The 56179-nt window shown below is 59.4% G+C and carries 56 protein-coding genes and 1 riboswitch; of the genes, 31 read left to right on the top strand and 25 right to left on the bottom strand.

Features of this window, described 5'->3' with window-relative positions:
• Positions 1-130: 130 nt before the first annotated feature.
• Positions 131-1165: a LacI family DNA-binding transcriptional regulator gene (locus tag Q7U49_RS10655; RefSeq protein ID WP_304764251.1), complete on the bottom strand. Its 1035-nt coding sequence runs from the start codon at positions 1163-1165 to the stop codon at positions 131-133.
• Positions 1166-1360: 195 nt separating this feature from the next.
• On the opposite strand from Q7U49_RS10655, the gene Q7U49_RS10650 reads away from it, so the two are divergent.
• From Q7U49_RS10650 to Q7U49_RS10620, 7 genes are all read left to right on the top strand, one after another.
• Positions 1361-2317, top strand: a complete 957-nt coding sequence (locus Q7U49_RS10650) for a 2-hydroxyacid dehydrogenase (protein ID WP_304764250.1) — start codon at positions 1361-1363, stop codon at positions 2315-2317.
• A gap of 4 nt (positions 2318-2321) precedes the next feature.
• Positions 2322-2882 carry a gluconokinase gene (locus Q7U49_RS10645; RefSeq protein WP_304764249.1) on the top strand — a complete coding sequence of 187 codons (561 nt, stop codon included), beginning with the start codon at positions 2322-2324 and terminating at the stop codon, positions 2880-2882.
• Positions 2883-2908: 26 nt separating this feature from the next.
• Positions 2909-3247 (top strand): hypothetical protein, encoded by a 339-nt coding sequence (locus tag Q7U49_RS10640; RefSeq protein WP_304764248.1) that lies wholly within the window; start codon positions 2909-2911, stop codon positions 3245-3247.
• Positions 3248-3330: 83 nt separating this feature from the next.
• Positions 3331-4101: an SDR family oxidoreductase gene (locus Q7U49_RS10635; RefSeq protein ID WP_304764247.1), complete on the top strand. Its 771-nt coding sequence runs from the start codon at positions 3331-3333 to the stop codon at positions 4099-4101.
• Between the two features lie 29 nt (positions 4102-4130).
• Positions 4131-5183: an L-idonate 5-dehydrogenase gene (locus Q7U49_RS10630; protein ID WP_304764246.1), complete on the top strand. Its 1053-nt coding sequence runs from the start codon at positions 4131-4133 to the stop codon at positions 5181-5183.
• Positions 5180-5929 carry an SDR family oxidoreductase gene (locus tag Q7U49_RS10625; protein WP_304764245.1) on the top strand — a complete coding sequence of 250 codons (750 nt, stop codon included), beginning with the start codon at positions 5180-5182 and terminating at the stop codon, positions 5927-5929. The genes Q7U49_RS10630 and Q7U49_RS10625 overlap by 4 nt, the downstream gene beginning before the upstream one ends.
• A 32-nt stretch (positions 5930-5961) precedes the next feature.
• Positions 5962-6366, top strand: coding sequence for a glutaredoxin domain-containing protein (locus Q7U49_RS10620; protein WP_304764244.1), 405 nt, complete (start codon positions 5962-5964; stop codon positions 6364-6366).
• On the opposite strand, the gene Q7U49_RS10615 is transcribed toward Q7U49_RS10620, so the two are convergent.
• Entirely contained in the window at positions 6344-8383 is a 2040-nt protein-coding gene (locus Q7U49_RS10615; RefSeq protein WP_304764243.1) for a penicillin-binding protein 1A, read from the bottom strand. The genes Q7U49_RS10620 and Q7U49_RS10615 overlap by 23 nt on opposite strands.
• Positions 8384-8449: 66 nt before the next feature.
• Here Q7U49_RS10615 and Q7U49_RS10610 point away from each other — a divergent pair, with 66 nt between their 5' ends.
• Together Q7U49_RS10610 and Q7U49_RS10605 are read left to right on the top strand one after the other, a co-directional pair.
• A complete protein-coding gene (locus tag Q7U49_RS10610; RefSeq protein ID WP_304764242.1) occupies positions 8450-10552 on the top strand; it encodes a bifunctional diguanylate cyclase/phosphodiesterase in 2103 nt (700 codons plus the stop codon).
• Positions 10553-10588: 36 nt separating this feature from the next.
• Positions 10589-11710 (top strand): alkene reductase, encoded by a 1122-nt coding sequence (locus Q7U49_RS10605; protein WP_304764241.1) that lies wholly within the window; start codon positions 10589-10591, stop codon positions 11708-11710.
• A 36-nt stretch (positions 11711-11746) separates the two neighbouring features.
• Here Q7U49_RS10605 and Q7U49_RS10600 read toward each other — a convergent pair whose 3' ends face one another.
• Positions 11747-12631 (bottom strand): D-hexose-6-phosphate mutarotase, encoded by an 885-nt coding sequence (locus tag Q7U49_RS10600; RefSeq protein ID WP_304764240.1) that lies wholly within the window; start codon positions 12629-12631, stop codon positions 11747-11749.
• Between the two features lie 120 nt (positions 12632-12751).
• On the opposite strand from Q7U49_RS10600, the gene Q7U49_RS10595 reads away from it, so the two are divergent.
• Positions 12752-14233 (top strand): M20 family metallopeptidase, encoded by a 1482-nt coding sequence (locus tag Q7U49_RS10595; RefSeq protein ID WP_304764239.1) that lies wholly within the window; start codon positions 12752-12754, stop codon positions 14231-14233.
• Between the two features lie 4 nt (positions 14234-14237).
• Here the strand turns inward: Q7U49_RS10595 and Q7U49_RS10590 are convergent, their stop codons facing one another.
• Positions 14238-14660 carry a hotdog fold thioesterase gene (locus Q7U49_RS10590; RefSeq protein WP_304764238.1) on the bottom strand — a complete coding sequence of 141 codons (423 nt, stop codon included), beginning with the start codon at positions 14658-14660 and terminating at the stop codon, positions 14238-14240.
• Positions 14661-14768: 108 nt separating this feature from the next.
• Here Q7U49_RS10590 and Q7U49_RS10585 point away from each other — a divergent pair, with 108 nt between their 5' ends.
• Positions 14769-15071 (top strand): single-stranded DNA-binding protein, encoded by a 303-nt coding sequence (locus Q7U49_RS10585; RefSeq protein ID WP_304764237.1) that lies wholly within the window; start codon positions 14769-14771, stop codon positions 15069-15071.
• 46 nt (positions 15072-15117) lie between these two features.
• On the opposite strand, the gene Q7U49_RS10580 is transcribed toward Q7U49_RS10585, so the two are convergent.
• Positions 15118-16002 (bottom strand): LysR substrate-binding domain-containing protein, encoded by an 885-nt coding sequence (locus Q7U49_RS10580; RefSeq protein WP_304764236.1) that lies wholly within the window; start codon positions 16000-16002, stop codon positions 15118-15120.
• Positions 16003-16230: 228 nt separating this feature from the next.
• On the opposite strand from Q7U49_RS10580, the gene Q7U49_RS10575 reads away from it, so the two are divergent.
• The 10 genes from Q7U49_RS10575 (at position 16231) to Q7U49_RS10530 (ending at position 26813) form a co-directional block, all read left to right on the top strand.
• Entirely contained in the window at positions 16231-17508 is a 1278-nt protein-coding gene (locus Q7U49_RS10575; RefSeq protein WP_304764235.1) for a ribulose-bisphosphate carboxylase large subunit family protein, read from the top strand.
• Between the two features lie 17 nt (positions 17509-17525).
• Complete coding sequence (locus Q7U49_RS10570; RefSeq protein ID WP_304764234.1) at positions 17526-18911, top strand: four-carbon acid sugar kinase family protein; 1386 nt, start codon at positions 17526-17528, stop codon at positions 18909-18911.
• Between the two features lie 140 nt (positions 18912-19051).
• Entirely contained in the window at positions 19052-20071 is a 1020-nt protein-coding gene (locus tag Q7U49_RS10565; protein WP_304764233.1) for a zinc-binding dehydrogenase, read from the top strand.
• Between the two features lie 125 nt (positions 20072-20196).
• Positions 20197-21177, top strand: coding sequence for a TRAP transporter substrate-binding protein (locus tag Q7U49_RS10560; RefSeq protein WP_304764232.1), 981 nt, complete (start codon positions 20197-20199; stop codon positions 21175-21177).
• 83 nt (positions 21178-21260) lie between these two features.
• Positions 21261-21719, top strand: a complete 459-nt coding sequence (locus Q7U49_RS10555) for a TRAP transporter small permease (RefSeq protein WP_304764231.1) — start codon at positions 21261-21263, stop codon at positions 21717-21719.
• 4 nt (positions 21720-21723) lie between these two features.
• Complete coding sequence (locus Q7U49_RS10550; protein ID WP_304764230.1) at positions 21724-22989, top strand: TRAP transporter large permease; 1266 nt, start codon at positions 21724-21726, stop codon at positions 22987-22989.
• Positions 22990-23150: 161 nt separating this feature from the next.
• Positions 23151-23759 (top strand): histidine phosphatase family protein, encoded by a 609-nt coding sequence (locus Q7U49_RS10545; RefSeq protein ID WP_304764229.1) that lies wholly within the window; start codon positions 23151-23153, stop codon positions 23757-23759.
• A 54-nt stretch (positions 23760-23813) separates the two neighbouring features.
• Entirely contained in the window at positions 23814-24488 is a 675-nt protein-coding gene (locus tag Q7U49_RS10540; protein WP_304764228.1) for an aspartate/glutamate racemase family protein, read from the top strand.
• Entirely contained in the window at positions 24485-25771 is a 1287-nt protein-coding gene (otnK, locus tag Q7U49_RS10535; RefSeq protein ID WP_304764227.1) for a 3-oxo-tetronate kinase, read from the top strand. Before Q7U49_RS10540 ends, otnK begins: the two co-directional genes overlap by 4 nt.
• A gap of 157 nt (positions 25772-25928) precedes the next feature.
• Complete coding sequence (locus tag Q7U49_RS10530) at positions 25929-26813, top strand: DMT family transporter (protein ID WP_304764226.1); 885 nt, start codon at positions 25929-25931, stop codon at positions 26811-26813.
• 112 nt (positions 26814-26925) lie between these two features.
• Here Q7U49_RS10530 and Q7U49_RS10525 read toward each other — a convergent pair whose 3' ends face one another.
• Positions 26926-27933: a hypothetical protein gene (locus Q7U49_RS10525; protein WP_304764225.1), complete on the bottom strand. Its 1008-nt coding sequence runs from the start codon at positions 27931-27933 to the stop codon at positions 26926-26928.
• A gap of 205 nt (positions 27934-28138) precedes the next feature.
• Between Q7U49_RS10525 and Q7U49_RS10520 the strand changes: the two genes are divergently transcribed.
• Positions 28139-28777, top strand: coding sequence for an MBL fold metallo-hydrolase (locus Q7U49_RS10520; protein WP_304764224.1), 639 nt, complete (start codon positions 28139-28141; stop codon positions 28775-28777).
• A gap of 33 nt (positions 28778-28810) precedes the next feature.
• Here Q7U49_RS10520 and Q7U49_RS10515 read toward each other — a convergent pair whose 3' ends face one another.
• From Q7U49_RS10515 to Q7U49_RS10470, 10 genes are all read right to left on the bottom strand, one after another.
• On the bottom strand, positions 28811-30094 hold the full coding sequence (locus Q7U49_RS10515; RefSeq protein WP_304764223.1) for a TRAP transporter large permease: 1284 nt from the start codon (positions 30092-30094) through the stop codon (positions 28811-28813).
• A complete protein-coding gene (locus tag Q7U49_RS10510; protein ID WP_304764222.1) occupies positions 30091-30618 on the bottom strand; it encodes a TRAP transporter small permease in 528 nt (175 codons plus the stop codon). The genes Q7U49_RS10515 and Q7U49_RS10510 overlap by 4 nt, the downstream gene beginning before the upstream one ends.
• Positions 30619-30678: 60 nt before the next feature.
• The gene (locus Q7U49_RS10505; protein ID WP_304764221.1) at positions 30679-31656 is read right to left on the bottom strand and encodes a TRAP transporter substrate-binding protein; all 978 of its coding nucleotides are present in this window, start codon (positions 31654-31656) and stop codon (positions 30679-30681) included.
• Between the two features lie 111 nt (positions 31657-31767).
• Entirely contained in the window at positions 31768-32796 is a 1029-nt protein-coding gene (locus Q7U49_RS10500) for a TRAP transporter substrate-binding protein (RefSeq protein WP_304764220.1), read from the bottom strand.
• Positions 32797-32805: 9 nt separating this feature from the next.
• Positions 32806-33924: a mechanosensitive ion channel family protein gene (locus Q7U49_RS10495; protein WP_304764219.1), complete on the bottom strand. Its 1119-nt coding sequence runs from the start codon at positions 33922-33924 to the stop codon at positions 32806-32808.
• A 4-nt stretch (positions 33925-33928) separates the two neighbouring features.
• Positions 33929-34381, bottom strand: coding sequence for an SH3 domain-containing protein (locus Q7U49_RS10490; RefSeq protein ID WP_304764218.1), 453 nt, complete (start codon positions 34379-34381; stop codon positions 33929-33931).
• 99 nt (positions 34382-34480) lie between these two features.
• Complete coding sequence (locus Q7U49_RS10485) at positions 34481-35572, bottom strand: glycine betaine/L-proline ABC transporter ATP-binding protein (protein WP_304764217.1); 1092 nt, start codon at positions 35570-35572, stop codon at positions 34481-34483.
• Positions 35565-36452, bottom strand: a complete 888-nt coding sequence (locus tag Q7U49_RS10480) for a proline/glycine betaine ABC transporter permease (RefSeq protein WP_304764216.1) — start codon at positions 36450-36452, stop codon at positions 35565-35567. The genes Q7U49_RS10485 and Q7U49_RS10480 overlap by 8 nt, the downstream gene beginning before the upstream one ends.
• A 5-nt stretch (positions 36453-36457) precedes the next feature.
• Positions 36458-37504: an ABC transporter substrate-binding protein gene (locus Q7U49_RS10475; RefSeq protein ID WP_304764215.1), complete on the bottom strand. Its 1047-nt coding sequence runs from the start codon at positions 37502-37504 to the stop codon at positions 36458-36460.
• Positions 37505-37733: 229 nt separating this feature from the next.
• Positions 37734-38228: a LapA family protein gene (locus tag Q7U49_RS10470; protein ID WP_304764214.1), complete on the bottom strand. Its 495-nt coding sequence runs from the start codon at positions 38226-38228 to the stop codon at positions 37734-37736.
• Between the two features lie 101 nt (positions 38229-38329).
• On the opposite strand from Q7U49_RS10470, the gene Q7U49_RS10465 reads away from it, so the two are divergent.
• From Q7U49_RS10465 to Q7U49_RS10445, 5 genes are all read left to right on the top strand, one after another.
• On the top strand, positions 38330-40366 hold the full coding sequence (locus tag Q7U49_RS10465; protein ID WP_304764213.1) for a nitrogen regulation protein NR(II): 2037 nt from the start codon (positions 38330-38332) through the stop codon (positions 40364-40366).
• Positions 40363-40986, top strand: a complete 624-nt coding sequence (locus Q7U49_RS10460) for a response regulator transcription factor (protein WP_304764212.1) — start codon at positions 40363-40365, stop codon at positions 40984-40986. The genes Q7U49_RS10465 and Q7U49_RS10460 overlap by 4 nt, the downstream gene beginning before the upstream one ends.
• A gap of 75 nt (positions 40987-41061) precedes the next feature.
• Positions 41062-42171, top strand: a complete 1110-nt coding sequence (locus Q7U49_RS10455) for a 6-phosphofructokinase (RefSeq protein WP_304764211.1) — start codon at positions 41062-41064, stop codon at positions 42169-42171.
• Positions 42164-42562, top strand: a complete 399-nt coding sequence (locus tag Q7U49_RS10450; protein WP_304764210.1) for a thioredoxin family protein — start codon at positions 42164-42166, stop codon at positions 42560-42562. Before Q7U49_RS10455 ends, Q7U49_RS10450 begins: the two co-directional genes overlap by 8 nt.
• Entirely contained in the window at positions 42559-43479 is a 921-nt protein-coding gene (locus Q7U49_RS10445; RefSeq protein ID WP_304764209.1) for a DMT family transporter, read from the top strand. Before Q7U49_RS10450 ends, Q7U49_RS10445 begins: the two co-directional genes overlap by 4 nt.
• 23 nt (positions 43480-43502) lie before the next feature.
• On the opposite strand, the gene Q7U49_RS10440 is transcribed toward Q7U49_RS10445, so the two are convergent.
• Both Q7U49_RS10440 and Q7U49_RS10435 read right to left on the bottom strand, forming a co-directional pair.
• Positions 43503-44072, bottom strand: coding sequence for a restriction endonuclease (locus tag Q7U49_RS10440; RefSeq protein ID WP_304764208.1), 570 nt, complete (start codon positions 44070-44072; stop codon positions 43503-43505).
• A gap of 30 nt (positions 44073-44102) precedes the next feature.
• On the bottom strand, positions 44103-44477 hold the full coding sequence (locus Q7U49_RS10435) for a PilZ domain-containing protein (RefSeq protein ID WP_304764207.1): 375 nt from the start codon (positions 44475-44477) through the stop codon (positions 44103-44105).
• A 264-nt stretch (positions 44478-44741) separates the two neighbouring features.
• Positions 44742-44830, top strand: a riboswitch (cyclic di-GMP riboswitch).
• A 189-nt stretch (positions 44831-45019) separates the two neighbouring features.
• Between Q7U49_RS10435 and Q7U49_RS10430 the strand changes: the two genes are divergently transcribed.
• On the top strand, positions 45020-47419 hold the full coding sequence (locus tag Q7U49_RS10430) for a PAS domain S-box protein (RefSeq protein ID WP_304764206.1): 2400 nt from the start codon (positions 45020-45022) through the stop codon (positions 47417-47419).
• Between the two features lie 100 nt (positions 47420-47519).
• On the opposite strand, the gene ppk2 is transcribed toward Q7U49_RS10430, so the two are convergent.
• Genes ppk2 through Q7U49_RS10415 form a run of 3 tightly spaced genes read right to left on the bottom strand, consistent with a single transcriptional unit; the run spans position 47520 to position 49867 of the window.
• Positions 47520-48320, bottom strand: a complete 801-nt coding sequence (gene ppk2, locus Q7U49_RS10425) for a polyphosphate kinase 2 (RefSeq protein WP_304764205.1) — start codon at positions 48318-48320, stop codon at positions 47520-47522.
• A gap of 9 nt (positions 48321-48329) precedes the next feature.
• Entirely contained in the window at positions 48330-49103 is a 774-nt protein-coding gene (locus Q7U49_RS10420; RefSeq protein ID WP_304764204.1) for a DUF3750 domain-containing protein, read from the bottom strand.
• A 56-nt stretch (positions 49104-49159) separates the two neighbouring features.
• A complete protein-coding gene (locus Q7U49_RS10415) occupies positions 49160-49867 on the bottom strand; it encodes a VOC family protein (RefSeq protein WP_304764203.1) in 708 nt (235 codons plus the stop codon).
• 117 nt (positions 49868-49984) lie between these two features.
• Between Q7U49_RS10415 and fur the strand changes: the two genes are divergently transcribed.
• Together fur and Q7U49_RS10405 are read left to right on the top strand one after the other, a co-directional pair.
• On the top strand, positions 49985-50419 hold the full coding sequence (fur, locus tag Q7U49_RS10410; RefSeq protein ID WP_304764202.1) for a ferric iron uptake transcriptional regulator: 435 nt from the start codon (positions 49985-49987) through the stop codon (positions 50417-50419).
• A gap of 119 nt (positions 50420-50538) precedes the next feature.
• Positions 50539-51537 carry an extracellular solute-binding protein gene (locus Q7U49_RS10405; RefSeq protein WP_304764336.1) on the top strand — a complete coding sequence of 333 codons (999 nt, stop codon included), beginning with the start codon at positions 50539-50541 and terminating at the stop codon, positions 51535-51537.
• Here Q7U49_RS10405 and Q7U49_RS10400 read toward each other — a convergent pair.
• Positions 51530-52240 carry a YebC/PmpR family DNA-binding transcriptional regulator gene (locus Q7U49_RS10400; RefSeq protein ID WP_304764201.1) on the bottom strand — a complete coding sequence of 237 codons (711 nt, stop codon included), beginning with the start codon at positions 52238-52240 and terminating at the stop codon, positions 51530-51532. The genes Q7U49_RS10405 and Q7U49_RS10400 overlap by 8 nt on opposite strands.
• Before the next feature lie 138 nt (positions 52241-52378).
• Between Q7U49_RS10400 and Q7U49_RS10395 the strand changes: the two genes are divergently transcribed.
• Positions 52379-53668 (top strand): solute carrier family 23 protein, encoded by a 1290-nt coding sequence (locus Q7U49_RS10395; RefSeq protein ID WP_304764200.1) that lies wholly within the window; start codon positions 52379-52381, stop codon positions 53666-53668.
• A gap of 53 nt (positions 53669-53721) precedes the next feature.
• Here the strand turns inward: Q7U49_RS10395 and Q7U49_RS10390 are convergent, their stop codons facing one another.
• The 3 genes from Q7U49_RS10390 to Q7U49_RS10380 are packed head-to-tail and all read right to left on the bottom strand — an operon-like array spanning position 53722 to position 56039.
• A complete protein-coding gene (locus tag Q7U49_RS10390) occupies positions 53722-55134 on the bottom strand; it encodes an ATP-binding protein (protein ID WP_304764199.1) in 1413 nt (470 codons plus the stop codon).
• Entirely contained in the window at positions 55131-55793 is a 663-nt protein-coding gene (locus tag Q7U49_RS10385) for a response regulator transcription factor (protein WP_304764198.1), read from the bottom strand. The genes Q7U49_RS10390 and Q7U49_RS10385 overlap by 4 nt, the downstream gene beginning before the upstream one ends.
• A gap of 54 nt (positions 55794-55847) precedes the next feature.
• Positions 55848-56039, bottom strand: coding sequence for a PepSY domain-containing protein (locus Q7U49_RS10380; protein ID WP_304764197.1), 192 nt, complete (start codon positions 56037-56039; stop codon positions 55848-55850).
• Positions 56040-56179: the final 140 nt, after the last annotated feature.

The following is a 56179-nucleotide window of genomic DNA, read 5'->3' as shown; positions in this document are numbered from 1 at the left end:
AAACACCGTTTTGTTTAGATTTGAGACCCTCTCAAATTCCAGGGTGTCGCTCCGCTGAATCCGCGTTGTGCAACGGGCACCCTGCTGATCAACGTCAACCACCTTTGGCCGATTCTGATGTGTTTTCAGTTCAGCTGCTCTGGCGCTGGATGATCTCAAAGCCCAGGTCGACCAGCGGTTTTTTCGGAGTTTCGCCCCGCATCAGGGTCAACAGCATGTGGGCCGCAGATTCGCCGATCCGGGCCCGCGGGGTGCGCACGGTGGTCAGGGGCGGCAGCATCTGGTCACTGCCGGTCAGGTCGTTGAAGCCGGCAATGGCCACCTGCCGGGGCACGGCAATGCCCAGGCGCAAGGCGGCCAGCAAGGCCCCTTGGGCCAGGTCGTCGTTGCAAAAAAAGATCGCGTCGACCGCCGGGCGCTGCTGCATGATTTGTTCAAACATGATGCCGCCCAAAGCCAGTGAGGAGGCGGCCGGGTTCAGCCATTCGGTGGTCGGATCGTACAGGTTCGCCTCCTGCAGGGCGCTACGCCAGCCGTACAGGCGCTGCATCACGCGCGGGTCGAGTTGGGCAGCGGCAAAGGCGATGCGGCGACGGCCTTGTTGCAACAGCATCTTGGTCAGGCTGGCGCCGGCTTCAATTTGCCTGAATCCGACACAGTAGGGCGTCTCGGAGTCTGCCGTGGCAGGCAAATCCATGAGGTGGACACAGGGCACCTGACTGCGTGCCATGAGTTTTTGGGTGGCCAGATTCTGGTCCAGCCCGGTGATCAGCAAACCGGCGGGGCGGTGCAGCAATTGTTCGCGCAACAACTGCTCTTCTTCGCTGCTGTCGTAGTGCGTGACACCCATCAGCGTTTGGTAGCCGGCCGCGCGCAGGGTTTTTTGGGCTGCGTCGAGCAGGTCCACAAACAAGGTGTTGGACAGCAAGGGGATCAGGATCGCCACATGGTTGCTGCGCTGCGAGGCCAGTGCGCGGGCTGCCGGGTCGGGCACGTAACCGAGCTTGTCCGACACCGCCACGACGCGTTCGATGAGTGCCGGATCAACCGCCCGTTCACCCCGCAAGGCGCGCGACACCGTGCTTGGGCTCACGCCTGCGGCGCGGGCCACGTCGCTCAGGGTGACGCGGCCGGAGGCGCGGTGGTTCTTGATCGGAAGTGACATGAAAGCCAAGGGTTAATACGTAGGAAAAAACAAATCAGATTGAACTAGGATAGCGCTGTCCGAAAATTCGAAAAAATCTAAAGCGACCTCGACATCATCTATCAAAACAAGATAGTGCGTCAACCGCCAGGTCAGCTTTTTTTTCTACATTTTGGACAGCGCTGTCCAGGATAAATCATGTGCAGGAGATTCGAATTGATCAAGCCAGATATTTTGGCCGTTGCCAAATTGCACCCCCTCTACCAAGAGGCGCTGCAAAAGGTTTTCACCGTGCACGAGCGCACGCATGAAACCGATCCGGCGGTCTTTGCCAAGCTTGCGCCACGCATTGTGGGCGTGGCTGCCTCGGGTGAGTCGGTGGTGAGCGGGGCGCTTTTGGCGCAACTGCCCAACGCCAAAGTGGTGTCGGTTTTTGGTGTCGGCTACGACGGGGTGGATGTGCAGGCGGCCAACGCCTGCCGCATTGCAGTGACCCACACCCCCGATGTGCTGACCGACGATGTGGCCGACCTCGCCATGGGCCTGGTCTTGTCGATTGGCCGTCGCATCCCGCAGGCGGACCGTTTTGTCCGTGCCGGTGAATGGCTGAATGGTCCCATTGCGCTGGCGCAAAAGGTCTCGGGTGCGCGGCTCGGTATTGTCGGTTTGGGCCGCATCGGCCAGGCCATCGCGCGCCGGGCCAGTGGTTTTGGCATGTCGATTGCCTACACCGCACGCAGCAGCAAGCCCGAATCTGGCTACACGTTTTATCCGACCGCACAGGCACTGGCGGCCCAGGTGGACTATCTGGTGGTGATCACCCCGGGCGGGGCGGGTACCCGGCACCTGATCAATGCCGAGGTGTTGTCGGCCCTGGGCCCCAAGTCGTACCTGATCAATGTGGCGCGCGGCAGCGTGGTTGACGAAGAGGCGCTGATCCGGGCGCTCGAGGCGGGCACCATTGCCGGTGCGGCGCTCGATGTGTTCGCCAACGAGCCACGGGTGCCCGAGGCCCTGCGCAAGCTGCCCAACGTGGTGCTGACGCCGCACATGGCCAGCGCCACCTTGCAAACACGCCAGGCCATGGCCGACCTGGCTTTTGCCAACATGCAGGCGGGTACGGCCGGTCTGCCCTTGCATTCCCCGGTGCCCGAGTGCACAGTCGGAGCCTGAGTCCGTGAACACCCTGGACCAGCCCGGGTCGGACGTGACCGACCCGTTGCACGTGGTGGTGATGGGGGTCTCGGGCTGTGGCAAATCAACCGTGGCCAGCGCCGTGGCAAGGCAGCTCCAGCTTGACATGACGGACGGCGACGACCTGCATTTGTCCGAGAGCGTGGCCAAAATGCGCTCGGGCGTGGCCCTGACCGATGCCGACCGCTGGCCCTGGCTGGACCGTATTGGTGACTATCTGGCGCAGGCCACACCAAACCTAAAGGGTCGTATCGTGGCGTGCTCCGCGCTCAAGCGGGTTTACCGCGACCGCATTCGCGCCCGGGCCGGCAAGGTGGTGTTTATTTTTCTGGACGGCGACGCCGAACTGATTCGCCAGCGCATGGCCCTGCGCACCGGCCACTACATGCCCCCCGAACTGCTGGACAGCCAGCTCCGCACCCTGGAGCTGCCAGCACCTGATGAAACCGACATCCTGACGCTTCACATTGCCACCAGCATCGACGCACTGGTGGCCCAGGCTGTGACCGGTCTGAGGCAGCAGGCTTTGAAAAACCCGACCTGATTTATCACCGCACCACAAGGAATTTCATGTTTATACGCTGTGCATTTTTTCAGGGCAAGGTCAAGCCCGGACTCGAAGAAGCCTTTAACCAGTACATCCGCAAAGAGCTGGTGCCGCTGTGGACGCGATTCCCCGGGGCGCAGGAAGTGCGTGTGCTGCGCCAGGTTGAGAGTGACGTGAGTGACCCGCACTTCGGCATGGTGTTGTCGGTGCGCTACCCCTCGCGCGAGTCGATCGACATTGCCCTGGCCTCGGAGGTTCGCCTCAAAAGCCGCGAAGTTTCCAAGGCGCTGATCGATATGTTTGATGGCACGGTGTTTCATACGGTGTTCAGTGCCGATGACTATGCCTTGCCCAGCGACTGAACTCAAGGGGGCTGCTGACACCGCCGGTGGGCACGGATTTATGGTGCCGGGTCCGCTGCACTAATCAACTACCTGAGATGCTTATGAACTTGCTCGATACCTTTCAACTCACCGGCCGGCGCGCCCTCATCACGGGTTCTTCCGGTGGCATCGGCCTGGCGCTGGCCAGGGCTCTGGGGCAGGCTGGTGCCCATGTCATTTTGAACGGCCGCAACCCGGACAAGCTTGCGCTGGCGGCACAGACGCTGCAAGCCGAGGGCCTGACCGTGAGCGCCCAGGCGTTTGATGTCACCGATGCTGGCGTGGTCAGCCAGGCGGTCGATGCAATCGAGGGCAGCATCGGTGCCATCGACATTTTGGTCAACAACGCCGGCATGCAAATCCGCAACCCGCTGCACGAATTTGCCGACGACGACTGGCACACTTTGATGAAGACCAACCTTGACAGCGTTTACTACGTGGGCAAGACGGTGGCCAAAAAAATGATCCCGCGCGGGCAGGGCAAGATCATCAATATCTGCTCGGTGCAAAGCGAGCTGGGTCGCCCCGGCATTGCGCCCTACACCGCCAGCAAAGGGGCGGTCAAGATGCTGACCAAAGGCATGGCCATCGACTGGGGCCAATTCGGCATCAACGTCAATGGGCTGGGACCGGGCTATTTCAAGACCGAGCTGACCGAGAAGCTGGTGGCCGACCCGGCCTTTACCGCCTGGCTGGTGGGGCGCACACCGAGCCGCCGCTGGGGTGATGTCGAAGACCTGGGCGGTGCCGTGGTGTTTTTGGCCAGCGACGCCTCGCGTTTTGTCAACGGCCACATCCTGTACGTGGATGGCGGCGTGACCGCCACCCTGTAAACCTTCACTTTGACTGAAAGAGCATCGCCATGAAAACCGTTGTCTGCCATGCCGCGAAAGACCTGCGCATCGAAACGACTGAGCTGCCCGCGCTGGGTGACCAGCAACTTCTGGTGCGTGTCGCCTTTGGCGGCATTTGCGGCTCGGATCTGCACTATTATCAGGACGGTGGTTTTGGCACCGTGCGCATCAAGCAGCCGATGGCACTCGGCCACGAATTCTCGGGCACGGTCGATGCCGTGGGCACCCGGGTGACGGCGTTCAAGCCGGGCCAGCGCATTGCCATTTCGCCCTCGCGGCCCTGCGGCAACTGCCGCTTTTGCCAATTGGGGCAACACAACCAGTGCCTGAACATGCGCTTTTATGGCAGCGCCATGCCCTTTCCCCACATACAGGGTGGCTTCAGCGAAAAGCTGGTCATCGATGTCAGCCAGGCGCACCCGATTGCCGACCATTTGAGCCTGTCGGAGGCCGCGTTGGCAGAGCCCTTGTCGGTGGGTCTGCACGCCATCCAGCGCGCCGGTGGTGTGCTGGGCAAACAAGTGCTGGTGACCGGCTGCGGCTCCATCGGCTCACTGCTGATCGGGGGCTTGCGCCGCGCCGGTGCGGCGCGTATTGTGGCGGTCGACATTGCCGACCTGCCGCTGCAATGCGCCCGCAGCATGGGCGCAAATGAGACCATCAACCTGCTGACCCAGGCCGACGGCCTGGACAAATACAAGGCGGACAAAGGCCAGTTTGATGCCGTCTTCGAGGCCTCGGGCAGCCCGGCGGCGCTGCGCACGGCGCTCGATGTGATCGCGCCGCGCGGCGTGCTGGTCATGGTGGGCCTGGGCGGCGACATCAGCCTGCCCATGAACCAGATTGTTGCCAAGGAGATTGATCTGCGCGGCACCCTCAGGTTCCATGCTGAATTTGCCACCGCCGTTCAGTTTTTGAATGAAGGCCTGGTCAATGGCAAGCCCGTGATCACCAGCGTCTTGCCGCTGGATCGGGCCGTGGAAGCGTTTGAGCTGGCGCTCGACAAGCGTCAGTCACTCAAAGTGCAAATTTCATTCAACCCCGAGGTACTGGCTTCATGAGAAAAATAGCTTTGGTCACCGGCGCTGGTTCCGGTATTGGCAGGGCTTGCGCACTGGCTTTGCTCAAGGCCGGTTGGCAAGTGGTTTTTGTCGGTCGCCGCCTTGAAGCGCTGCAGGCGTCCATTGCCTTGGCGGGCGAGCACAGCGGCAACGGCCATGCCATCACAGCCGACTTGAGTCAAGAGTCCGATGTCAAAGCCTTGTTTGCGCAAATCCGAGAACGTTTTGGCCGGCTTGACCTGCTGTTCAACAACGCCGGTATTTCGCTGCCCTTCACCTTGCCCGGCGACATGTTGGGCGACGACTGGCGCCGCGCGGTGGACATCAATTTGAATGGCGCTTTTTATGCCCTGTCTTACGCCTTCAAGCTGATGCAGGAGCAGCAACCTCAGGGCGGGCGCATCATCAACAACGGCTCCATCTCGGCCCACGTGCCGCGCCCCGGTTCCATCGCCTACGCCGCTACCAAACACGCCATCAGCGGGCTGACGCGTGCCGCGGCGCTGGATGGGCGCGCTTTTGGCATTGCCGTGGGGCAGATCGATATCGGCAACGTCACCTCGGACATGACCGCCAAAATGACACAGGGTGTGCCCCAGGCCGACGGCAGCATCAAGCCCGAGCCCTGTATGGACATCGCGGCGGTGGTGGAGACCTTCATGACCATGGCCAGTCTGCCGCTGTCAGCCAATATTCTGTCGGTCACGGTGATGGCCTCACAAATGCCTTACGTGGGGCGTGGCTAGTTTTTGCATTTCCGGACGTTTATGATCACCCGATGAAATTTATCATCAGAAGCTTTTTCAGAACCCTGCGCATCGTGCTCGGCCCCTTCATGCAGGTGTGGGAATTTGTGACCCGGCCCAAGGGCGTGGTTCGCGCGCCCGAGCTGCAACAGATGGTTAACCAGCAGTGCCAGAGCCTGGTGCTGTACCAGTTCACCACCTGCCCGTTCTGCATCAAGGTGCGCCAGGAAATGCGGCGCCTGTCCTTGCCCATCGAACGCCGCGACGCGCAGCATGACGCGCAAAACCGGGATGACCTGCTCACGGGCGCCGGCACCGTCAAGGTGCCCTGCCTCAAGATCACCGACGCCAACGGTCAAAGCCAATGGCTGTTCGAGTCCGGCGCCATCATCGGCTACCTGCAGGGGCGTTTTCTCAGTCCTGTAACAACTGAATGAGCCGGTCCAAGGCGTTCTTCACAAGGTCGGTCACCGGGTCGTCCTGCACGGTTGGCTCGGGCGGCGGTGGCGGCTTGGGTCGCGGAATGTCGAATTCGGCTTGCCGGTCCAGCCAACGGTTGCGAAACGCCTGCTGAAACACCTCACCCACCATGGGTAGGGCGCTGCGCGCACCCTGACCCCAGGAGCCCATGGTGACGCTGTTGTCGTTGAAGCCAACGCGGGCGCCCGCCACCAGCTGCGGGTTCATCATGATGAACCAGCCGTCAGTGTTGTCCTGGGTGGTGCCGGTTTTGCCGGCCACGTCGGCCTGGATGCCGTAGCGGTAACGAATGGCTGAACCCGTGCCTTCGTCAATCACACCGCGCATCACGTTCACCAGGGTCAGTGCATGGGTGCGGGGCATGGCCGGTTCGCGTTCGGCCACCGACACAAACTGTTCCAGCAATTGGCCATTGCGGTCTTCCACACGCAGTACCAACTTGGGCGCAAAGTAGCTGCCGCCGTTGGCCAGCGTGCCATAGGCGGTGACCATCTCGATCAGCGTGACCGGGCTGGTGCCCAGTGCCAGCGAGGGCACCAGGTCCAGCTTGCTCTGGCGCACGCCCATGGCTTGGGCCAGAGCGCCCACGCTCTTGGCCCCCACTTGTTGCATCAGCTGGGCGGTGATGGTGTTCTTGGAATACACCAGGCCGTTGCGCAGGCTGGTGGGTTGGTAGCTCGGTGGCGTGGCATCGCTGGGAGTCCACACGTCACTGCCCGGCGATGAGATCGCCACCGGCTCGTCCATGAAGGTGTCCGACGGGCTCATGCCCTGCATGAAGGCCGCACCATAAACGAAAGGCTTGAAGGTGGAGCCCGGCTGGCGCCGCGCCTGGCTCACATGGTCAAACTGCTCCTGGGCGAAGTCCCGGCTGCCCACCCAGGCCCGCACGGCGCCGTCGCGCGGGTCCATGGCCAGAAAGCCGGCCTGCAGCACGGCGGGTTCCTGCCCGGCCTTGCGCCGGCCGTCGGCCAAATTCTGCAGGTAGTTGAGTTGCCGATTGACCGCTTGGGTCGCCACTTTTTGCAGTCCGGCGTCGAGGGTGGTGTAGATTTTCAGGCCGTCGGTTTGCAGGTCGTAATCACGGCGGTCAGCCCAGTCAATCAGCCACTTGCGCAGGTGCTGGGCCACATGGGGCGCCGGACCCGGGGCTTCAACCTGGCGTTCGAAGTCCAGCCGGAGCGGCCGTTTGGACAGGGCTTTGACGCGCGCCGGGTCCAGGCTGCCGTTTGTGACCATCTGCTCCAGCACCAGGTTGCGGCGCTGCTTGGCGCGCTCGGGGTTTTGTACCGGGTTGTAATAACTGGTGCCCTTGAGCATGCCGATCAGGGTGGCGCTTTGCAGCACATCAAGCTGGTCGGCCGAGGTGTCAAAGTAGGTGCGCGCTGCCATTTCAATGCCAAAGGCGTTGTAGAGAAAAGGCACGGTGTTGAGGTAGGTTTCCAGGATCTCGCGTTTGGAATACACCGCCTCGATCTTGAGCGCCGTGATGGCTTCCTTGAGCTTGCGTGTCACGGTGGCGGCGCGGCCGATTTCTTCGGGGAACAGGTTGCGTGCCAGCTGCTGGGTCAGGGTCGAGCCGCCCTGCAAGTCACCCGACAGGGTGCTGAGCGCGGCGCCCATCAGACGCCTGAAGTCAATGCCGTGGTGCTCGTAAAAGCGGCGGTCTTCGGTGGCGATCAGGGCGTTCACCACGTTCGGTGAAATGTGCTCCAGCGTGACCCACTGCCGGTTGATGCGTTTGTATTCGGCCAGCACGCTGCCGTCCAGCGCCAGTAGCACCGACGGCGCCTCTGCCTTGGCCTTGCGCAGGTCGCTGATACCGGGTGTGAACGGAATCAGCAACAGCACGTAAAGCAGCATCAGCGCCGGCAAGGCCAAAGCGGCCCGCACGGGGTATTGCCTGACAACGGCCTTGAGGCGCTGGAATTGCGCGAGGGTGAAAGCGATGACGGATTGGAGGCCTGGAATCATGCGCGGAGTTTAAGGCCCGGACTTGACCATTTAAACGATACTACGCTTTTGGAACAGGACCCATCCATGTCAAGCACGCCATTACCGTCCTTGCCGAAAGGCGTCTCAGATGCCCGAGAAGTTGCCGAATTGCGTTTTCAAAAGCTGTTCGAAGACGCCGACGCCATGTCCATCCAGGGCTACCTGGCCGATGGCACCGTGGTCTATTGGAACCGCGCCTCAGAGCACATTTATGGCTACAGCGCCGCCGAGGCCATGGGCGGCAACCTGCTCGACCTGATCATTCCACATGACGTGCGCACCCAGGTGGAGGGCGCGGTGCGCTGGATGTTCGAAAACGGCCAGGGCATCCCGCCCAGCCGCATGAATTTGCGCCACAAACAGGGCCACCTGGTGCCGGTTTATTCCAGCCATACGGTCGTTTCGATTGACGGCCGGGCGCCGGTGATGTTTTGCATGGACACCGACATGAGCGCTTTGGCCAAGGCCGAGCATGAGTTGCGCATTGCCGCCACCGCCTTTGATTCACAACAAGGCATGCTGATCACCGACCGCCTGGGGGTGATACTTCGTGTCAATTCCTCATTCACCCTGACCACGGGCTACACCGAGGCCGAAGCGGTGGGCCAGTCGCCCAGGCTGCTGAGTTCGGATCGGCATCCAGCAGAGTTCTGGGCTGCGATGTGGCAGTCGCTGCACACCGTGGGGTCGTGGCAGGCGGAAGTCTGGAACAAGCGAAAAAACGGTGAAATCTATGCTGACTGGGTCATCATCAATGCCGTGCGCGATGCGCAGGGGGAAGTCACGCATTTCGTCGGCACGCTGACCGACATCAGCCAGCGCAAGGAGGCCGAGGGCAAGATCGTCCGGCTCGCGTTCTTTGACCCGCTGACCAATCTGCCCAACCGTCGCCTGATGCAGGACCGCCTGCACCAGGCCATTTCGGCCAGCCAACGTAACGAGAGTTGCGGCGCGCTCCTTTGCCTGGACCTCGACAATTTCAAACTGCTCAATGACAGTGTCGGCCACGATGTCGGTGACCTGTTGTTACAGAAGATTGCACAGCGTTTGACAGAAAATATCCGCGACTGCGACACCGCCGCGCGCTTCGGCGGCGATACCTTTTTGGTCATGCTGGAAGATCTGGGCGCTGATCCGGTGCTGGCGGCGGCCAAGGCCGAGTTGATCGCCCAAAAACTGCTGGACTTGCTGCGCCAGCCCCACCCCCTGCCGGACCAGACCTATCAGGGCAGCGTCAGCATGGGCATCACGCTGTTTGGTGCGCCCGAGGACGGTGCCGATACCTTGATCCAGCGCGTTGAGTTGGCCATGTACCAGGCCAAGGCCGCAGGGCGCAACACCTTGCGCTTTTTCGATCCGCAAATGCAGGCCGAGGTCAGTGCCCGGGCCGCGCTGGAGCTCAGCCTGCGCGGCGCTCTTGGCCAGAACCAGTTCCTGTTGTACTACCAGGCTCAGGTTGACCAGGACGGCCACGTCATCGGTGTGGAAGCGTTGCTGCGCTGGCAGGACCCGCGGCGGGGCCTGGTGCCACCCGCAGAATTCATTCCGTTGGCGGAAGAAACCGGCCTGATCCTGCCCCTGGGCCTGTGGGTGCTGGAGACCGCCTGCCAGCAACTGGTGCTGTGGGCCGAGCGGGCCGAGCTGGCGCACCTGACCGTGGCCGTGAACGTCAGTGCACTGCAGTTCCAACAGAGCGACTTTGCCGAGCAGGTGCTGGCGGTGTTGGCGCGCACTGGTGCCAGGGCGGACCGGCTCAAGCTCGAACTCACCGAGAGCCTGCTGGTCAGCAACGTCGAGGATGTGGTCGCCAAGATGAAAGTGCTCAAGGCGAGTGGTGTGGGCTTTTCACTGGACGACTTCGGCACGGGTTATTCGTCGCTGTCCTGCCTCAAGCGCCTGCCGCTGGACCAGCTCAAGATTGACCAGGGCTTTGTGCGCAACCTTCTGGTGGACGCCGACGATGCCGCCATTGCCAAAATGATCATCGCGCTGGCCGACAGCCTGGGCCTGGAAGTGATTGCCGAGGGGGTCGAGACCGCGGCGCAACTGGAGTACCTGGCCGGTTTGGGGTGTCGCCGCTTCCAGGGCTATCTGTTTAGCCAGGCCCTGCCGGTCCAGTCATTCGAGGCTTTTGTGAGCAGCCTTTAAACTGCAGCTTGTAGCCAAAATCAATCTGGAGTTCCTATGCCTCACCGTACCGCCACCCTGTTTGATCCCGTGCATGCCGGGGACTTGGTGCTGGCCAACCGCATCGTCATGGCCCCGCTGACGCGTAACCGCGCCCCTGACGCCACCCCCAACGCCCTCATGGTCCAGTATTACACCCAGCGCGCCAGCGCCGGGCTCATCATCACCGAGGCCACCGCCATCAGCCAGCAAGGCCAGGGCTACGCCGACGTGCCCGGTTTGTATGCCGAGGAACAGGTCGAGGCCTGGAAAGACGTGACGCGCAGCGTGCACGCCGCCGGCGGCAAAATCGTCTGTCAGCTCTGGCATGTGGGCCGTGTCTCGCACACCAGCCTGCAGCCTCACGGTGGTGCGCCAGTGGCACCCTCGGCCATCACCGCCAACACCAAAACCGTGCTGCTCAAGGACGGTGTACCGGCCTTTGTCGACACCTCGGCGCCGCGTGCGCTGCAAGCTTACGAACTGCCCGACATCGTGCACACCTACGTGGCGGCTGCGCGCAATGCGGTGCAGACTGCCGGCTTTGACGGCGTTGAAATCCATGCCGCCAATGGTTATTTGATCGACCAGTTTCTCAAAAGCGGCTCCAACCAGCGCCGCGATGACTTTGGCGGCAGCATCGAAAACCGCGCCCGGTTTTTGCTCGAAGTGGTGCAGGCCGTGACCAGTGCTGTGGGGCCTGGCAAGGTGGGTATCCGCCTGTCGCCCGTGACTCCCGCCAACGACGCCTTCGACCCCGACCCGCAACCGCTGTTTGACTACGTGGTGCGCGAACTGGCCGCTTTTGGTCTGGCTTATATCCACGTCATCGAAGGCGCGACCGGCGGCCCGCGTGAACTGCCTGAGCGCCCGTTTGACTACACCGGCCTGCGCCGTGCCTACCGTGCGGCTGCGGGCAAGGGCGCCTGGATGGTCAACAATGGCCTGGACAAAAACCTGGCACAACAAGCCCTGGGGGATGGCGCCGATCTGGTGGCCTTTGGCCGCCCCTTCATTGGCAACCCCGACCTCGTCGAGCGCCTGCGCAAGGGCAAGGTCCTGGTGGAAAGCGACCGCAGCACCTGGTACGGCGGTGGTGCCAAGGGTTACACCGACTACCCGGCGCTCAAAAGCGCCTGAGTTGCAACAGACATCCATCGGCCCGAGGCGGGCCTCCTACAAAGAAATGTGGGCGGTCAGCACATGTGACTGGCCCGGGGTCAGGTTGACCTGGTCGGGCCCGGCGTTGCAGGTTTCCACGCACAGCATCTGCTGGTACTCGCCCGCGGCCATGTCGGCAAACACTTTGTCGCGCCACGGGTTCCAGACCACGGTGGAACTGCTGCCGCGTTTACTCACCCGAATGCTGCGCCGTTGCACCTGGTCTTCGATCAGGCAATCAGCCGTGGTGTCGACGTAAATACGGTCGGTCTCGTCGGCGAATTCAACCGGGCCTGATTGCCGGGCCCAGGCAAAGTTCTGCACCTTGTCGAGGTAATCGCAGCCGTCCAGGCCCTGCACCGTGGTCCGCTCAATGTCAGCCACGCAAAAGTAGGTGTGCAGCGCATCGGTCAGGGTGAAGGGCTGGTCCCCGGTGTTGCGGCTGATGAGCGTCATGCCCAGGGTGGTGCCGACGGTCAGCACCAGTTCCAGGTCAAACGCATGGTCCCACAGCGCACGCGTGTCGGCATCGTCCTGCAGGCCCAGGCGCAGCACCACCTGCCCGGTTTCATCCGTCGACGCCGCGCGCACCTGCCACATGCGGGTGCGCACAAAACCATGCGCTGGCAGGCCGTCACGCGCGCCAAACCAGGGCCAGCACACTGGCACACCACCACGCACGGGTGTACCCGGCGCAAACATGGCCGCTTGTGACAACCAGATCACGGGTGTTGCCCCCGCGGGTTGCCAGGCCAGCAGGTGCGCCCCCTGCAGCGCCACACGCGCGCTGGCCAGTGGTGTCTGGATTTCGGCTACGGCCAAGTCGCCGCTGCCATTGACAAAATGCAGCGCGCCCGGCAGGGCAAATTGGCGGTTGAGCATGTCGAGGGATGGGTTCACAATGAATCTCCTGGGGTGTCCATCAACCATTGTCTCTGAGTTGCGGGGTGACAGAGCCTGTCAATATCGAGTCGTGGCATGATCTGCCCCTCAGGTTGACGCACCACGCAAGGACTTTTCATGAACGCACGCATCGCCCCATCGCTTCTGAACGCCAGCCAGGCTTTGAGTCAGGTCAGCCAGGCCTGGGACGCTGACCTGGTCAGGCAACTCACGAACTACATCGCCATTCCCGCCAAATCCCCCATGTTCGATGCCGACTGGGCGCAGCATGGCCTGATTGAGAAAGTGGTGCAGAACGCCTTCGAGTGGGTGCAGGCGCAGAAAGTGGCGGGCCTGACATTGGAGATCATCCGTTTGCCCGGGCGCACACCGGTGCTGTTTTTTGAAGTGGCTGCTTCTACCGGCAACAGCAACCAGGCGGTGTCTGATCAGACCGTGCTGATGTACGGCCACCTCGACAAGCAGCCCGAATTCACCGGCTGGCGCTCTGACCTGGGACCGTGGACGCCCAAGTATGAAGACGGCAAGCTCTATGGCCGCGGCGGTGCCGATGACGGTTACGCCATTTACGCGGCCATCACCGCCATTCAGGCGCTCAAAACCCAGCAGACCGCGCACCCGCGCATCGTCGGCCTGGTGGAAACCTGCGAAGAAAGCGGCTCGTACGACCTGCTGCCTTACATCGACACGCTGCGCAAGCGCCTGGGCGATGTGGGTCTGGTGATTTGCCTGGACTCGGGCGCCGGCAATTACGATCAGCTGTGGATGACCAACAGCCTGCGCGGCATGGCCAGCGGCACGCTCAGGGTCGAGGTGCTGACTGAGGGCGTGCATTCGGGCGATGCCAGCGGCCTGGTGCCGTCGAGTTTTCGCATCCTGCGCCATCTGCTGGACCGGTTGGAAGACAGCGCCAGCGGCCGTTTGCTGCCCGCCAGTTTCCATTGCGAGGTGCCCGCAGACCGGCTGGCCCAGGCCAAAGCCACGGCGGCCATCCTGGGTGAAGAACTGTTCAAGCGCTTCCCCTGGGCACATGCCGATTGCGGCGGCAGCAGCCAGACCATGTTGCCCACCACCAGCGACCCCTTGCAAGCCCTTCTGGCGCGCACCTGGACACCGACCTTGAGCGTGACCGGCGCCGACGGTCTGCCCGAACTCAAGAACGCCGGCAATGTGCTGCGCCCTTACACCGCCTTCAAACTGTCCTTGCGCCTGCCGCCGCTGATTGACGCGGCCAGCGCCGTGGCCGAGCTCAAAACCCTGCTGGAAGACAATGCGCCCTACCAGGCCAAGGTCACGTTTGAAGGCGGTGCCGGTGCCACCGGCTGGAACGCACCCGGCACCGCGCCCTGGTTCGAGCAGGCGCTGCAACGCGCCTCACAAGACTATTTCGGCGCGCCCTGCGGCTACATTGGCCAGGGCGGCACCATTCCGCTCATGAACATGCTGTCCACCGGCTTTCCCAAGGCGCAGATGATGGTTTGCGGTGTGCTTGGCCCCAAGAGCAACGCCCACGGCCCCAACGAGTTTTTGCATGTGCCCTATGCCAAAAAGCTCACCGCTGCGGTGGCGCAGGTGATTGCGGCGGCTGCGCTGGCGTAACGCTTCAGCGCGGTGCCAGCACCGCCATGGTGATGCGCGACACGCAGGTCGGTTCACCGGCGTCATTGACCATGTCGATCTGCCAGACCTGGGTGGTGCGGCCGATGTGCACCGGGCGGGTGGTACCGGTGACCCAGCCGCTGGTGCTGCTGCGCAGGTGGTTGGCGTTGATGTCGAGGCCCACGGCACGGTAACCCGCAGGACAGGCCAGGTTGGCAGCCGTTGAGCCCAGCGTTTCGGCCAGCACCACGCTGACACCGCCGTGCAGCAGGCCGAAGGGTTGGCGGGTACGCGCATCCACCGGCACCCGGGCCGTCATGAAATCGTCGCCCACTTCCAGAAACTCGATCCCCAGATGACTGACCGCCGTGTCCAGGCTCATACGGGTCAGTTCGGCCACAGAAACAGGCTGTTGCCACACGCGCATACACCACTCCAAAAGATGAAAACAAGCCTGCACTATAGCCAGCGCTGCAAGTGCCCCTGCGTCTGCAGCTACCATGCAGGCCTGTAATGAAAGCCCAGGAGTGTGTGAATGATTGATGGATTGATTGCCGGCCGCCTGATCGGTGACCCGGAGCGGCGCCAGGGCAAGGGCGACAGCAGCTACGTGGTGGCGCGGGTGCGCGCGCAGAGCAGCGAGGGTGAGCCCCTGATGGTCAACCTGATTGCCTTTGACGAGGTGCCCTGCAGCGTTTTGCTGGCGCTGCGCGACGGCGACTCACTGGCCGCCGCCGGCCACCTGAACCCCAAGGTCTGGACTGACAAACAGGGCAACACCAAGCCCGCGCTGGACCTGGTGGCGCACCGGGTGGTGAGCACCGGGGCGGGGTTTTAAAGTGAAAGCCCTTTGAGCATGGCATCAGCAGGGGCGGCAATCGTCACTAATCCTTTTCTGCCCGTCTGAGTTCTGCGATCAACCAGTCTTCGACGGCGATTGTTTCGGGTCTGGCGCTTTGATGGGCCGCGATCCACAGCGAAACTTTGTTTGGTCCTTGTACAAACCCAAAGGGAGCAACAAGTGTTCCTGCGTTAAGGTCGTCGCGTACCAGCATTCGCGGAACATTAGCGACCCCGAGCCCACACTTTGCGGCCTGAATCATGAGGTAGAAATGCTCAAATGAATCGGCAATCTTGAACCGATTGTTGGCATGACCGGATGTGCGATACCATTCTGACCAAGCCAGGGGCCTTGTCTTGGTTGCCAGCAAACGTGTGCGACTTAAGTCGTCAACCGATTGAAGGCGTGCTAATTGCATGTACTCGGCTGTGCAAACCGGCCCAATCCATTCTTCCACAACGTCTACCTTCACGGCTTCTTTTGGAAGCTCTCTGGTCGAGAGGCGAATCGCCACGCTGATGTTTTCACGCGCAAAATCCTCCAGGCTTGAACTCATGTTGACGCGAAGATCCACCATCGGATTCAGCTGCCGGAACTGCGCAATTCGTGGAATCAGCCAGTACATCATGATCGACTCTGAACATGAAAGTGTCACGGGTCCAGACATCAATTGTTCGATGCTGGTTTGTATTTGTTTAAAAGCAGAAGTCAAGCCTTCGGCAAGTCGAAAGCCTTGCGGCGTTGGCTCGGTGGCATGTGCATTGCGGTGTAGCAACTGGATTCCGAGCGTCTCTTCCAGCGACCGTACATGTCGGCTCACGGCCCCGTGAGTGACTGACAGCTCATTTGCCGCATCAGTAAAGCTGCGAAGTCGGGCAGTTGCCTCGAAGGCGCGTAGTGCATTGAGTGAGGGTTTCGGTATCTTCATGATTTGTTATTTGGTTCAACACGAACTCATGGCAAAGGCGCATCAACAAGGCTAGGGTTTTCCCTGGCTTATTGTGAGTTTTTTGCATAAATTAAAGAATTCATATCGATTGATTAATTGGATGGTGGACCATATTATTCGAAACATAGAAGGGACAAAAGACAAAACAATGCGTCCTTCTTAAAAATTTCTAATTCGAAAATATCACACACATAGTAGTGTTAAAGAATGTCTAAGCAAAGCTCTTGCCGCCCCGAATTCACGGCGCGCTACCTCATTGAAAGTTCTGTGCCTACCGAAAAGGCGGCCGACATCATTGCGGGTGAGCAATCGAGCGGAACCTTCATGTCTCTGCCTGGCGAAACCGATGCGCTCAAAGAACGTTCTCGTGCTCGTGTCACGCGCATCGATACGCAACCTCCTGCGCTTGAGCCGTCACTGCGCAGTGCATTTTCCGAGCGACGGGAGTACAAGGGTATCTACCATCGCGCAGAGATCGAAATCGCATTTCCCATCTCGAACGTCGGTCCCAATATTCCCACGCTGCTGGCCACAGTTGCCGGTAATCTCTTTGAGTTAGGTGAAATCACGGGCCTGAAGCTACTCGATATCGACATGCCTTCGACCTACGCAAGCCAATTCCCGGGGCCAAAATTCGGGATTGAAGGTACAAGAGAAAAAGCAGGGATCCACGGTCGACCATTTATTGGCACCATCATCAAGCCAAGCATTGGGCTATCAGCGGCCGAGACAGCCGAGATGGTCGATGCCTTGTGTGCGGCCGATATCGACTTCATCAAGGATGACGAACTGCTTGCCGATCCGCCGTACGCTCCTTTTGACGAGCGGCTCCACGCTGTCATGGCTGTATTGAAGCGGCACGCTGACCGACTCGGGCGCATGCCGATGTATGCCTTTAATATCTCGGGCGGCATCGACGAGATGTTGCGTCGCCACGATGCGGTGCTGGCTGCTGGAGGCACCTGCGTCATGGTGAGCGCGAATTGGGTTGGCTTTGCTGGCGTAGAGTATCTGCGCAAACATACCGAGCTTCCAATTCACGGCCATCGAAACGGCTGGGGCGCGTTCTCGCGTCATCCGAACCTAGGATTTTCATTCGCTGCCTATCAAAAAATTTGGCGTCTGGTGGGTGTGGACCATCTTCACGTGAATGGTATTCGCGGCAAGTTCAGCGAGTCAGACGATTCGGTCCTCGCGTCTGCGAAGTCTTGCCTGGCTCCTTTTGCGGGTGTCAAGCCCCTGATGCCGGTATTTTCGTCGGGACAGTGGGCCTCGCAGGCGCCGGATCTTTATGCCAATCTCGGTTCGACGGATCTGATGCATCTCGCGGGTGGTGGCATCCTGGGTCACCCGGATGGCATCGCCGCAGGTGTTTTGAGCATGCGTGAGGGTTGGGAAGCTGCTGTAGCTGGCGTCAGCCTGGACGCGTTCGCGCAGACACACCCGGCCCTTCAAAACGCACTCACCAAGTTCAGCCGCGCCTGATCATGACGGAAAACTGTATGAAGAAGTCGCTCCGCCTCGCCTTCTATGGCGACGACTTCACTGGCTCTACTGATGCGCTCGAAGTGCTAGCCTTTGCGGGCCTTCGTTGCGCGCTGTTTTTGAACACACCGACAGCAGATACGCTACAGGAACTCGATGCGTTTGATGCCATTGGGATCGCTGGTGACAGCCGTGGCATGTCGCCCTCAGAAATGGACGCAACGTTGCCGTCGATCCTCCAGTCACTGGCAGATCTCAAGGCACCCATCGTGCATTACAAGGTCTGTTCCACGTTTGACAGTTCGCCGTTCATTGGCAGTATCGGTCGGGTCATGGAAATTGGGCGCAGGATTTTTGGCCCGGCGCTTATACCGATCGTGGCCGGCACTCCTGCGCTTGCCAGGTACTGCCTTTTTGGAAACCTGTTCGCAAGATCGGGGACCGATGGCTTGACGTATCGGATTGACAAACACCCCATCATGAGCGTGCATCCCGTCACGCCGATAGACGAGAGCGATCTGACGCAATTTCTGGGCCGTCAAACCAGTCTGACCATAGACAAGTTTGTGGTTTCGAACTTCGCAAAGGAGCGCGCTGCAATGGATGAGGGGTGGGCGGCACTAGCCGGCGCACAGCCTGACGCAGTGCTTTTTGACGGTTTGACCCACGAGCATATGACTGAAGTGGGCAGGCTGCTTGACGCACATGCGACCAGGCTGGGAACAGCCTTTGTCGTCGGCTCCTCCGGTGTTGAGTACGCGCTCACGCAGTGGTGGCGTGAACGTAGCCAGGAAACACTGCCAGCGCCAAAATATGATTCATTCGCTGGCGTCGACAGAGTGCTGGCCATCTCGGGTAGCGCATCTTCGCTCAGTGCGCTTCAAATTGAGAAGGCCATCGCCGCCGGCTTCATCGACATGCCGATTGATGCGTGCGAGCTCGTCGATGAAGTACGTTGGGAGTCAGCCGCATCCAGCTTGGTTTCGGCCGTTGTAGAACAGCTTCAGCAAGGTAACAGCGTCATGCTGCATACTGCTCGTGGTCCACAAGATCTCCGCATCGAAGCCATGATTGGCTCACTCATGTCGCTCGGAAAGTTAAGAGAAGAAGCAAAACACGGCGGCGGTCGCCTGCTTGGCATGCGACTCGGACTGATCGTCAAGGCCATCCTGCTCGCAACGCCGTTGCGCCGCCTGTTGTTGTCCGGGGGTGACACGTCAAGCCAGATTACCCGCGTACTTGCACCCGACGCCCTTGCGATTGAAGCCCGCCTTGCGCCAGGTGCGCCACTATGCCGGGTCATTTCAAAACAAAAGCACCTCGATAGATTGGAAATTGCCTTGAAGGGCGGACAAATGGGCGACGAGTCTTATTTTGTAAAAGCGCTCCATGGCAATACCTAATTTAGTTGACCAGCGATTAACTCTAGCAAGGATGCAAATCATGAAATCAAATCATGATCGATCAAAAGATATGAATTGACCGGCGTAAACCACGTGTCCAGTTCAAATATTCAAATTTAATTTATATAGGAAAAAATGCCATGAAAGCAGCACTCGTTACTGATCTTGAAAAGGTTTCCATTCAGCAGGTCGATCGACCCGTCATCAAAGATGATGAGGTTTTGATCAAAGTAAAAACCGTTGGGGTTTGCGGCTCAGACCTGCACCTTTTCAGAGGAACCCACGCGTTCCGTAAACCGCCGGCCATCCTTGGGCACGAGGTTGCTGGCGATGTCGTTGAGATCGGCAAGAATGTCAAAACAGTCAAGATCGGTGATCGTGTCACGGTTGAACCGCAATTTGGTTGTGGCGTATGCGAATACTGCAAACAAGGTCTCGTGAATTTATGCAGTACCAAGGTTGTTCCTGGAACTGCAAAGTGGATCGGTGTTTTTGTAGAGTATTTCAATGCACCTGAGGTCACCATACACAAATTGAATGACGAGGTGAGCTACAAAATGGGCACCATGATAGAGCCGCTTGCCGTGGCCGTGCGTGCATTGAGAAAATCGACCGTCCAGGAAAAGGACTGCCTGGTTATCCTGGGTTCTGGAACCATCGGTCTGCTTACCTTGGTTGTTGCCAAGCAAATGGGCTACAAACACGTTGTCTGTACCGACACGGCTGAATTCAACCGTGAGATGGCCCTCAAACATGGTGCAACCCTTGCTATCAATCCTCTTGAATCAGATGTGGTGGAAGCCGTCAAAAAACTGACTAATGGCCGAGGCGCCGATCTCGCGCTGATTGCCGCTGGTGCAAATAATATTGTTGACCAAGCGACCGCATGTGTCAGAAAACGTGGCGAAATCGGAATTATTGCCATGATTACCGAAAAAATACCTTTCTATTCTTATCAGATCGTCATTAACGAACTCACCATGTACGGCGCGATGACCTATGAAACGAAAGATTTCAAGGAGGCTGCGGACATGATCAATAACGGCCTCGATTTGATGGACTTCATTACGCAGACGATGGATCTTGAGCATACGCAGGAAGGCCTTGATGTCTTAAGTCAGAAAAAGGAACACGTCGTCAAAGTAATGATTGAAATTTAATGTTATTTACCTTTTCCAAATTCATATCCAAATCGATGAATATTATTTGCCATAAGGAGAATATATAGATATTGTGATAATTTTGCGTTTGTTTGTGTTGAATAATTAATTTAATTGGAGAAGTTATGAAAAAGTTTGCTTTGTCTTTAATTGTCGGTCTGGCTTTTGCTTGCACTGCGTTTGCCGCTGAACCGGCCAAAAAACCAATCGTGATGAAATTGGGACACGTTCAAAATGAGTCCGATTTATGGCAACTCGGAGCGATCAAGTTTGCTGAACTGGTTGATGCCAAAACAAAAGGTGGCGTACAAATCAAGGTATTTCCTAACTCGACGATTGGCAACGACCGTGATATGGCTGAGGGTATGCAAATCGGTTCAGTCGATTTTGCTTTGATTGCAGGTGTTCTTGGAAATTTTGAACCCTCAATTCAAATTATGGAATTACCGTACTTGTTCAAGGACGAGACACACCTGCGTAAAGTCATGTATGGTCCTATCGGTGACGAACTTCTGGATAAATTGCTTAAAAGTTCTGACATACGAGGTCTGGCTTTCTGGGAACGAGGTCCTCGTCAATTGACAACCAACAAACCGATTAATTCATTGAGTGATATCAAAGGACTAAAGATCCGAGTTCCTGAAATTCCCCCTATCATCGCGGCCTGGAAAGCCATGGGCACCAATCCTACACCCATGGCATGGGGTGAGGTATATACAGGATTGCAGCAAAATGTGATTGAAGCACAAGAAAATCCAGTCCCATTTATTCATGCTGGAAAAATATATGAAGTGCAAAAATATATTGCCATGACAAATCATAAATATGAGTATGTTCTCATTGCAATGAGCAATAAAGCCTGGTTGAAATTGAGTGCCGACCAACAGAAGGCGGTTAAAGAGGCTGCTGCGGAGGCAACTCAATATGAGAACAAACTTGTCTCTGAAAAATCTGACGGCTTGTTGAAAGACTTACAGGCAAAAGGCATGAAAGTCACCAAGCCCGATACAACAGAATGGGCAAAACAGGCTCGCACGGTTCATAAGCAGTTCGCAGAAAAATACGGTATTGATCTTTACAACAAAATTATCGAAGTCGGCAAGTAACTATAGTTTTTCACAAAAACAATTGACATCATTTTGATTAATTCGGATGATGTCAATTTTATTTACTTGTCAAGGAGAAATAATTGGAAAAAAGATTCTATGCTATTTTAAGAACAGTATGCTTCTTGCTAATGTTGGCCATGGTGACAATAATTTTTACCCAAGTTGTTGCGAGATACGCATTTTCAAATTCACTTTCCTGGTCTGAAGAGGCTGGACGTTACATATTTGTATGGATGACATTTCTAGGTGCAGCAATGGCTGTCAGAAACAGACAGCACGTCAGTTTGGATTTGATTCTGAAGAGCTTGCCTATTTTTCCACAAAAGATTTTGCTATCGATAAGTTACTTATCAATGATGATTTTCACTTCTGTATTGATTTATGGCGGCTTTAAATTTGTTGCACGCGGCTCTCGACAGGCAAGTTCAGCCCTGGAAATACCCATGAATTACGTCTATGTGGTCTTGCCTCTTGCTGGAATTTTGATTTTTGCGTATTTAATAAAGAATTTTTATGAGGACGTCTTAGTCAGACGCTGATGCCATGACCTTAGTTTTGTTCAGTGTATTCGTCGTTCTTGTATTGGTTGGCGTTCCCATTTCCTTTGTTTTGGGCATCTCTTCTCTGGCTGCGATGTTCTTTGTAGCAGATTACCCGATGCAGGTCGTTATTCAACGAATGTTTGCCGGAGTGGACTCTTTTCCTTTGATGGCGATCCCGTTTTTCATGCTTGCTGGTTCAGTCATGGAGAAAGGCGGCATCACCAGTCGGATCATCAATTTTGCACTCGCGCTGGTGGGTGGGCTCCGCGGCAGCTTGGCCCACGTGGTGTCCATATCTGGTGTGATCATGGGTGGCATCTCCGGTTCCGGGGTAGCAGATACAGCGGCTATTGGCACACTGATGGTTCCTGAGATGAAAAAAAGAGGGTATGAGCTTCCATTTTCAGCTGCGCTGGTCGCTGCGTCAGGAAGTATTGGCCTTATTATTCCGCCCAGTATTGCCATGATCCTTTATGGCGTAGCTTCAGGCACATCAATTGGCGACTTGTTCATGGCTGGATTTTTGCCGGGAATATTAATAGCGGCGGGTTTTATGGTGGTTTCTCACTTCCACGCAATAAAACGAAACTACCCAGCTGAGCCAATAATGACCCGCGCTCAAAGATGGACATGTATCAAAGATTCGGTATGGGCTTTGTTGCTTCCAATCATCATTATTGTTGGAATTCGCATGGGTGTCTTTACACCAACCGAAGGCGGTGTTGTTGCAGCTGTCTATGCGATTTTCATTGGTAAATTTGTTTACAAGGAACTGGCGTGGAGCGATTTTCCGGAGATCTTCAGTAGCTCGGTGAGCAACACGGCGGTGATCAGTTTTCTGATTGCCACGGCTTCCTTGTTTGGTTGGATTTTGGCAAGTGAGCAAATTCCACAGCAAATCAGTGAAACCATCTTGAGTATTTCTGATAATAAATATGCCATATTGCTCATGATCAATCTTCTCTTGCTAGTCGTTGGCATATTCATGGACCTTGGTCCGGCAATTATTATTTTGGTTCCTGTTCTTGTACCTGTTGCCATTTCCTTGGATGTCAATCTTACCCAGTTTGGCCTCATGATGGTAATGAACCTGACGATCGGTTTGTTGACGCCACCTGTGGGTACGGCTCTTTATGTGGCCAGTAACATCTCAAAAGTTTCATTGTCGCGTTTGAGTGTTGCTGCCCTACCTTTTGTTGGCGTCATGTTATTCGTTCTGATGTTGGTTACCTTTGTTCCTGGCGTGACAACTTGGGTGATTAAGTAGGATCAATTGTTTTTCTGTCAACTTGATCTTGAGTTACAAGATGATTTGAACCTATGCGAAAAGACGTTGAATCGAAGTCGGTGGTTGTTTGATCGTTTCCAAAAAAGTCAATCCACTAGCTTCGCTCTATTATTATGTAACGCTAATTTACGGCGATAAAAATGACACGTATATGTTTTGTTCGCCACGGTGAGACGGACTGGAATATTGAGCTGCGTTTGCAAGGTCAAATGGACCTGGCACTTAACGCCACGGGTGAGGCACAAGCGAGGGCAGTGGGGTGCCATTTTGTTGGCTCGACCGCGACGGCGTTGTACAGCAGTGACTTGTTGCGTGCCCGCCAAACGGCGCAGCCCATTTCTGAGGCTTTGCATTTGCCAATCATTCTTTTGCAGGCCTTACGAGAACGGCATTTTGGACGCTGCGAAGGGATGACCCTTGAGGAGATCTCCCTCCAATATGAAGAAGACGCCCGGGCAATTGAAAGCCACGATCCAGATTTCGCATCGCCGGGCGGTGGGGAAAGCCGTCGACAACACCAGATGCGTGTATTGGACTGTATTGAACACCTGGTGCAGGAGCATGAGGGGCAAACCATTGTGGTCGTGACTCATGGCGGGGCGCTGGATGTCATCTACCGACGGGCTCGTCAGCTGCCGCTTGAGGCCCCTCGTGACTATCCGATTCCCAATGCCGGAATCAACTGGATCGGTATTGATGGCGATCAGTGGTCAATCGAGAGCTGGGGCGACGACGCACATCTCGGATAGTCCTTTACTGTCGGCCAGTGCTGATCAAAATAACCCATTTTTTGGAGCGTTTCAATGACGACAAAGATTGCTTTTATCCACACGGTCGGATTTCTCTCTGACACTTTTCGACAGCTGATGCGCACAGAGATGCCAGATGTCGAGTGCTTTCACATCTTGAACGAGAGTTTGCTCAAGGACCTGCTGCACGGCGGAGCGCAGGAGCCGGTATACCGCCGCGTTGTCGAACAAATCTTACTCGCGTCGGACGCGCAGCCTGACTTGATCGTTGTGACCTGTTCCTCGACCTCGCCAGCAGTGGACATCGCGCGTCGACTGGTTCGTCAACCCGTGCTCAAAATCGATGACCCCATGGCGGCGCAAGCCGTGCGCGAAGGTCGGCGAATTGGCTTGCTTTGCACAGCGAGCAGTACGGTTGGACCCAGCACTGCGCTGTTGCAGTCACACGCTGCCGAGCAGGGCATGTCGGTTAGCGTTCACCCAATGGTCAATGCTGACGCGTATGCAGCGCTGATGGCTGGAGATCGTACACGCCATGACCAGCTGGTGCGACTGTCGGCGGCCGAGTTGGCACCCTCAGTTGACGTGATCGTTTTAGCTCAGGCGTCATTGGCGCATTTGCGGGATCTGCTGCAGGAGGAGTTGCCTTGCTCCGTACTGGCTAGCCCACCCCTGCTAATGCGTGATCTGGCGCAACGTGTGGCGGTCCAACAGAAGGTGCTGTCATGAGGCTTGGTTGCATTGCTGATGACTTTACCGGCGCAACCGATCTGGCCAACAACTTGGTGCGCTCCGGTATGCGGGTGGTGCAGGCGATGGGTACGCCAGCGCAGCCGCTGGACGCCGATACGGATGCCGTGGTGATCGCACTCAAGTCGCGCACGCTTCCCAAAGAGGAGGCCATTGCTCAGTCACTGGCAGCACTTCACTGGCTGCAGACCCAGGGTGCGGAGCAAATCTATTTCAAGTATTGCTCCACTTTTGACAGCACAGTACACGGCAATATTGGTCCGGTGACCGAGGCCTTGATGGACGCACTGGCCGACCTGCCAGGCAGCGACTTCACCATCGCCACGCCGGCATTTCCGGACAACCAGCGCACCGTTTTCAAGGGTCATTTGTTTGTCGGTGACGTTCTGCTCAATGAAAGCGGAATGCAGAATCACCCGCTCACACCCATGACCGATGCCAACTTGGTGCGCGTGTTGCAAGCTCAATGCTGCCGCAAGGTCGGCTTGATTGACTACAAGGTAGTGGCACAGGGCGAGGCGGTCATTCGTGCGCGCATTGAGCAACTGCGGGCCCAAGGCGTGAATGTGGCAGTGGTTGATGCGATTTCCAACGACAACCTGATACGCTTGGGACCAGCGCTTAAAGATATGCCGTTGGTGACGGCAGGCTCAGGCGTTGCGATTGGCCTGCCCGCCAATTTTGGCATTGTGCCCTCCCGCGCGGCCAGCGCCTTGCCCGCCGCCACTGGTCTGAAAGCTGTGGTGTCGGGTAGCTGTTCGCTGGCGACCAATCGGCAAGTGATGGCATTCATCCAGGCGGGTCTTCCCGCATTAGGGATTGATCCCTTGCAGATTGCCACCCAAGAATCTACCGGCGTCAATGTGGTGGCCGATGCGTTGGCCTGGGCTGAGCCCCTGTTAGCGAAAGGGCCAGTGCTCATTTATTCGTCGGCCGACGCAACGGCCGTCAAATCTGTGCAGGGAATGTTGGGTGTGGAAATGGCCGGCGCATTGGTAGAACGCACTCTGGCTGCGATTGCGCGTGGCCTGGTGGATTTGGGTGTGCGCCAGTTGGTGCTGGCCGGCGGCGAAACCTCGGGGGCCTGCGTGCAAGCCTTGGCCATCACACAAATGAGAATTGGGCCACAAATTGACCCCGGTGTCCCTTGGTGCCATGCTCAAACCGAGGTCACGTCACATGAGGGGCTGCACTTGACGCTCAAGTCCGGCAACTTTGGTACGGACGATTTTTTTTGCAAAGCCTTCACGATGCTGGCATGACGGTGGCGGCACAGTTGACCGAAGATTTGCCGGATCCCCGGTAAGAATCAGGGGCAATTGGGTCAGCACGGACTGCTATGATTTAACGCATGACTCACTGTGCCGCGCAAGCGATTGAAGTACAACCTGATGATTTGCGTTGCACCTTGGGTGACCGATGGTGAGGGGGGCTGCGTCCCATCCGGCCCACCATCCGTTCCAGGGCATTTTCTTCATCGTGGTGGCGGTGCTGTGTTTTTCTGCGCTTGACACGATCACAAAATTGGCCGCTGCCGTCCCTGTCGCGATGGCCATATGGGTGCGCTTTCTATTCCAGACGGTCGTGACCGGGATGGCTTTGTGGCCGATGCGTGGCAGCGCGTTCCTGAAAACCAGACGGCCCGGCTTGCAGTTTCTGCGCGGTTTATTGTTGCTCACTTGCAGCGTCATTGCATTCTTGAGCCTGCGCTTTATGCCGGTGGGCGAGTTCACCGCCATTGTCATGATCTCGCCTCTGATCATCACCGCCATTTCGGCCTGGAAGTTGCACGACAGGGTGTCGGCGCTGCGCTGGTTGTGTGTGGTCGGCGGTTTTGCCGGATCCCTGGCGGTCATACGGCCTGGGGGCGAAGCCTTCCACTGGGCCATGCTGCTGCCTTGTTTTCTGGTGCTGGCGAACACGGCATTTCAAGTGCTGACCAGTCGGCTTGCCCGAACAGACAATTCCGGGACCATGCATTTTTATACCGGCCTGGTCGGTTTGGTGCTTGCCTCTCTGGCGTTGCCCTTTATCTGGCAAGCCCTGCCTTGGCCGGTGTGGGCACTGTTGCTCTTGATCGGCGCCTTGGCCACGCTGGGGCACTTTCTTTTGATATTGGCCTATGCCCGTGCGCCGATCGCGGTGTTGACTCCTTACCTGTACCTGCAAATCGGCTTTTCAACACTGGGCGGATGGTTGATTTTTTCGCATATGCCCGATGCCTGGGCCTTGATCGGGATCGCCCTCGTGTCGGCCAGTGGTGCCTTTGGAACTTGGCTAACGGCACGAGAGCAGCGGGCGTGAATTTGTAGAACAAATTTTTCGCTAATTAGAAACTGCCTGTCCGCGTGAATTGATTTGGCCTGGAACATTGTTCGTGGCTAGCGGAGCCCTGCCCGCTCCAATCGCGACATCGTCAGTGGCGGTAGAACTGCTTCAGCAACTGCAGTTCGGCTCGCACGACCGCAAGCTGGGCCTTGACGTCCCGTGCGGACCGGGCAACGGAGGCCTCGTCGTCGTCGGTCAACGCGATGCCCTTGCCCGGCTCAATGTTGCCGTCGCGCAGCGACTGGCGCAGGTTGCGGACCGCGTCCTCGACGAAGACCACCGAGTCGTTCAACTCGTTGAACATGTCGATGGCGTTGTTGATGGCGGCTTCACCGTACTGCAGCCCCTGTGCACGGCGGTCCGCGTCGAAGAACGGGTTACGCTCGTCGATGTAAAGGCTGAGCACCTTCTCGACAATGGCCTCCTGACTCTGTCCGAGGCGGATACGACCGAAGAGGTCCTTGGCTACATCGGCCTGGGCCGCCAGGATGTCCCTGCGCCACAGCGGATCCAGCAGCTTGTAGGGATCGTCATAGAGACGCCGCTGGTAAATCACGAGCCGCCTGAAGGCAGCGCGAAAGCGGGCCTCCAACAAGTCGTCGGGCTCGCCTGTGCTCAGGGGCCGTAGCAGCGAATGCACAAACTCGTGGATCAACGTGTAGCTCAGCGCTGTGTCGCGGATGAGGATCTTGTCGCAGTCCATCGAATCGAGCGTTGAACTGAAGAAGATGACCATCCCTTCATAGCTGTCGCGGAAGTCCGCCCGGCAGACCAGTTCCGGCGTTGCCGGCGGCAACCCTGCCAGCAGCGGGTTCACGGGCCGGGCCGGGGCCTCGCTGCGCACCAGCTGCACATCGACGCCCCAGCGGCGGATCGTCGCGATCAACCGCTCGGGCGCGCTGTGGGTGGCCTCGTGCACTGCCTCCAAGTTCAGCGCCTGCGCGAACGGGAGGGTCCGGTACGCCCACTGCGGCTTGTCGGCCCGTGCGACCAAGGGTAACAGCAGAACACCGGCGATTGCTGACCAGCAAGTGACCCTCCGCAAGCCCGTTGCCAAGCCGCGGACGGCCCTCAGCGTGGTCAGGAGGTCGGGCATTGCAGGTAATGGAATAGATCGATGGCTCAGGTGGTGGATCGCCGTGTGATTGGAGTATAGGTGGCACCGATGGCCGGCTGTGTAAGTTTAAAGACCGACGGTGTTTGACGGCTCCCGCGCCACAACAGCGTCCAAACCGTTGGGCCGAAACGTCGATCTCACAACGCGGAATTCGACACATAATTGCCAAACACCAACACACACCATGTTTCGCTACCTCACCGTGCCCGTCACCGCCTTTGCGCAAAATTGTTCCCTGGTCTGGTGCGACCAGACGCTGCAAGCGGCCGTCATTGACCCCGGTGGCGACCTCGACCTGCTGCTTGAAGAAGTGGCGCGGCTGGGTTTGCAACTGGAACAAATCTGGCTCACCCACGCCCACATCGACCACGCTGGCGCTGCCGGTGAACTGGCCGAACGGTTGGGCTTGCCCATCATCGGCCCGCACGAAGCCGACCAGTTCTGGATCGACGGCCTGCCCGGGCAAAGCAAGATGTTCGGCTTTCCGCCGGCCCAAGCTTTCACGCCGACGCGCTGGCTCCACGACGGCGATACCGTCACCGTGGGGGACTGCACGCTGGCGGTGCGGCATTGTCCGGGTCATACACCTGGGCATGTGGTGTTTTACTCGGCCGAGGCCAGGCGGGCCTTTGTGGGGGATGTGCTGTTTGCCGGTTCGATCGGCCGCACCGATTTCCCGCAGGGCGACCATGACACGCTGATCGCCAGCATCAAGCAACGCCTGTGGCCGATGGGCGATGACACGGTGTTCATTCCCGGCCACGGCCCCGAGAGCACCTTCGGGCGCGAGCGGCGAACCAATCCTTATGTGGCCGACAGGTGAGGGAGTTCACCTGCGGCCACCTGGTCTGGGCAACTATTTCCCAAAGACCATGTCGGGCAGGAACAGCGTGATTTGCGGGATGTAGGTGACCAGCACCAAAAACACCAGCAGCACCGAAAGCCAGGGTAGCGCGGCCTTGGTGACCTGCACCAGGTTCATGCCCGTGACCCCGCTGGTCACAAACAGGTTCAGCCCCACCGGCGGTGTCACCATGCCAATCTCCATGTTCACCACCATGATGATGCCGAGGTGGATCGGGTCAATGCCAAGCTGGGTGGCAATGGGGAAGAAGATGGGCGCCAGAATCAGAATGATGCCGGTGGGCTCCATGAAGTTGCCCGCCACCAGCAGGATGATATTGACCACAGCCAGGAACATCCAGGGTGTCATGCCCATGCCGACAATTTGCTCGGCAATAGTTTGCGGAATACGTTCGGTGGTGAGCACATGGGCAAACAGCAGCGCGTTAGCCACAATGAACATCAGCATCACCGTGGTGCGGCCGGCCTCCAGAAACACATGCGGGATTTGCTTGGGTGCCAGGTCTTTGTAGATGAACACCGCCACCACCAGCGCATACACCGCCGACACCGCGGCCGCTTCGGTGGGCGTGAAGATGCCGCCGTAGATACCGCCCATGATGATGACCAACAGCGCCAGCCCCCACATCGAGTCTTTGAACGCGCGCAACACTTCAGGCACGCTGGCCCTGGGTGGCGGCTTGATCTTGAGCTTGCCGGAACGCCAGTACACCGCCAGCATCAGCATCAGGCCCAGCATCAGGCCAGGCACCACGCCGGCCATGAACATGCGCCCCACCGACACCTCGGTCACGGCGGCATACACCACCATCACGATCGACGGCGGAATCAGGATGCCCAGCGTGCCCGCGTTGCAAATGACACCGGCGGCAAACTCTTTGGGGTAGCCGTTCTTGACCATGCCGGCGATCACGATCGAACCAATCGCCACCACCGTGGCCGGACTCGACCCCGACACGGCCGCAAACAGCATGCAGGCCAAAATGGACGCAATGGCCAGCCCGCCGCGCAAATGGCCCACCGCCGCAATGGCAAACACCACCATGCGTTTGGCCACGCCGCCGGTGCTCATCAAGGCCCCGGCCAGCACAAAGAACGGGATCGACATCAGCGTGTAGTGCTCGCTGGTCTCAAACATCTTGATGGACATCGAGGCCAATGAATCTTGCGAGAAGAAGAAGATGGTCAGCAGGCTCGACAGGCCCAGGCTCACGGCGATCGGCATGCCGATGGCCATGCAGAAAAACAGAGCAGCAAAAAGCAATAAGGTGTTCATGATTGGCTCTCTTCAGATTTGAGTCGCATGGCTTCGGCGGCTTCATCGGCCAGCCTCAGGCTGTCGGTTTTGCCGGTGATCAGGCCAACCAGAATTTGCAGAAAACGCCAGCCGGTGAGCAAAAAGCCCAGCGGCATAATGATCAGCACCTGCCAGCGTTCGATCGGCATATCCTCGAATTCAATGCCGACCTCGTGCATTTTCAGCACATAGATGCTGGCGCCGGTGAGCACAAAACCCACGTACAACAAACTGAGCAGCACCGCCAGAATCGAGACATTGCGCCGCGTGTTGTGCGGCATCATCTTCACCAGCGCATCCACCCCGATATGCGAACCCACACGCACGCCGTAGGAAATGCCGACAAAGATCATGAAGGCAAAAAATACCGTGGTGAGCTCCAGCGCCCACGAAAAACCGCTGTTGAACCCGTAACGCATCACAACCTGCAAAAAAGTCAGGCCGGTCATGGCGGCCAGCATCAGCCCGATGATCCACTCTTCCAGATGGTCCAGAATTTTCATGAAATACCCCAAAAAAACCCCGGACTGACCGGGGTGTTGGCTTAGGTGAAGCGCAGTGGTTTACTTGTTGGCCTTGAGGGCTGCGTCAATCAGGTCTTTGCCGATGTCGCCTTCAAACTTTTTCCACACAGGTTGCATGGCGGTACGCCAGGCAGTGAGGTGTTCCTTGCTCATGGGCAGGACTTTGGCCTTGTTGTCTGCAATCACTTTTTTACGGAAATCCATGTCTTCGTCAAAGGCCACCTTGTTGCCGAATTTGATGGATTCAGTCATGGCCTCGGTCAAGCCCTTCTGGATGTCGGGTGGCAGTCCAGCCCACCATTTGGCATTGCCGATCACCATGTAATCGAGCACGCCGTGGTTGCTGTCCATGATGTACTTTTGCACTTCGTGAAACTTCTTGCTGTAAATGTTGGACCAGGGGTTCTCGGTGCCATCGACCACGCCGGTTTGCAGCGCCTGGTAAACCTCGGCGAAGGCCAGCTTTTGCGGGTTGCCACCCACGGCGTGGAACTGCGCGTCCAGCACGTCGGAGGCCTGGATACGGAACTTCAGGCCCTTGGCATCAGATGGCATGCCCAGCGGCTTGTTGGCCGAGAGCTGCTTCATGCCATTGTGCAAAAAGCCAAAACCCTTGATACCCTTCTTCTCCATGGAGTTCAGCAGGCCCTGGCCTGCTGCGCTGGACTGAAAACGGTCGACGGCCTGGATGTCGTTGAACAGGAAAGGCAAATCAAAAATCTGGATCTGCTTGGTGTACTTGCCAAACTTGGCCAGGGACGGGGCCAGAATCTGAACGTCGCCCAGCAGCAGGGCTTCCATTTCCTTGCCGTCGCCAAACAGCTGGCTGTTGGGGAAGACCTGAATCTCGACCTTGCCTGGCAGTTTTTTCTCGGCCAGTTCCTTGAACTTCAGGGCGGCCTGACCCTTGGGAGTGACATCGGCCACCACGTGGCTGTACTTGATGATGAGCGGGGCGGCCTGGGCGCCCAAACCGAAAGCCAACAAAACGCCAGCAGCAATTAGTTTCAATTTCATGAGAGTCTCCTCGAGTAGTTAAAAGTCTTGAACGACGAGGCGACTGTATTTGCCTGCGTACCAGGCGGCAACTGTGGCGTTCAACAGCTAGGGTTTACCCTGAATGCGGGCTCAAGCCTTGCGCATGGCTTGTTTCAAATCGCTCATCCAGTGGGGCGCGATGCGGCTGGCCAACTGCTGCTGCACCGGTTGTACGGCTTGGCGCAAGCGGGCGCGCTGGTCCGCGCCGAGGCGATGAACGCGCGTGGTGCCAGCCTCCCGCAGGGCTTGCAGTGCCCGGTCGTTCTGGGCATCGGCAATCTGGTTGGCAAAGGCCAGTGACTCCTGCAAAGCCTGGTCGATCAGGGCACGGTCGTCGGGCTGCAGGTGCTGCCAGAAACGTTGGTTGGTGACCACCGCGTAGCCCAGGTACCCGTGCTCGGTCAGACTCAAGTCGCTTTGCACTTCGTGCATGGCCTGGGTCCAGAAGTTGGACACCGGGTTCTCGGTGCCATCGACCACGCCAGCGGCCAGGGCGCGGCGGGTTTCACTGAAGGCCAGCGTCACGGGTTTGGCGCCCAGCGCCCGCATTTGCGCCGCGATCACGCGGGACGCCTGCACGCGCATGCGCAGGCCCGCAAAATCCCTGGGCTCCAGCAGCGGTCGGTTCGCGCTCATCTGCTTGAAGCCGTTGTCAAAAAACCCCAGTCCGACCAGGCCCTGGCGCGGCAGCCCTTGCAACAGCTTGCGGCCCAGCGGCCCCAGCGTGATGTGCCGTACCGCGTTCAAATCGTCAAATAAAAAAGGCAGGTCGAAGAGCTCGAACTCGGGCAGGCCGATGCGGCCAAATTTGGACAACGAGGGTGCCACCAGGTCCACGGCTCCCAGCTGCAGCGCCTGCATTTCGTCATGGTCACCGTACAGCTGGGCGTTGGGGTACACCTGCACACTTATGCGCCCACCACTGCGCTGCTCGACCAGCACCTTGAAGCGGTTGGCCGCCAGGCCCTTGGGGGTTTCTTCGGCCACCACATGGGAGAAGCGCAGCGTGATCTCGGGCCGGGGCGTGGCAGCCGTGGCGCCGGGCAGAACCGCGCTGCCTGCCAGGGCGGCAAGCCAGCTTCGGCGGTTGACGGCTGAAGGGCAGGCGGGGGTGTTCACGGTACGTGATTATGCGGGTGTGCTCGCTGGCTTAAAAGTCCCGGTGGGTTTGTTCACCCCGGCCAGGGCTGGGGCAGGCGCCGCGTTGTGGTTCAGGTGCAGCGTCTGGGTCGGGAAGGCGAATTCAATGCCGTGCTCGGCAAAGCTGCGCACCAGTTTCAGGTTGATGGCCTGCTGCACATTCATGAACACGTTGTAGTCGGGTTTGCGCACGTAGTACACGGTCTCGAAGTCGAGCGAAAAAGCGCCAAAGTTTTTGAAATGGGCTCGGTCAAAACGGGCGTCGGTTTGTGCTGCCACGGCTTGCTTGATGAGCTCGGGAATCAGTTCCAGTTTTTCCGCCGGCGTGTCGTAAGTGACGCCAATGGCAAACAGCGCCCGGCGCTCGTTCATGCGTTTGTAGTTGTGGATGCGGCTTTGCAGCAGGTCGCTGTTGGACAGCACAATCTGTTCACCGCCCAGGCTGCGAATGCGCGTGGTTTTCAGGCCAACGTGTTCTACCGTGCCCATCTCGTCGCCCAGAATGATGAAATCGCCAATGGCAAAAGGCTTGTCAATGGCGATGGTGAGCGAGGCAAACAGGTCGCCCAAAATATTTTGCGCCGCCAGGGCGATGGCAATACCGCCAATGCCCAGGCTCGCCACCAACGCTGTGACGTTGATGCCCAGGTTGTCCAGCATCGACAGCAGCACCAGCACCCAGACGACGACCTGACCCAAAAATGACAGCAGTGACAGCGTCATGGCGCGCGCGCCCTGGTTTTCCTCCTCGCCACGCGAAAAGTGGTAGCGCAGCCAGAAAATCAGCCCGCGCGAGGCCCAGAAACCTAGCTGCAGGATCAGCGCGATGATGAAGATGCGGTCCACCCACTTTTCCAATGATGCCGGCAGGGTCAGAAAATGGCTGCCCAGGTACAGGCCAATGGCGGCTACCAGCAGGACGCGGGTGGCTGACAGCACGTCGAGGAGAAAGTCGTCAATGACGGTCTCGGTGCTTTTGGCAACCCGCTTCAGGTAGTGCAACACCAGCCAGCGCAGGGCCAGCAGCAGCAGCATGAAGGCAGCCGCTGCCAGAGCGGCGGAGGTCCAGTCGTTGAGGGTGTTGTTGTCGATGAGTTTTCGGAACATGCGTTTACCAGCCCCACAGCAGTCGGCGCGCGATCCAGCCCTTCAGACCGCCCTCGCGCTGCACCCTGACCCAGTCGTTGCGGTGTTCCAGTGTGCGCAGCACTTCACCGTGATCCGCCTTGGCCAAAATGCGGCTTCGGGTACCGGGTGCACTGCGCACATTGGCCACGCGCGACTTGACCACCAAATGGGGCGTTTTGCCCACCAGCGGGCGGAACACCCAGCCGGTGTCGTTTTCGAAGTCACGCACCTTGAGCCATTGACCCTGGCGGCCCGTCACCTCCAGCGGGTAGCCCCGGGTGAGTGTCCACAACGCGGCAGTTTGCGTGCCGGCACCTGCGCGCATGTTGATCTCTGCTCTGTCGACGCTCACCATCTCGCGAGCTTGCAGTGCTGCCGTTGACGCCACCAGCGTGAGTGCCGCCAGTGCGCGTGCCCATTTTCCTAAATTCAACATGAGAGCCCTTTGTTTTAAGTTGCATGGCATCCGGGTGACCTTCGCCATGTGAGACATGCAGGCATCACTCGTGCGAGTGATGCGTTAGAAAGGCGCGGCTTAAGTGGCCTCTTCTGCCTTGGGCGGCACCATGGCGGCAATGAGGTCGCTCATCGTGATGCTGCCCAGCAGTTTGCCCCGGCTGTTGGTCACGTTGGCGGCGTCCTTGCCCTCGGCGCTGAGCACCCGCGCCACTTCTTCGAGCACCAGGCTGGCGTCCACGCTGGGGCCGTCCACCGTGATGCCGGGGGTCATCAGCGTGCGGCAGCGGATCACGCGGCCGCGGTTCACGTCCTTGATGAAGCTGCTGATGTAGTCGTCTGCGGGTTTGAGCACGATTTGCTGGCCGGTGCCCTGCTGAATCACTTCGCCGTCACGCAGGATGGCAATGCGGTCGCCCAGGCGCAGCGCTTCTTCGAGGTCGTGGGTGATGAAGACAATGGTTTTGCCCAGCTCTTGCTGCAAGTCCAGCAGTACCGACTGCATGTCGCTGCGGATCATCGGGTCGAGTGCCGAAAAGGCTTCGTCCATCAGCAAAATCGGCGCGTCGTTGGTCAGGGCGCGGGCCAGGCCCACGCGCTGCTGCATGCCGCCCGAGAGCTGGTTGGGGTAACTGTCTTCGTAGCCCTTGAGGCCCACGCGCTCGATCCAGCGCGCAGCTGCGTCCCGGCGTTTTTTGTGCTTGACGTGCTGCACCTGCAGGCCGTATTCGGTGTTTTCCTGCACCGTCAGGTGCGGAAACAGGGCAAAGTTCTGGAACACCATGGCGGTGCGTTCGCGCCGGAAGTGGCGCAGCGCGCGCGGGTTCATGGCGATCACATTTTGATCACCGGCCCAGAGCTCGCCGGCGGTGGGTTCGATCAGCCGGTTGATGTGCCGGATCAGGGTGCTTTTGCCCGAGCCTGACAAGCCCATCACTACTTGGATGCCGCCGCCGGGCATGTCGATGTTGATATCGCGCAGGCCCAGCACATGGCCGTGCACGTCGCGCAGCTCCTGCTTGCTCATGCCTTGTTGCACGGCGGCCAAATGCTTTGAGGGGTTGGGGCCGAAGATCTTGTACAGATGTTTGATCGAGATGTTGACCGCATTGCTCGGCACGCTGTCCGGCCCGGCCCTGGCGGCCGATGTGGGGGTCAGGTCCTCAGCCATGCACCACCTCCAGGTGTTTCTGCAGTCGCTTGCCATAGGTTTGCGACACGCGGTCAAAAATGATTGCTATGCCGACAATCGCAAGTCCGTTGAACATGCCCATGGTGAAGTACTGGTTGGCGATGGCCTTGAGCACCGGTTGGCCCAGGCCCTGCACGCCAATCATCGAGGCAATCACCACCATCGCCAGCGACAGCATGATGGTCTGGTTGATGCCGGCCATGATGGTCGGCAGCGCCAGTGGCAGCTGTACCTTGAACATTTTTTGCCACATCGAGGCGCCAAAGGCGTCAGCCGCCTCGAGCAGGTCGGTGCTGACCAGCCGGATGCCCAGGTTGGTGAAACGGATCACTGGCGGAATTGCGTACACCACCACCGCAATCATGCCCGCCACGCGGCCAATGCCCAGCAGCATCACCACCGGAATCAGGTAGACAAAGCTTGGCATGGTCTGCATCACATCGAGCGCGGGGTTGATGGCGCGCTGCAGCCGGTCCCAGCGGCTCATGGCAATGCCAATCGGCAGGCCCACGGCCAATGCCACGACGGTGCAGACAAAGATCATCGAGATCGTCTTCATGGTGTCGATCCACATGCCAAAGTAGCCAATGGCGAGCAGGGTGAGCACCGTGCCGAGCGTGATCTTCCAGGACCGCGAGCCCAGCCAGGCGATCAGGGCAATCGCACCGATCACCACAGGCCAGGGTGACTGGGTCATGAGGCGCTCCGAGAAAATCAGGAACTCGCGCAGCGGGTCAAACAGGCGCTCCAGCGTTTCACCGTACTCTCGCGAGAAAGTTCTGAAACCCCCGTCAATGAAGCGCCGCAGGCTGCTGAGTTGCTCGGCGCCCATGGTGGGGAATTCGATCAGGGTCGTCATGGTGCTCAAAGGCTGGCTTTGACTTTGTCGGCCACCGCGGGGCTGACCCAGGCGGTCCAGATCTCTGGTCGGGATTTCAAAAAGTACTTGGCGCCGTCTTCGCCGGTGGCCTGGTTGTCGCTCATCCAGGCCAGCAACTGGTTGACCGTGTCGTTGCGCCAGCTGCGCTGTGCCAGGTAGTCGTAGGCCGGGCCGCCGATGCTTTTGAAGCGATCGGTCACCACGGTGTAGACCACGGCCTTGGGCCAGTCGCTCTTGACCGGCTTGCTGCAATCCACCTTGGTGTTGCAAGCCTCAAAGCCCTCCTTGTCGAGTGGCACGCCGGCGTCGAGCTTGACCATCTCGTATTTGCCCAGGATGGACGTGGGCGCCCAGTAGTAACCCAGCCAGCCCTGCTGACGCTCATAGGCTTTGGCAATTGAGCCGTCCAGCCCGGCGGCCGAGCCGGTGTTGACCAGCACGAATCCCTTTTTGGCGGCACCCCAGGCCTTGAAGGCGGCGCCCGTGGTGAGCTGGCAGGCCCAGCCCGCCGGGCAGTTGTAAATGCCGCCCCGGTCCTTCACTTCGGGCGCCGGAAACAGTTGGGGTTGCTTCAGGGCGTCGTCAATGGTCTTGATCTCGGGGTGGGCGTCAGCCAGGTATTTGGGAATCCACCAGCCCTCCACGCCGCCGTCTTTCAACGACTCGGCGGCGTAATGCAGGCGGCCTTCTTTCACGGCCAGGTCGAGCGGTTGACGCACCGCGTTGATCCAGGCCTCGGGGGCCACGTCAGGCTTGCCTTTTTCCATCATGGCGGTGAGCGTGGGCATGGTGTCGCCGGGCACCAGTTCCACATCGCAACCGTAGCCGCTGCTCAGAATCAGTTTGTCGATGTGGGCCAGTACCTCGGCCGACTGCCAGTTCATGTTGGCCACCGTGACTTTGCCGCAGGCCTGGGTCACCGCCGGTTCAGCCGCTGCCGCGGGCGTTGCGGGTTCTTCCTTCTTGCCACAGGCTGCCAGGGTGACGACGGCGGCCAGCACGGTCAAAGAGAGTTTGGGGAAGTGGTTCATGGGGGCTCCTGGAAATTCAAAATTCAATACAAACAGCTCCGCAACGGGCGTCGCACCGGGGTGATCAAGAGCGCGATTGCGGGGATGTGTTGTGCTTGAGAAAAGCAAGTTTATTACTTTTGCACAAATGTATTTTGTTACATTGAACCCCATAAGTCAAGCATATCAATCAAGCTTGATATGCCTTATGAGTTTTTGAAAGTCTGAATTTGCTGGTTAACGACCTGGTTTATCGCAATGCGGCAGGCGCGGTTTTGTCTGGTGTCAGGCGGTCTTCGAGCTCACCAATGTAGGCGCTCAGCGAGTTGCCTGACTGCTCCACACTGGTGCGCAAGCTGTTTTCCAGCGCGTCGATTCGCGCCACCAAGGCTTGCTGTGCGGCCTTGTCCTGCTCGGCGCTCTGTTTCATGCCAGTCTCCAGAAAGCTGCGCAGTTCGGTAAATCGCGAGGCCTCGGCCTTGTCGGCCAGCTCGCGGTGGGTCTGCAACTCCTTGGCGTTGCGGCGGGTGTCCATGAGCACATTGGACTGCAGGTACAGCACGTAGACCAGGCCATAGGCCACCACGAAAATCAGCAAGCCCAGCATGATCAGGCCGAGCGGCGCATGCAAGGTGGTGAGGCCCAATGACAGCGGTGTGTCGGCCATGAAAACGCTCCAGTTGAGCACGGTGAAGGCGCCAATGAGGACGAGGACCAACAGCAAAACTAAACTTCGAATACGCATGATGGACTCCTGATGGTTGATGTGAGGCTTGACTTTAGAAAAGCTTGTGTTTCAGGATACACCAAAGACTATCATGCGCTTCTCGCACCTCCTGGTTGTCCATGACCCCAAGCCCTGTTACTGTTGCTGATGCCTCCTTTGACTTTGCCCTGTTGCAACAGTCCGCTGCGCGCACCGGCAGCCGCAACCGGCGCGCGCTGTGGTGGCTGCTGGGCCTGCTGGCTTTGTTGCTGGGTTCGGTGGTCACGCTGCTGCTGTACCTGAATAATTTTGAAGCCGAAGAGGCGGCGCGGCGCCGGGCGGCCGACGCCCAGTGGCTGGAGCAAAGCGTGCAATTTCACTTCAGGCGGCTCGAAGACGATTTGCTGGTGCTGTCGCGCCAGGCGGTGCAACAGAGCACCGGAGTGGGCGCCTTGTTGCCAGAGCAATCACCTGAGCTCAAAGCAGGTTTGCTGTGGCGTGAGCCGGGGGTTATTTTGTCCAGCGGCTGGATCCCGGCCGGGCAACTCGACGACCCGCGCGTGGGCCCGGCGCGCTGGTCGGTTGACTGGGACGCCCACGCCGACAACGCCGAGGCATTGGCGCTGATGCAGAGCACCAGCCAGGGCCTGCGCCGCGCTGCCTATGCCGGCCTGATGCGCGACAGCAAGGGCATCCCGAACGATGTGGTGTGGCTGGCCGTGCCCTTTTTTGACCGCGGCCAGTTTGCCGGCAATTACCTGGTGGCGGTGTCACTGAACCAGGCGCTGCGTGCCTTGTTGCCGGCCTGGTTCATGCAGGACCACCGCGTGGAATTGCTCACCACCGAGGCGATTGAGACTCCGGAGATGGATTACCGCGCGGCCTTGAACCTGCCAGGCACCGACCTGTTTGTGCAGGTGGCCCTGACCCAGGTCCAGCCCACCACCGTGCCGCGCATTTTCTTTTTGGTGGCCCTGCTGTTTCTGTCGGGCATGTTGGTAAGCCTGTACGCCTTGCGCCGCGACTTCATCAAGCGTCAGCAGGTGCAGGCCTTGCTGCAGGCCCAGGTGGCACTGCGCACGGCCATGGAAAACTCGGTCACCATTGGGTTGCGTGCCTGGGATCTGGGCGGCAAAATTTTGTACGTGAATGATGCGTTTTGCCGCATGGTGGGTTACAGCGCGGTCGAACTCATTGGCCGTACCATCCCGTTCCCGTACTGGCCGGTCGAGCAGATCGATGCCTTGCAGCGGGTGCATGACGGCATCATGCTGCAAGGCACCAGCGGCGAAGGCGTGGAGGTGCAGTTCCAGCACGCCGACGGTCACCTGATTGATGTGCTGATCCACGAGGCGCCGCTCAATACCGCCACCGGGGAGCAGATTGGCTGGATGAGTTCGGTGCTGGACATCAGCGAGCGCAAACGTGGCCAGCGCATGGCCGCGCAGCAGCAGGAAAAGCTGGAAGCCTCGGGCCGTCTGGTGGCGGTGGGTGAAGTGGCCTCGACCCTGGCGCACGAACTGAACCAGCCGCTGGGCGCCCTGAGCAGCTTTGCCAACGGCCTGCTGAATCGGCTCAATGATGGCAGCATCGAGCTGCCCGAATTGTTGCCGGTGGTGCAACGCATGGCCCGGCTGGCCGAGCGCGCCGGCGGCATCATTCAGCGCGTGAATGCGTTTGCGCGCCGGCGCGAGCTGTCGCCGCAAAGGCTGGATCTGGTCAAATTGCTGCAGCGGGTCATGGGCTTGTTTGGCGATGACAACGCGCCCACACCCGCCTGGTCCTTGCCCGACCAGCGGGTCTGGGTGGAGGTGGACGAGTTGCTGTTTGAACACTTGGTCAACAACCTGGTGGGCAACGCACAAGACTGGGCACCGCATGGTGACCAGCGCCCGCAAGTCTGGGTGGAACTGCGCGTGGACCCGGACCAGGGCATGGCGGTGCTGAGCGTGGCCGACACCGGCCCGGGCGTCAGCGACGATGCCCAGGCCACCATTTTCAATGCTTTTGTCAGCAGCAAGGAGGGCGGCATGGGCATGGGCCTGGCCATTTGCCGCTCGATTGTGGAGGCCCACCACGGCCGCATCGTGGTCAGCCGCGACCCGCTGCTGGGCGGCGCCTGCTTTACCGTGACCTTGCCGCTGGCCAAACCCCGCCAAAGCAAGGAGCTGCCATGAACCGCCCCCGCGTGCACATTGTTGACGACGACCCCGACATCCGCGACGGCCTGGCCTGGCTGTTTGACTCGCGTGGTTTCCAAAGCGCCACCTGGGACGGCGGCCTGCCATTTTTGGCCGCGGCGCGTGCCCTGCAGGGGGACTGGGGTCAGGCGGTGGTGTTGCTCGACATGCGCATGGCACCGCTCACGGGCAGTGTCACCTATGAGCAGCTGAAAGCCCTGGGTTGCCCCTGGCCGGTGCTTTTTTTGACCGGCCATGGTGACGTTGGGTCAGCGGTGGCGGCGGTCAAACAGGGCGCCTGGGACTTTCTGGAAAAACCGTTTCAGGACAACGAACTGGTGGACCGTGTGCAGCAGGCGCTGGCGGCGGCCAATGCCGCGCTGCTGGATGACTCCGAGACGCAGCGCCTGCGCCAGGCGCTGGTCTCTTTGAGTCCGCGTGAGCGCGAGGTGCTCGATGAACTCATCCGCGGCCATTACAACAAGAACATTGCCGACCACCTGGGCATCACGCCGCGCACGGTCGAGTTCCACCGCGCCAACATTTTTGAAAAGATGGGTGTCGATTCGGCGGTTGAACTGGCGCACAAATTGGGTCGGCTGGAGCCGCTGGGCTGAGTTCTGTTCACGGCACAATGGAGCCTGTGCCCGCGAACAGCGGCGACTTATTGCGTTACCCCAAGGAATTCAACCATGAGCAAACCCATCAAACGCATTGCCATCAACACCGGCGGCGGCGACGCCCCCGGGCTCAACGCGGTGATCCAGTCGGTGGTGATTGCCGCCAGCAACCGGGGCTGGGACTGCTATGGCATTCGCGACGGCTTCAATGGCATTTTGTTTCCGGAGCGCTACTCGGAAGGCGGCGTGGCGCGGCTCACGCGCGACCGGGTGCGCGGCATTGGCCATTTGGGCGGCACCATTCTGGGCACCACCAACAAGGGCAATCCGCTGAAGTTTCCGGTCAACATGCCCGACGGCACGGTCCGTGAAATTGACCGCTCCGATGAAATCCTGGCCTACTTTGGCACCCACGAGATAGATGCCCTGGTGTCGATTGGTGGCGACGGCTCCCTCACCATCGCCAACGCCCTGCACCAAAAAGGCCTGCGTGTGGTGGGTGTGCCCAAGACCATTGACAACGACCTCGACAAGACCTTCACCACCTTTGGGTTTGACACCGCCGTGGGCTTTGCCACCGAGTGCCTGGATCGCCTGCACAGCACCGCCGAAAGCCACCAGCGCGTGATGGTCGTGGAGGTGATGGGCCGCTACGCTGGCTGGATCGCCCTGCACACCGGCATTGCCGGCAACGCCCACGCCGTGCTGATTCCGGAAATTCCTTTTGACCTCGACAAAATCGAGGCCAAGTTGCGCGCCCGTGACAGCGAAGGGCGGCTGTATTCCATCGTGGTCGTGGCCGAAGGCGCTCAGGCCATTGACGGCCATCGCGAACTGTTGGCGCCGGCAGAGGTCGGTCATGCCGAACGCCTGGGCGGTGTGGGTGAGCGCGTCGCCCACGCCATTGCCGAGCGAACCGGCAAGGAAACCCGTGTGGTGGTGCTGGGCCACCTGCTGCGCGGCGGCAGTCCCACGTCGTTTGACCGCCTGTCGGCGCTGCGTTTTGGCGCCGCGGCCGTGCGCGCGCTGGACGAAGGCCAGAGCGGCATCATGGTGTCGCTGGGCCTGGACGGTGTGGACTACGTGGCACTGGAGGAGGTGGCAGGCCGCATGAAGGCCGTGCCGCTGGACTGCGACACCTTGCAAACCGGACGCGACCTGGGTATTTGTTTTGGTGATTGACAGTGTTGTTCCAGAAGCCTTGACGGCTTCGGCTTCCCTGCTGGTGGTGTGTCTGTGTGCCGAGTGGTGTGGCGTGTGCCGCGACTATCGGTACGGCTTTGCGCAGGTGACGGCGGCCGTGCAGGCGGATCACCCGCAGGCGCAGTTTGTCTGGCTTGACATCGAGGACGATGCCGACCTGCTGCACCCGCTGGATGACGTGGATGATTTCCCCACGCTGTTGATTGCCGTGGCGGGTGTTCCGCGCTTTTTTGGCCTGATCACGCCGCAGCCGCAGACCTTGGAACGGTTGGTGCGCAGCTTGGCTGAAAGCGCGTCCGCCAGGCCACTGGCCGAGCCGGCCTTGCACGCCGCGGTGGCGCGGATCCTGGCCGCCCGGGCGGCCGCTTGAACCCGCATCCGTTTTTTTCCGACCGCAAGGTGGTCGTGTTGTTGGCCTGCCTGTGCTGCCTGTTGTGGGGCAGCGCCTACCCGGCCATCAAGAATGGCTATGCGCTGTTTGCCATTGGTGCCGCCGACGTGCCGTCCAAAATGGTCTTTGCCGGTTACCGCTTTGTCATTGCCGGTGCCTTGCTGCTGCTCATGGCGCGCCTGACGCAGCGCCCGATCTTCAACCTCGACGGCACCAAGCTGCGTCAGATCACCACGCTGGGCCTGACACAAACCTCCTTGCAGTACATTTTTTTCTATGTGGGACTGGCCTACACCACTGGCGTCAAGGGTTCGATCATGAACGCGACCGGCACGTTTTTCAGCGTCCTGCTGGCCCATTTCATTTACCACAATGACCGCTTGAGCCTGAACAAAGTCGTTGGTTGCCTGGTGGGCTTTGTCGGCGTGATGGTGGTCAATTTCAACAAGGACCTGCTGGACTTTGACTTCAGTCTGCTGGGAGAAGGCTCGGTGGTGATGGCGGCCTTCATTTTGTCGGCCGCGTCGATTTACGGCAAGAAAGTCTCGCAGTCGATGGATTCGATCGTCCTGACGGGTTACCAACTCGGCATCGGCGGCGTGGCACTCTTGCTGGGCGGTTACCTGACGGGCGGCACGCTGACCGGGTTCACGCTGGCATCCACCACGCTGCTGCTTTACCTGGCCGTGTTGTCGTCGGTGGCCTTCGCCTTGTGGACCATCCTGCTCAAGTACAACCGCGTCGGCATGGTGACCATCTTCAACTTCCTGATCCCGATATTTGGTGCCATTTTGTCGGCCATCTTTCTTGGCGAGAGCATCCTTGAGTGGAAAAATGTGTTCGCCCTCGTGCTGGTGTGTTCAGGCATCTGGCTGGTCAACAGGGAAAGCCGGTAGCCTGGATGGAGCCCAGCGCCAAACTATTTTTGTAGCAGCAAGCGGGCCAGGTCCTTGCCTGCCACCAGCGTCACGCCCTGCGCCTTGGCAAAACGTTGGGCGGTGTCACTGACCGGTGCCAGGCTGAGGTATACGCACTGATGTGCCTCCTGCGCTTCTTTGGCGGCGACCAGGTCGCGCAGCGCTTCCACGCCGTGGTTGGCCGCTTTCCATCGCTTGCAGCTCACCAACGTGCCTTGGGCACCTTTGACCAGCAGAAAATCGGCTGCCGGGGTGTTGAGGCGTGTGACAGTAAAACCCTGCTCGACATAGACTTGCCCGATCAGGGCCGAAAAATCCCGCCACGACATGGCGCTTACGCGCGTCAACATGTCGGTCACGCTGGCTGCGCTGGGCGCTCGCCACTGTTTGCGCGCCGCTAGCACGGAGATCACCAAAAACGGAAACCCACCCATCACGCCAAAGCCCACATAGCGATCGGGCAGCAGCGCAAAGGACAGCAGCGTGAACCCGGCGACGATGAGCAGGCTGATCCACCAGGGTGAGCGCAGCAAAATCGCAAACAGCGAGTTTTCGGACATTTTCAGTTTCATGGGGATAGCTTGTCTTTGACTTCGTGAAGTTCATTTCCTGAACAGGTGGGACAACTCCTTTTTCGGCAAGGCCGTGTCACCGAGGTTCAGTTCCAGCAGACGACGAAGGCGGGTCAGGCTATCCAGGTCGATATGGCGACATTCGATGCCGATCTGTAGCCCCTTGCGATGGACAATCGCGCCTTCCATGACGATTTTCTCGCCGTCGTCACCCAGTGGGAGAACCAGGTCGCAGGAGTCGCCCAGTTCGGCGGCGACGGGCTGCGCGGTTTCGACCAGTGCGCCCTTGAGCGCGATATCCAGCAAGCGGCCATTTTGTACGCCTGCCGCCAGATGGAGCTGGATATCGGCAAGAAAGGGAATGCGCGAAAAATGGCGCAGTTGGCTGGCGTCGGCTGAATTCATGGCAAAGCTCCTGTGCTGCAACAGAACAAAATCGCCGCCTCAGGACGGCTTTTGTCATGTTAGCACCCTGCCGGCGGTCGGCCTTGGGCCACCGTGGCCAGACGCTTGACCGGTTTTGAGCAACTCGCAACGCGGACCGCCAAGTCAAGCACATCTTATTAAGCAACACCAGCCATTCAAGTCGTTTCTCCGCTGCAGTCGCGGCATCCCCCATCTGGGGGAAGTAGTTTCCCCTGTACGCGCTTGAACTTATCTCGTTACACTTTGTGACATTGGTAAATGCAGCGGAAGCTGCAGACACAAAGCTACAGGCCCCATCCCAGAATCGCTGGAAGGGCAGCTGAGTTGCTCCGGGAAATTGTTCATTTCGTAACCGGGTCTGCAGTTGTCGCTGTGTCTTGTTGTTGGCCACATCGGAAGCTGCAAATGAAATCCCTCATTTATCAGCGAATTCTTGGCTGTTGCGTCGATGGTTTGACAGTCACATGAAGTGATCAAGTACATCGAGGAAGGTGCTGATCAGTCGAAGGATAAAAATCAGCATGAAGTCGAATTTATTCCAGTGGCGGTCGCTGAAGACAAGAGTGACCCTGTTCACGCTGGCCATTTTCCTGATCGGCATCTGGTCGCTGACGTTCTACGCCAGCCGGATGCTGCGCGAGGATATGCAAGGCCTGTTGGGCGACCAACAGTTCGCGACAGTTTCTTTGCTGGCCCACCAGGTCAATCATGAACTGGACGACCGGTTGCGGTTACTGGAAGTCGTTGCCGGAGGTGTTACCCCGATCATGCTGGGCAAGCCAGCGGCATTGCAGGCCCTGCTGCAACAGCACTCGCATTTGCAAATGCTATTCAACGGTGGCGTTATCGCCCTGGGTCTTGATGGCACGGCGATCGCCGAAGTCCCGCTCACGGCCGGACGGATCGGCGTCAATTACATGGACGTTTATGCCGTGGCCACCGCACTCAAGGCGGGAACGTCAACGATTGGCCGACCCGTCATGGGACGCAAACTGCTGGCTCCGGTTTTCGGCATGGCCGTGCCCATTCGGGATCCGCAGGGCAAGGTGATGGGCATCTTGATGGGGGTGATCAATCTGGGCAAACCCAATTTTCTGGACAAGATCACTGAAAGCCGCTACGGCAAGACAGGCGGCTATTTTCTTGCGGCTCCGCAGCTCCGGTTGAATATCACTGCCACCGACAAGAGCCGCATCATGCAGCCGCTGCCCGCCCCCGGCATCAGCCCAGCGATTGATCGTTTTGTCCAGGGTTACGAAGGTACGGACCTGTACGTCAACCAAGTTGGCGTGGAGGTGCTGGTCTCGGCCAAGAACATTCCAGTATCCGGCTGGAAACTGGTGGCCAACCTGCCCACCGCAGAGGCCTTTGCCCCGATTTATTCGATGCAACGGCGCATGCTACTGGCCACGATCCTGCTCACGCTGCTGGCAGGCAGCCTGATCTGGTGGATGACCTGGTGGATGTTAAGACGCCAGCTCTCGCCAATGCTGGCTGCCACGAGAACGCTGGCCACCCTGTCGGGCACAAGCCAGCCGCTAAAACCTTTGCCCATCACCAGCCAGGATGAAATCGGCGAGCTTATCAGCGGCTTCAATCGCCTGCTGGAAACCCTGGCGCAACGGGAGACTTTGCTCAAGCAGATTCTTGACACGTCCAGCGTGGCCATCTTTCTGGTGGACAAGGAAGGGCGTATCACGCAAGCCAATCAACGCATGGCCGAGATGTTCGGTTGTTCTGTCGAAGCGCTGGTGGGAAGCGAGTATGTCGCCCTCGTGCCGCCGGCGGAACGCGAGATGAGTCGACAGAGGATGCAAGCGTTGCTGTCCAGCGAAATCCAGTCGGTGGATTTGGAAAGACTTTATTGGCGCGCCGATCGCACCGAGTTCTGGGGTAACCTGACGGGCAAGCGTTTCACCGACGCCAGCGGTGAAGATCGCGGCCTCGTTGGCGTGATTGCGGACATCACTGAACGCAAGTGCATTGAGGTGGTATTGCGAAATTCGGAGGCTCGCTATCGCAACTTCGTCGCGGAGTTGCCCTTGGGCATCGCGATTACCCAGGACGGTCTGATCAAGTACGTCAACCGGGCGCTTGTGGAAATGATTGGCTATCCCGAGAACGAAATCCTGGGCCAACCGTTCATCCCCCTGGTTGACGAAGCGGATCGTCCACGTCTGAGGGACTTGCATCAACGACGCATGAACGGAGAAGAGGTCGAGAAGTCCTATGTGGTCGGCATGGTACGCAAGGATGGTGAGGTGAGACAGTGGCAAGGCTATGTCAACACCATCGACTGGGAGGGCAAGCCTTCGGGCCTGGGTAGTTTTATCGACATCACCGAGCGCCGGCTGATAGAAGAGCAGGTGCGGCAACTGGCGTTTCATGACGCGCTCACCCAACTGCCGAACCGTCGCCTGCTCAACGATCGCCTGATCCAGGCCATGGCGGCCAGCAAGCGCAGCGCTTGCTACGGTGCACTGATGTTCCTTGATCTGAACAACTTCAAGTCATTGAATGATCAGCATGGGCATGAAGTTGGCGATTTGCTGTTGATTGAAGCGGCAGATCGACTGAAAAGCTGTGTGCGCGAAATAGACACGGTGGCACGCTTCGGCGGCGACGAGTTTGTGGTGATGCTCAGTGAACTGGATATAGATAGAGTTGAATCGACCTCACAGGCTCGCGTCGTGGCCGAAAAGATCCGTCTCACTTTGTCAGAGCCCTATCTGCTCACCATCAGGCGCGATGGGAAAGCCGCTACCAGCGTCGAATATCATTGTTCGGCGAGTATCGGCGTGGCGTTGTTTGTCAATCATGAAGCCAGCCCGGACGACGTCCTGACATGGGCTGATACGGCAATGTACCAAGCCAAAGCGACAGGGCTCAATTTGATTCGATTTTATGATCAGAACATCTGAACGGCCGGATTGGAGGACGCATTTCGGCTCATTGGTGGACAGCAGCGGGTCTTGAAGAGCCGATCAAGTGAACGTTCCTGCTATTGTCCCTGGCCCCGGGTCATGCTTTGGTCTTGAGCGGTTTCAGCGCAGTGCCAAACTTCTCGTGCAAGGGCGCGTGGCCCAGCGGCGGAAAATCAACCAGGGTCTCGGTGACCTTGCGGTCAGGGATCTGGTCGAGCAGGTGGCGAATGAGCGTGAGGCGGCCGACGCGCTGGTCATTGAAATCCACCAGCGTCCAGGGCGCAGCCTTTGAGTGGGTGGCCTTTAGCATCACGTCACGCGCCTGTCCGTATTCAGCGTATTTTTCCCGCGCTTTCAGATCAATCGGACTGAGTTTCCAGCGCTTGAGCGGGTCGGCCAGGCGCTCGGCAAAACGTTGCTCCTGCTGCGCCTGGTCCACCGTCAGCCAGTACTTGAACAGCAGAATGCCGTCGTCCACCAGCATTTTCTCAAACACCGGCGCTTGTTTCAGGAAGTCCTTGGTCTGCTGTTCCGTGCAAAACCCCATGACCCGTTCCACGCCGGCACGGTTGTACCAACTGCGGTCAAACAGCGCGATCTCGCCGGCCGCAGGCAGGTAGGGTACGTAGCGCTGAAAGTACCATTGGCTTTGCTCGCGCTCGCCGGGCTTGGCCAGCGCCACGGTGCGGCATTGGCGCGGGTTCAGCGTGTCGGCAATGGCCGAAATCACACCGCCCTTGCCCGCCGTGTCGCGCCCCTCGATCACCACCAGCAGGCGCTTGCCGGTGTGCACCAGCCAGCGCGCCAGGTCATTGAGCTCAAGCTGCAGCGGTTCGAGCTTGTCGAAATAATCGCTCTTGCCCAAGGTGGCGGGCTTGCCGTGTTTGGATTTTTTCATGGCCTCATCTTAGCCGGGGCTGGCCACATCCTTGAAGCCCCAGCGTCCCCAGAAAGGCAGGCGCAGCGCCGGGGTGTTGAAGTCAAGGCCAAAATTCAGCCCCAGCACATTGACTTCCAACCCCTCCTGCAGCCCCACGCTGGCGCCGAGCAGGCCCAGCAGGGAAATTTGTACGCCAGAACCGGACGGTGAGACACCGACCGGGCTCGTCAGCGGCCGGTAGTCCTTGCCGATGGCATTGGCCGGCAAGTCAAGCTGGAGAGCTGGCACCTGGCGCCCGATATGCGCCAGAAAGGTGTTGCTGTTGGGGCCGGGGTAGCTGCGATATTGGTCGGCAAAGGGGTAGCTGGCCACGGCGGCTTCAATGGCATCAATCATGGCGTCGACGCCCTCGCCCCGGTGATCCACCAACAGCTCGGGCGTCGCACCGTACCAGAGGCCGTCAGGCAGGGCGTAATTGCGTTGCACCACCTGGGGTGCACGCCAGCCCACCACGTCGTAACGGGTAAAAGTGATTTCGCCCTGGCGCTTGTAAATGATCCAGGGATGGACTGCAAAGAAACCGCGCCAACCGTAGGTGGGCGCCATATAGACCTGAGCGATGGCAAGCTGGGCCAGTTGCGCCGGGTCTGGCGCGATGCCGGCGGAGTGTCTGGGCGCAGTGGCCCAGCTCCGGCTTGGAACCTCAGCGGCTTGGGAACTGCCCTGCGCAAAGCCGGTTTGGGCGGCGAGGGCCAGGCAGACGGTAGCAAGGATGCGCATCAGGCGGGGAAGATTTTTCAAGATGCTTGATTATCCGGGGTGGTGTACCGGACCGCTTTTGTCAGGCCATCAAGCCACTAAACGCCGTGGCTCTGCAGTACCACCGTGCCCTTGGGTGTTTTCAGCGTCGCGACCAGGTTGGCCGGGCCGGTTTCCAGCGTCACGCCGGTGAGTCCGAGGGCCTCATACGCGGCTTGCAGCTTGTCGGCGCTGGGGTGGGTGATGGCCAGGCTTTGCAGCGACACACCCGAGCGCGGCAGGCTGTTGCGCGGGTGCAGGCGCAGCGGCTCGGCCTCACCGGCCTTGCCCCACTGGATCAGGCTCGGCAGTGTGCCGTCGAACAGGCGTTGGCCGTCTTCGCGCACGGTGATTTGCCATTGCAGCAGGCCGCGACGTGAATGGCGGCTGGCGTGTGACGCTGGGCCTCGCTCGATGCCTTGCATTCTTAAGGCCGTCCGGGCGGCCTGGATGTCATCGGTGTTGGCGACAAAATGGATCAAACGCGGCTCAAGCGCCACGGCGGCTTGTAGCGCCGCGTCGTCCATGTCGAACCAGCGCCTGGCATCCGTGTTGGCAGGCTTTTTGGCCGCCGGGTTGATCGCAATGATTTCAAGATAGGCCAGCGGATAGCCGGGGGTGGCTATTTTGAACAGGCTGTTGTGGGTGCCGAATTGTGCGTGTTCACCGCCGGGCGCGGGGGTAATGCCCAGAGTGGCTTCGCACCATTGCACGCCCTGCGCCAGGGTTTGGGCCATGACGACCAGATGATCAATTTGTGTTTTCATGGCTGAACCATACCATTGCCTGCTGGCGTGCTAAAACCACCAGACTTTGGTATAAGTTGCGCTGCGTTAACCCGCACGCAGCACCGCATTTCCCTAAACTTGAGGCTAGGTCTCACCATGAACGAAAAAACGCACACGCTCAAAGACACCGGCCTCAAGGTTACCGGGCCGCGCCAGACCATCCTGGAATTGTTTCAAACCGCGTCACAGCGCCACATGAGCGCCGAAGACATCTACAAAATCCTGCTGTCCGATAAGGTCAACATCGGCCTGGCCACGGTTTACCGCGTGCTGACGCAGTTTGAGCAGGCGGGCATTTTGAGCCGTAGCAACTTTGAGAACGGCAAGGCGGTGTTCGAGCTCAACGAAGGCAAGCACCACGACCATATCGTTTGTATGGACTGCGGCCGGGTCGAGGAGTTTTTTGACGCCGAGATCGAAGCCCGACAGAAAAAAATTGCCAAGGCGCAGGGTTACGAAATTGAAGACCATTCACTGAGTCTGTATGCGCGCTGCATCAAAACCGCGTGCCCGCATAAAAACAAGAACTGAATCAAATAATAATGAGAATGATTCGCATTTGAGATAGAATTCAGCCATTCATTCACTCGCGGAGTTTTTTCATGGTTCGTTCTTTCGCTAAATTTTCCCTTGCACTTCTGGGTTTGAGCATGGGCCTGGCTCAGGCCGCCGAGCCTGTTTTGAATTTGTATTCAGCCCGCCACTACCCCACCGACGAGGCGCTGTACAGCGGGTTCACCCAGGCCACCGGCATCAAGATCAACCGCGTCGATGCCGACGACGCCGGGATTCTGGCGCGCCTCAAGGCCGAGGGCAGCGCCTCGCCGGCGGACGTGATCCTGCTGGTGGACGCGTCGCGCCTGTGGCGTGCCGAGGTGGACGGCTTGTTCCTGCCCATCAAGTCCAAGGTGCTGGAAGGCGTCATTCCCGCCAATTTGCGCGCCAAACCGGCCGATAACGGCGGCACGCCCTGGTTTGGCCTGTCGACCCGGGCCCGCGTGGTGGTCTATGACCCGGCCAAGGTCAACGCCGCGGACGTCGATACGTTCGAGAAGCTGGCCGACCCCAAGCTCCAGGGCAAGTTGTGCATCCGTTCGGGCTCGCATCCCTACAACCTGAGCCTGTTTGGCGCCATGACCGAGCACCTGGGTCCGGCCAAAACCGAAGTCTGGCTCAAAGGCCTGGTGGGCAACATGGCGCGCTCGCCCAAGGGTGGCGACACCGACCAGATCAAAGGCGTCGCTTCAGGCGAGTGCGCCGTGGCGGTCACCAATTCGTATTACCTGGCGCGTCTGATGCGGTCCACCAAGCCCGAAGACCAGGCGGTGGCCGGCAAGGTCAAGGTGATGTTCCCGAACCAGGCCAGCTGGGGCACCCACGTCAACATCGCCGGCGGGGCGGTGGCGCGGCATGCCAAGCATCAGGACAACGCCGTCAAGTTTCTGGAATACCTGGTGAGCCCCTCAGCCCAAAAGCACTTTGCCGACGGCAACAACGAATGGCCGGTAGCCAAGGGCGTGCAGTTTGACAACCCGGCGCTGCAAGCCATGTCGGGCGGCAACTTCAAACGCGAAGTCGTGTCGATCAGCGCGGTCGGCATGAACCAGATCAAGGTTCAGCAAATGCTGGACCGGGTGGGGTTCAAGTAAGGCTGACGTAGACGTTCTGCACGTCGTCATTGGCATCAATGGCGGCCAGGAAGGCTTCCACTTCTTCCAGCTGTGCCGGGCTCAAACTGCTGGGGTCCACCGGGTTCTTGGGTTTGTAGCCCAACTTGGCCGACAACACGTTGAAGCCTTGCGCTGCCAAGGCCCGGCTTACCAGGTCCAGGTCGGTCGGGTCGGTCAGGAACAAGGTGGTGCCTTCCTCGTCGCCGGGCTCGACGTTTTGCGCGCCGGCCTCGATGGCGGCCAGTTCGGCGTCGGCGTCTTTGCTGAGAGGTTCGGCCTCGATCATGCCCACATGGTCGAAGTCCCAGGCGACCGAACCTGAGGTGCCCAACTGCCCCTTGCGAAACAGCACGCGCATCTCGGGTGCGGTGCGGTTGAGGTTGTCGGTCAGGCATTCAACCATGACGGCCACCTGATGCGGCGCAAAGCCCTCGTAAATCACCCGCTCATAGTTGATCACCTCGCCGGTGAGCCCGGCCCCCTTCTTGATGGCGCGCTCCAGTGTGTCCTTGGGCATGGACGCCTTGCGCGCCTGCTCCACCAGCAAGCGCAGGCGCGAGTTGGCAGCGGGGTCGGCGCCGCTGCGGGCGGCCAGGATGATGTCCTTGGACAGTTTGCCAAATACCCGGCCCCGGGTGTTCGCCGCCAATTCCTTGCCTTTTGCTTTCCACTGCGCGCCCATGTCTGAAATTCCTTGTTGTTGCGATGATTTTGAAGGGGCCTAGGTTATACACCCGGCGTGACACAATTCACCACTGACCGTGTGGCCATTCAAATTGGCCCCTGACGCACAACCAGATCGCAACAACCAAGGAACCCCATGCGCTTATTTGACTGGACCGAAAAAAGCCCTGACATCCTGCTGAAAGGCGGCGTGATCGCCCCCGACGAGCGCCTGCCCTGGGCGCAAACGACCGTGATGGGCATGCAGCACGTGATTGCCATGTTTGGTGCCACCGTGCTGGCACCCATCCTGATGGGCTTTGATCCCAATCTGGCTATTTTGATGAGCGGCATCGGCACGCTGATCTTCTTTGTCATCACCGGCGGCAAGGTGCCCAGCTACCTGGGTTCGAGCTTTGCCTTCATTGGTGTGGTGATTGCGGCCACCGGTTACGCCGGCCAGGGCCTGAACGCCAACATGGGGGTGGCGCTGGGCGGCATCATCGCCTGCGGGGCGCTCTACACCGCCATTGGCGTGCTGGTGCAGGTGTCGGGCACCGGCTGGATCGAGAAATTGATGCCGCCAGTAGTGACCGGCTCGGTGGTGGCCGTGATCGGCCTGAACCTGGCGGGTGTGCCGATCAAGAACATGGCGGCCAACAACTTTGACAGCTGGATGCAGGCCGCCACCTTCATCTGCGTGGCGCTGGTGGCTGTGTTCACCCGTGGCATGGTGCAGCGCCTGCTGATTCTGGTCGGCCTGCTGGTGGCCAGTGTGCTCTACGCCCTGCTGACCAACGGTCTGGGCCTGGGCAAGCCGATGGACCTGAGCGCCCTGTTCAACGCGGCCTGGTTCGGCATGCCCGGCTTTACTGCGCCGGTGTTCGACTCCAAGGCGATGTTGATGATTGCGCCGGTGGCCATCATCCTGGTGGCCGAAAACCTGGGCCACATCAAGGCCGTGACCGCCATGACCGGCAAGAACCTGGACGTCTACATGGGCCGTGCCTTCATCGGTGACGGCGTCGCCACCATGGTCAGTGGCAGTGCCGGCGGTACCGGGGTCACCACTTATGCCGAGAACATCGGCGTCATGGCGGCCACCAAAATCTATTCGACCGCCATGTTCCTGGTGGCGGCGCTGCTGGCGATTGTGCTGGGCTTCAGCCCCAAGTTCGGCGCGGTCATTCAGACCATTCCGTTGCCGGTGATGGGCGGCGTCAGCATTGTGGTGTTCGGCCTGATTGCGGTGGCTGGCGCGCGCATCTGGGTCGAGAACAAGGTGGACTTTTCCGACAACAAGAACCTGATCGTGGCCGCCATCACCCTGATTCTGGGCACCGGTGACTTCACCCTCAAGTTTGGTGACTTCGCGCTGGGCGGCATCGGTACCGCCACCTTTGGCGCCATCGTGTTGTATGCGCTGCTGAACCGCCGCGCGTCTTGATCGGTTGGGGTCAGAGCACGTTTGTTTCGCAAAGTGGTCTGACCCGCAAGGAATTAAACCAGTGCGGGCAGTTCCAGCACCGCCCGCAATCCCCCCAGCGGCGAATCGGCCAGCGTCACCTGGCCACCATACAGGCGGGACAGGTCGTCCACGATGGCCAGGCCCAGGCCCGAGCCTGGCACCTGTTCGTCGGCGCGCACGCCGCGCTGCAGGACACGATCCCGCTGACCAGCGGCCAGTCCGGGGCCGTCGTCATCCACCGTGATAACCAGGGTGTCGGCGTTGCGCCGGGCCTGGATGTCGACCCGGTGCGTCGCCCACTTGCAGGCGTTGTCGATCAAATTACCCAGCATTTCCTGTAAATCTTGTGCTTCACCGCGAAACCCCAGCGCGGGCGCAAACGGCCCGGTGTTCAGCGTCAGCTGACGCTCGGCATGGATCTGACGCATGGCGCGCACCAGCCCGTCCACCAACGGTGACACGGCTGTTTTGGCACCTGGCAGACGCGTGCTGGCCGCCACTTGGGCGCGGCTCAGGTGGTAGTTGACCTGCTGGCGCGCAATGGCCACCTGATCGCTGACCAACTGCGCCAGTTGGGCGCTGGCGGGACTTTGCTCACGCGCGGCGTCCGCCGCGTTGGCCAGCACGCTCAAAGGCGTCTTGAGCGCATGCGCCAGGTTACCAGCGTGGGTGCGCGCGCGCGCCACCACGTCGGCGTTGTGCGCCAGCACCTTGTTGAAGTCGCTGATCAGCGGCGTGATTTCGGTCGGAAATTCGCCTTCAAGTTGCTGCGTCTCGGCTTGGCGCACCTTGGCCAGGGCGCTTTGCAGTGCGCGCAAGGGCGCCAGACCGACCCGCACCTGGACCACGGCGGCCAGCATCAGGCCAGCTCCCAGCACGCCCAACGCCAACCACAGCAGGCCGTTGAAACGGGCTACCGGTGCCAGCATCAGCTGCTCGTTGGCGGCGGTGATCAGGCGAAAACTGCGGGCCTGGCCATCGGGGCTGTCTTCGAGGCGCACACTGCGCTCAACCAGCCTCAGCCGCTGGCCCTGTGGCCCCATCGCGCGGTGTTGGTGTGTGGCGCCGTCGTTCAGGATGTCTGCGGGTAGCGCCAGCACATGGTCCCAGAGTGAGCGCGAACGCAGCTGACCCACGGCCGCTGGTCGCGCGGTGGCGCTGTCGGCCATTTGATCAATCTGCCAGTAGTAGCCCGAATAGGGCCGGCTCAGACGCGGATCACCGAGCGCCAGCGTGAGTTGCGGGCGGCCCTGCGCATCCAGCGTGAACTGGGCGCTTAGCTGGTCGAGCTGGCTGGTGAGTTCGGCATGAAACTGGTCGCTGACGTGTTGCCTGAACAGGCTGCCCAGGCCCCAGCCGGCCACCAGAATCGAGGCTGCAATCCAGAACAAGGTGCCCAGCAGCAGGCGTACCCGTAGTGAGCGGCGCAGCCGCAACAGCTTCATGCCGGTTCGACCAGGCGGTAACCCAGGCCGCGCACGGTTTCAATCATGCCGGCGGGCAGCTTCTTGCGCAGCCGGGCAATGAAGACTTCCACGGTATTGGAGTCACGGTCGAAGTCCTGCGCGTAAATGTGCTCGACCAGCACGCTGCGCGACACCACCTGGTGGCGGTGGTGCATCAGGTAGGCCAGCACGCGGTACTCGTGGCTGGTCAGGCTCAGCGCCTGGCCCGCCACCACGGCGCGGCTGTGGCGGGTGTCCAGGCTCAAGGGGCCGCACACCAGCTCGGCGCTGGCATGGCCACCAGCGCGGCGGATCAATGCGCGCAGCCGCGCCAGCAGCTCCTCCATGTGAAAGGGTTTGCTGAGGTAGTCGTCGGCACCGGCGTCGATGCCGGCCACTTTTTCATGCCAGCCGTCGCGCGCCGTCAGAATCAGCACCGGCATGTTGCGACCCGCCGCGCGCCATTGGCGCAGCACCGAAATACCGTCCATTTTGGGCAGCCCGAGGTCGAGCAGCACCGCGTCGTAGGGCTCGGTGTCGCCCAGGAAGTGGGCGTCCAGGCCGTTATCGGCCAGGTCTACCGCGTAACCCGCAGCGCGCGTGCCCTCGGCCAGCTGCGCCAGCAAGGTGGGTTCGTCTTCGACTATCAGCAGGCGCATGCTTGATTTCTGTTGGTTGGCAAGGACCCCGACTTCTCGCGAATAACCGGGAAGTTATTTTTGCCCATACCCTTGGTCCTTCACCTTGCGCTTGATCACCTCGCCCGTGCGCGCGTCGACTTCCAGTTTGACCAGGGCGCCGCCCTTGCGCAAGAGCTTGACCTCGTAGACCCAGCGTGCCACGCCGTCCTGCTTTTCATGCTCCAGTTCCACATCAAGCACCTGGCCCGGGTGCTCGCGTTCCATGACCTTGCCCTCGAAAAACGTATCCCTTGCTGAGTGTTTAAATTCAGGCAAGGAGAACGGAAATGACGAAAACGGCAAGAGCGCGATACACGCTCGAATTCAAGCAAGAGGCAGTGCGACTGGTCGAGGGAGGTCAGAGC

Source organism: Rhodoferax sp. (assembly GCF_030653815.1).
Lineage (GTDB): Bacteria > Pseudomonadota > Gammaproteobacteria > Burkholderiales > Burkholderiaceae_C > Rhodoferax.
The sequence above is the reverse complement of the archived record's forward strand: the minus strand, read 5'-3'. Positions and strand labels throughout refer to the sequence as shown.

Coding starts and splice junctions, on each gene's coding strand:
- Q7U49_RS10655 (WP_304764251.1), bottom strand. CDS start 1,165: ATGTCACTTCCGATCAAGAACCACCGCGCCTCCGGCCGCGTCACCCTG.
- Q7U49_RS10640 (WP_304764248.1), top strand. CDS start 2,909: ATGTTTATACGCTGTGCATTTTTTCAGGGCAAGGTCAAGCCCGGACTC.
- Q7U49_RS10635 (WP_304764247.1), top strand. CDS start 3,331: ATGAACTTGCTCGATACCTTTCAACTCACCGGCCGGCGCGCCCTCATC.
- Q7U49_RS10630 (WP_304764246.1), top strand. CDS start 4,131: ATGAAAACCGTTGTCTGCCATGCCGCGAAAGACCTGCGCATCGAAACG.
- Q7U49_RS10625 (WP_304764245.1), top strand. CDS start 5,180: ATGAGAAAAATAGCTTTGGTCACCGGCGCTGGTTCCGGTATTGGCAGG.
- Q7U49_RS10620 (WP_304764244.1), top strand. CDS start 5,962: ATGAAATTTATCATCAGAAGCTTTTTCAGAACCCTGCGCATCGTGCTC.
- Q7U49_RS10615 (WP_304764243.1), bottom strand. CDS start 8,383: ATGATTCCAGGCCTCCAATCCGTCATCGCTTTCACCCTCGCGCAATTC.
- Q7U49_RS10610 (WP_304764242.1), top strand. CDS start 8,450: ATGTCAAGCACGCCATTACCGTCCTTGCCGAAAGGCGTCTCAGATGCC.
- Q7U49_RS10605 (WP_304764241.1), top strand. CDS start 10,589: ATGCCTCACCGTACCGCCACCCTGTTTGATCCCGTGCATGCCGGGGAC.
- Q7U49_RS10595 (WP_304764239.1), top strand. CDS start 12,752: ATGAACGCACGCATCGCCCCATCGCTTCTGAACGCCAGCCAGGCTTTG.
- Q7U49_RS10590 (WP_304764238.1), bottom strand. CDS start 14,660: ATGCGCGTGTGGCAACAGCCTGTTTCTGTGGCCGAACTGACCCGTATG.
- Q7U49_RS10585 (WP_304764237.1), top strand. CDS start 14,769: ATGATTGATGGATTGATTGCCGGCCGCCTGATCGGTGACCCGGAGCGG.
- Q7U49_RS10580 (WP_304764236.1), bottom strand. CDS start 16,002: ATGAAGATACCGAAACCCTCACTCAATGCACTACGCGCCTTCGAGGCA.
- Q7U49_RS10575 (WP_304764235.1), top strand. CDS start 16,231: ATGTCTAAGCAAAGCTCTTGCCGCCCCGAATTCACGGCGCGCTACCTC.
- Q7U49_RS10570 (WP_304764234.1), top strand. CDS start 17,526: ATGAAGAAGTCGCTCCGCCTCGCCTTCTATGGCGACGACTTCACTGGC.
- Q7U49_RS10565 (WP_304764233.1), top strand. CDS start 19,052: ATGAAAGCAGCACTCGTTACTGATCTTGAAAAGGTTTCCATTCAGCAG.
- Q7U49_RS10560 (WP_304764232.1), top strand. CDS start 20,197: ATGAAAAAGTTTGCTTTGTCTTTAATTGTCGGTCTGGCTTTTGCTTGC.
- Q7U49_RS10550 (WP_304764230.1), top strand. CDS start 21,724: ATGACCTTAGTTTTGTTCAGTGTATTCGTCGTTCTTGTATTGGTTGGC.
- Q7U49_RS10545 (WP_304764229.1), top strand. CDS start 23,151: ATGACACGTATATGTTTTGTTCGCCACGGTGAGACGGACTGGAATATT.
- Q7U49_RS10540 (WP_304764228.1), top strand. CDS start 23,814: ATGACGACAAAGATTGCTTTTATCCACACGGTCGGATTTCTCTCTGAC.
- otnK (WP_304764227.1), top strand. CDS start 24,485: ATGAGGCTTGGTTGCATTGCTGATGACTTTACCGGCGCAACCGATCTG.
- Q7U49_RS10530 (WP_304764226.1), top strand. CDS start 25,929: ATGGTGAGGGGGGCTGCGTCCCATCCGGCCCACCATCCGTTCCAGGGC.
- Q7U49_RS10525 (WP_304764225.1), bottom strand. CDS start 27,933: ATGCCCGACCTCCTGACCACGCTGAGGGCCGTCCGCGGCTTGGCAACG.
- Q7U49_RS10520 (WP_304764224.1), top strand. CDS start 28,139: ATGTTTCGCTACCTCACCGTGCCCGTCACCGCCTTTGCGCAAAATTGT.
- Q7U49_RS10515 (WP_304764223.1), bottom strand. CDS start 30,094: ATGAACACCTTATTGCTTTTTGCTGCTCTGTTTTTCTGCATGGCCATC.
- Q7U49_RS10510 (WP_304764222.1), bottom strand. CDS start 30,618: ATGAAAATTCTGGACCATCTGGAAGAGTGGATCATCGGGCTGATGCTG.
- Q7U49_RS10505 (WP_304764221.1), bottom strand. CDS start 31,656: ATGAAATTGAAACTAATTGCTGCTGGCGTTTTGTTGGCTTTCGGTTTG.
- Q7U49_RS10495 (WP_304764219.1), bottom strand. CDS start 33,924: ATGTTCCGAAAACTCATCGACAACAACACCCTCAACGACTGGACCTCC.
- Q7U49_RS10490 (WP_304764218.1), bottom strand. CDS start 34,381: ATGTTGAATTTAGGAAAATGGGCACGCGCACTGGCGGCACTCACGCTG.
- Q7U49_RS10485 (WP_304764217.1), bottom strand. CDS start 35,572: ATGGCTGAGGACCTGACCCCCACATCGGCCGCCAGGGCCGGGCCGGAC.
- Q7U49_RS10480 (WP_304764216.1), bottom strand. CDS start 36,452: ATGACGACCCTGATCGAATTCCCCACCATGGGCGCCGAGCAACTCAGC.
- Q7U49_RS10475 (WP_304764215.1), bottom strand. CDS start 37,504: ATGAACCACTTCCCCAAACTCTCTTTGACCGTGCTGGCCGCCGTCGTC.
- Q7U49_RS10470 (WP_304764214.1), bottom strand. CDS start 38,228: ATGCGTATTCGAAGTTTAGTTTTGCTGTTGGTCCTCGTCCTCATTGGC.
- Q7U49_RS10465 (WP_304764213.1), top strand. CDS start 38,330: ATGACCCCAAGCCCTGTTACTGTTGCTGATGCCTCCTTTGACTTTGCC.
- Q7U49_RS10460 (WP_304764212.1), top strand. CDS start 40,363: ATGAACCGCCCCCGCGTGCACATTGTTGACGACGACCCCGACATCCGC.
- Q7U49_RS10455 (WP_304764211.1), top strand. CDS start 41,062: ATGAGCAAACCCATCAAACGCATTGCCATCAACACCGGCGGCGGCGAC.
- Q7U49_RS10440 (WP_304764208.1), bottom strand. CDS start 44,072: ATGAAACTGAAAATGTCCGAAAACTCGCTGTTTGCGATTTTGCTGCGC.
- Q7U49_RS10435 (WP_304764207.1), bottom strand. CDS start 44,477: ATGAATTCAGCCGACGCCAGCCAACTGCGCCATTTTTCGCGCATTCCC.
- Q7U49_RS10430 (WP_304764206.1), top strand. CDS start 45,020: ATGAAGTCGAATTTATTCCAGTGGCGGTCGCTGAAGACAAGAGTGACC.
- ppk2 (WP_304764205.1), bottom strand. CDS start 48,320: ATGAAAAAATCCAAACACGGCAAGCCCGCCACCTTGGGCAAGAGCGAT.
- Q7U49_RS10415 (WP_304764203.1), bottom strand. CDS start 49,867: ATGAAAACACAAATTGATCATCTGGTCGTCATGGCCCAAACCCTGGCG.
- fur (WP_304764202.1), top strand. CDS start 49,985: ATGAACGAAAAAACGCACACGCTCAAAGACACCGGCCTCAAGGTTACC.
- Q7U49_RS10405 (WP_304764336.1), top strand. CDS start 50,539: ATGGGCCTGGCTCAGGCCGCCGAGCCTGTTTTGAATTTGTATTCAGCC.
- Q7U49_RS10400 (WP_304764201.1), bottom strand. CDS start 52,240: ATGGGCGCGCAGTGGAAAGCAAAAGGCAAGGAATTGGCGGCGAACACC.
- Q7U49_RS10395 (WP_304764200.1), top strand. CDS start 52,379: ATGCGCTTATTTGACTGGACCGAAAAAAGCCCTGACATCCTGCTGAAA.
- Q7U49_RS10390 (WP_304764199.1), bottom strand. CDS start 55,134: ATGAAGCTGTTGCGGCTGCGCCGCTCACTACGGGTACGCCTGCTGCTG.
- Q7U49_RS10385 (WP_304764198.1), bottom strand. CDS start 55,793: ATGCGCCTGCTGATAGTCGAAGACGAACCCACCTTGCTGGCGCAGCTG.
- Q7U49_RS10380 (WP_304764197.1), bottom strand. CDS start 56,039: ATGGAACGCGAGCACCCGGGCCAGGTGCTTGATGTGGAACTGGAGCAT.